Origin of the sequence: Pseudoalteromonas sp. 20-92 (assembly GCF_030847595.1) — a bacterium.
GTDB lineage: Bacteria > Pseudomonadota > Gammaproteobacteria > Enterobacterales > Alteromonadaceae > Pseudoalteromonas > Pseudoalteromonas fuliginea.
Window position 1 is genome coordinate 1 of record NZ_JANJGQ010000019.1, and the last position, 57,671, is coordinate 57,671.

53 protein-coding genes and 1 tRNA gene (1 of these 54 running past the window's edge) are annotated in these 57,671 nt (G+C 38.9%); 31 read left to right on the forward strand and 23 right to left on the reverse strand.

Annotated features, from left to right (window positions below; all coding sequences use genetic code 11):
* Window positions 1–26 precede the first annotated feature (26 nt).
* The 5 genes from NRL14_RS14875 to NRL14_RS14890 all read right to left on the reverse strand — a co-directional run bounded on the left by NRL14_RS14875 (window position 27) and on the right by NRL14_RS14890 (window position 3,991).
* Window positions 27–620, reverse strand: a complete 594-nt coding sequence (locus NRL14_RS14875) for a hypothetical protein (RefSeq protein ID WP_306725018.1) — start codon at window positions 618–620, stop codon at window positions 27–29.
* Window positions 621–677: 57 nt separating this feature from the next.
* Window positions 678–908, reverse strand: coding sequence for a tyrosine-type recombinase/integrase (locus NRL14_RS21090; protein WP_373462538.1), 231 nt, complete (start codon window positions 906–908; stop codon window positions 678–680).
* A 519-nt stretch (window positions 909–1,427) separates the two neighbouring features.
* On the reverse strand, window positions 1,428–3,068 hold the full coding sequence (groL, locus tag NRL14_RS14880) for a chaperonin GroEL (RefSeq protein WP_306725019.1): 1,641 nt from the start codon (window positions 3,066–3,068) through the stop codon (window positions 1,428–1,430).
* A gap of 48 nt (window positions 3,069–3,116) precedes the next feature.
* The gene (locus tag NRL14_RS14885) at window positions 3,117–3,404 is read right to left on the reverse strand and encodes a co-chaperone GroES (RefSeq protein WP_002958836.1); all 288 of its coding nucleotides are present in this window, start codon (window positions 3,402–3,404) and stop codon (window positions 3,117–3,119) included.
* A gap of 110 nt (window positions 3,405–3,514) precedes the next feature.
* Window positions 3,515–3,991, reverse strand: a complete 477-nt coding sequence (locus tag NRL14_RS14890; RefSeq protein WP_008138824.1) for an FxsA family protein — start codon at window positions 3,989–3,991, stop codon at window positions 3,515–3,517.
* Window positions 3,992–4,169: 178 nt separating this feature from the next.
* Between NRL14_RS14890 and cutA the strand changes: the two genes are divergently transcribed.
* The 15 genes from cutA (at window position 4,170) to NRL14_RS14965 (ending at window position 19,730) form a co-directional block, all read left to right on the forward strand.
* Window positions 4,170–4,490 carry a divalent-cation tolerance protein CutA gene (gene cutA, locus NRL14_RS14895; protein ID WP_007375930.1) on the forward strand — a complete coding sequence of 107 codons (321 nt, stop codon included), beginning with the start codon at window positions 4,170–4,172 and terminating at the stop codon, window positions 4,488–4,490.
* The gene (locus NRL14_RS14900) at window positions 4,490–6,319 is read left to right on the forward strand and encodes a protein-disulfide reductase DsbD (RefSeq protein ID WP_306725020.1); all 1,830 of its coding nucleotides are present in this window, start codon (window positions 4,490–4,492) and stop codon (window positions 6,317–6,319) included. The genes cutA and NRL14_RS14900 overlap by 1 nt, the downstream gene beginning before the upstream one ends.
* A 228-nt stretch (window positions 6,320–6,547) precedes the next feature.
* On the forward strand, window positions 6,548–7,000 hold the full coding sequence (gene aroQ / locus NRL14_RS14905; RefSeq protein ID WP_007375932.1) for a type II 3-dehydroquinate dehydratase: 453 nt from the start codon (window positions 6,548–6,550) through the stop codon (window positions 6,998–7,000).
* Window positions 7,001–7,038: 38 nt separating this feature from the next.
* On the forward strand, window positions 7,039–7,497 hold the full coding sequence (gene accB, locus NRL14_RS14910; protein ID WP_007375933.1) for an acetyl-CoA carboxylase biotin carboxyl carrier protein: 459 nt from the start codon (window positions 7,039–7,041) through the stop codon (window positions 7,495–7,497).
* Window positions 7,498–7,523: 26 nt separating this feature from the next.
* Window positions 7,524–8,864 carry an acetyl-CoA carboxylase biotin carboxylase subunit gene (gene accC, locus NRL14_RS14915; RefSeq protein ID WP_007375934.1) on the forward strand — a complete coding sequence of 447 codons (1,341 nt, stop codon included), beginning with the start codon at window positions 7,524–7,526 and terminating at the stop codon, window positions 8,862–8,864.
* Between the two features lie 126 nt (window positions 8,865–8,990).
* On the forward strand, window positions 8,991–9,461 hold the full coding sequence (tsaE, locus tag NRL14_RS14920; RefSeq protein ID WP_033030470.1) for a tRNA (adenosine(37)-N6)-threonylcarbamoyltransferase complex ATPase subunit type 1 TsaE: 471 nt from the start codon (window positions 8,991–8,993) through the stop codon (window positions 9,459–9,461).
* Window positions 9,462–9,485: 24 nt separating this feature from the next.
* Entirely contained in the window at window positions 9,486–10,829 is a 1,344-nt protein-coding gene (locus tag NRL14_RS14925; protein ID WP_008138833.1) for an N-acetylmuramoyl-L-alanine amidase, read from the forward strand.
* Between the two features lie 36 nt (window positions 10,830–10,865).
* Window positions 10,866–12,719: a DNA mismatch repair endonuclease MutL gene (gene mutL, locus NRL14_RS14930; RefSeq protein WP_306725021.1), complete on the forward strand. Its 1,854-nt coding sequence runs from the start codon at window positions 10,866–10,868 to the stop codon at window positions 12,717–12,719.
* A gap of 10 nt (window positions 12,720–12,729) precedes the next feature.
* Complete coding sequence (miaA, locus tag NRL14_RS14935; protein WP_306725022.1) at window positions 12,730–13,647, forward strand: tRNA (adenosine(37)-N6)-dimethylallyltransferase MiaA; 918 nt, start codon at window positions 12,730–12,732, stop codon at window positions 13,645–13,647.
* A gap of 81 nt (window positions 13,648–13,728) precedes the next feature.
* Window positions 13,729–13,992: an RNA chaperone Hfq gene (gene hfq / locus NRL14_RS14940; RefSeq protein WP_007375939.1), complete on the forward strand. Its 264-nt coding sequence runs from the start codon at window positions 13,729–13,731 to the stop codon at window positions 13,990–13,992.
* Between the two features lie 15 nt (window positions 13,993–14,007).
* Window positions 14,008–15,297, forward strand: a complete 1,290-nt coding sequence (gene hflX / locus NRL14_RS14945; RefSeq protein WP_008138837.1) for a ribosome rescue GTPase HflX — start codon at window positions 14,008–14,010, stop codon at window positions 15,295–15,297.
* A 100-nt stretch (window positions 15,298–15,397) separates the two neighbouring features.
* A complete protein-coding gene (gene hflK / locus NRL14_RS14950) occupies window positions 15,398–16,567 on the forward strand; it encodes an FtsH protease activity modulator HflK (protein WP_007375941.1) in 1,170 nt (389 codons plus the stop codon).
* 5 nt (window positions 16,568–16,572) lie between these two features.
* A complete protein-coding gene (gene hflC, locus NRL14_RS14955; protein ID WP_007375942.1) occupies window positions 16,573–17,451 on the forward strand; it encodes a protease modulator HflC in 879 nt (292 codons plus the stop codon).
* Window positions 17,452–17,665: 214 nt separating this feature from the next.
* Window positions 17,666–18,979 (forward strand): adenylosuccinate synthase, encoded by a 1,314-nt coding sequence (locus NRL14_RS14960; RefSeq protein WP_007375943.1) that lies wholly within the window; start codon window positions 17,666–17,668, stop codon window positions 18,977–18,979.
* A gap of 112 nt (window positions 18,980–19,091) precedes the next feature.
* Window positions 19,092–19,730 carry a tetratricopeptide repeat protein gene (locus NRL14_RS14965; protein ID WP_306725023.1) on the forward strand — a complete coding sequence of 213 codons (639 nt, stop codon included), beginning with the start codon at window positions 19,092–19,094 and terminating at the stop codon, window positions 19,728–19,730.
* 69 nt (window positions 19,731–19,799) lie between these two features.
* Here NRL14_RS14965 and NRL14_RS14970 read toward each other — a convergent pair whose 3' ends face one another.
* Entirely contained in the window at window positions 19,800–21,647 is a 1,848-nt protein-coding gene (locus tag NRL14_RS14970; protein WP_007375945.1) for a sodium:proton antiporter, read from the reverse strand.
* A gap of 862 nt (window positions 21,648–22,509) precedes the next feature.
* On the opposite strand from NRL14_RS14970, the gene proB reads away from it, so the two are divergent.
* On the forward strand, window positions 22,510–23,616 hold the full coding sequence (gene proB / locus NRL14_RS14975) for a glutamate 5-kinase (protein WP_007375946.1): 1,107 nt from the start codon (window positions 22,510–22,512) through the stop codon (window positions 23,614–23,616).
* Window positions 23,613–24,860 carry a glutamate-5-semialdehyde dehydrogenase gene (locus tag NRL14_RS14980; RefSeq protein ID WP_149606803.1) on the forward strand — a complete coding sequence of 416 codons (1,248 nt, stop codon included), beginning with the start codon at window positions 23,613–23,615 and terminating at the stop codon, window positions 24,858–24,860. The genes proB and NRL14_RS14980 overlap by 4 nt, the downstream gene beginning before the upstream one ends.
* A gap of 55 nt (window positions 24,861–24,915) precedes the next feature.
* Here the strand turns inward: NRL14_RS14980 and NRL14_RS14985 are convergent, their stop codons facing one another.
* The 4 genes from NRL14_RS14985 to NRL14_RS15000 form a co-directional block, all read right to left on the reverse strand.
* A complete protein-coding gene (locus NRL14_RS14985; protein WP_149614017.1) occupies window positions 24,916–27,114 on the reverse strand; it encodes an EAL domain-containing protein in 2,199 nt (732 codons plus the stop codon).
* Between the two features lie 63 nt (window positions 27,115–27,177).
* Entirely contained in the window at window positions 27,178–30,351 is a 3,174-nt protein-coding gene (locus NRL14_RS14990; RefSeq protein WP_232224779.1) for a response regulator, read from the reverse strand.
* Window positions 30,352–30,401: 50 nt separating this feature from the next.
* Window positions 30,402–31,664, reverse strand: coding sequence for a PotD/PotF family extracellular solute-binding protein (locus NRL14_RS14995; RefSeq protein WP_007375950.1), 1,263 nt, complete (start codon window positions 31,662–31,664; stop codon window positions 30,402–30,404).
* Between the two features lie 149 nt (window positions 31,665–31,813).
* Window positions 31,814–31,889 (reverse strand) — tRNA-Ala (locus NRL14_RS15000).
* Window positions 31,890–32,054: 165 nt separating this feature from the next.
* Between NRL14_RS15000 and NRL14_RS15005 the strand changes: the two genes are divergently transcribed.
* Window positions 32,055–32,450, forward strand: coding sequence for a hypothetical protein (locus NRL14_RS15005; RefSeq protein WP_033023229.1), 396 nt, complete (start codon window positions 32,055–32,057; stop codon window positions 32,448–32,450).
* A gap of 1 nt (window position 32,451) precedes the next feature.
* Window positions 32,452–32,952 (forward strand): prolyl-tRNA synthetase associated domain-containing protein, encoded by a 501-nt coding sequence (locus NRL14_RS15010; RefSeq protein WP_008138855.1) that lies wholly within the window; start codon window positions 32,452–32,454, stop codon window positions 32,950–32,952.
* On the opposite strand, the gene NRL14_RS15015 is transcribed toward NRL14_RS15010, so the two are convergent.
* Window positions 32,919–34,067 carry an MFS transporter gene (locus tag NRL14_RS15015; RefSeq protein ID WP_306725024.1) on the reverse strand — a complete coding sequence of 383 codons (1,149 nt, stop codon included), beginning with the start codon at window positions 34,065–34,067 and terminating at the stop codon, window positions 32,919–32,921. The two genes, NRL14_RS15010 and NRL14_RS15015, sit on opposite strands and share 34 nt — an antisense overlap.
* Window positions 34,068–34,265: 198 nt before the next feature.
* Here NRL14_RS15015 and NRL14_RS15020 point away from each other — a divergent pair, with 198 nt between their 5' ends.
* From NRL14_RS15020 to NRL14_RS15035, 4 genes are all read left to right on the forward strand, one after another.
* Window positions 34,266–34,805, forward strand: a complete 540-nt coding sequence (locus NRL14_RS15020; RefSeq protein ID WP_002957867.1) for a DUF2058 domain-containing protein — start codon at window positions 34,266–34,268, stop codon at window positions 34,803–34,805.
* 181 nt (window positions 34,806–34,986) lie between these two features.
* Window positions 34,987–35,310: a c-type cytochrome gene (locus tag NRL14_RS15025; RefSeq protein WP_033016362.1), complete on the forward strand. Its 324-nt coding sequence runs from the start codon at window positions 34,987–34,989 to the stop codon at window positions 35,308–35,310.
* Window positions 35,311–35,474: 164 nt separating this feature from the next.
* Complete coding sequence (locus NRL14_RS15030) at window positions 35,475–36,242, forward strand: class II aldolase/adducin family protein (RefSeq protein ID WP_007375955.1); 768 nt, start codon at window positions 35,475–35,477, stop codon at window positions 36,240–36,242.
* A 26-nt stretch (window positions 36,243–36,268) separates the two neighbouring features.
* Entirely contained in the window at window positions 36,269–37,444 is a 1,176-nt protein-coding gene (locus tag NRL14_RS15035; protein ID WP_007375956.1) for a mandelate racemase/muconate lactonizing enzyme family protein, read from the forward strand.
* A 131-nt stretch (window positions 37,445–37,575) separates the two neighbouring features.
* On the opposite strand, the gene NRL14_RS15040 is transcribed toward NRL14_RS15035, so the two are convergent.
* Window positions 37,576–38,547: an FHA domain-containing protein gene (locus NRL14_RS15040; RefSeq protein WP_306725025.1), complete on the reverse strand. Its 972-nt coding sequence runs from the start codon at window positions 38,545–38,547 to the stop codon at window positions 37,576–37,578.
* A 121-nt stretch (window positions 38,548–38,668) separates the two neighbouring features.
* Between NRL14_RS15040 and NRL14_RS15045 the strand changes: the two genes are divergently transcribed.
* Window positions 38,669–41,209 (forward strand): serine/threonine-protein kinase, encoded by a 2,541-nt coding sequence (locus NRL14_RS15045; protein ID WP_008138857.1) that lies wholly within the window; start codon window positions 38,669–38,671, stop codon window positions 41,207–41,209.
* Between the two features lie 5 nt (window positions 41,210–41,214).
* On the opposite strand, the gene NRL14_RS15050 is transcribed toward NRL14_RS15045, so the two are convergent.
* The 10 genes from NRL14_RS15050 to zapB all read right to left on the reverse strand — a co-directional run bounded on the left by NRL14_RS15050 (window position 41,215) and on the right by zapB (window position 49,131).
* Window positions 41,215–41,694, reverse strand: a complete 480-nt coding sequence (locus tag NRL14_RS15050; RefSeq protein ID WP_306725026.1) for a hypothetical protein — start codon at window positions 41,692–41,694, stop codon at window positions 41,215–41,217.
* A gap of 130 nt (window positions 41,695–41,824) precedes the next feature.
* Window positions 41,825–42,205, reverse strand: coding sequence for a hypothetical protein (locus NRL14_RS15055; RefSeq protein WP_306725027.1), 381 nt, complete (start codon window positions 42,203–42,205; stop codon window positions 41,825–41,827).
* A gap of 3 nt (window positions 42,206–42,208) precedes the next feature.
* Window positions 42,209–43,786, reverse strand: a complete 1,578-nt coding sequence (locus NRL14_RS15060; protein WP_306725028.1) for a S41 family peptidase — start codon at window positions 43,784–43,786, stop codon at window positions 42,209–42,211.
* A 47-nt stretch (window positions 43,787–43,833) separates the two neighbouring features.
* Window positions 43,834–44,673, reverse strand: coding sequence for an amidohydrolase (locus NRL14_RS15065; protein WP_306725029.1), 840 nt, complete (start codon window positions 44,671–44,673; stop codon window positions 43,834–43,836).
* Window positions 44,670–45,398, reverse strand: coding sequence for an SDR family NAD(P)-dependent oxidoreductase (locus NRL14_RS15070; protein ID WP_306725030.1), 729 nt, complete (start codon window positions 45,396–45,398; stop codon window positions 44,670–44,672). The genes NRL14_RS15065 and NRL14_RS15070 overlap by 4 nt, the downstream gene beginning before the upstream one ends.
* A gap of 27 nt (window positions 45,399–45,425) precedes the next feature.
* Window positions 45,426–45,914, reverse strand: coding sequence for a peptidylprolyl isomerase (locus tag NRL14_RS15075; protein ID WP_007375964.1), 489 nt, complete (start codon window positions 45,912–45,914; stop codon window positions 45,426–45,428).
* Window positions 45,915–45,978: 64 nt separating this feature from the next.
* Entirely contained in the window at window positions 45,979–47,454 is a 1,476-nt protein-coding gene (locus NRL14_RS15080) for a LysM peptidoglycan-binding domain-containing protein (protein WP_149613995.1), read from the reverse strand.
* A 55-nt stretch (window positions 47,455–47,509) separates the two neighbouring features.
* On the reverse strand, window positions 47,510–48,532 hold the full coding sequence (locus NRL14_RS15085) for an MBL fold metallo-hydrolase (RefSeq protein ID WP_306725031.1): 1,023 nt from the start codon (window positions 48,530–48,532) through the stop codon (window positions 47,510–47,512).
* Between the two features lie 63 nt (window positions 48,533–48,595).
* Window positions 48,596–48,901 carry a cell division protein ZapA gene (locus NRL14_RS15090; protein WP_007375967.1) on the reverse strand — a complete coding sequence of 102 codons (306 nt, stop codon included), beginning with the start codon at window positions 48,899–48,901 and terminating at the stop codon, window positions 48,596–48,598.
* Window positions 48,901–49,131 carry a cell division protein ZapB gene (gene zapB / locus NRL14_RS15095; protein WP_007375968.1) on the reverse strand — a complete coding sequence of 77 codons (231 nt, stop codon included), beginning with the start codon at window positions 49,129–49,131 and terminating at the stop codon, window positions 48,901–48,903. The genes NRL14_RS15090 and zapB overlap by 1 nt, the downstream gene beginning before the upstream one ends.
* 218 nt (window positions 49,132–49,349) lie before the next feature.
* Here zapB and NRL14_RS15100 point away from each other — a divergent pair, with 218 nt between their 5' ends.
* Complete coding sequence (locus NRL14_RS15100) at window positions 49,350–50,189, forward strand: 23S rRNA (adenine(2030)-N(6))-methyltransferase RlmJ (protein ID WP_306725032.1); 840 nt, start codon at window positions 49,350–49,352, stop codon at window positions 50,187–50,189.
* A gap of 51 nt (window positions 50,190–50,240) precedes the next feature.
* Here NRL14_RS15100 and NRL14_RS15105 read toward each other — a convergent pair whose 3' ends face one another.
* A complete protein-coding gene (locus tag NRL14_RS15105; RefSeq protein WP_306725033.1) occupies window positions 50,241–50,807 on the reverse strand; it encodes an alkylphosphonate utilization protein in 567 nt (188 codons plus the stop codon).
* A gap of 505 nt (window positions 50,808–51,312) precedes the next feature.
* Between NRL14_RS15105 and NRL14_RS15110 the strand changes: the two genes are divergently transcribed.
* From NRL14_RS15110 to NRL14_RS15135, 6 genes are all read left to right on the forward strand, one after another.
* Entirely contained in the window at window positions 51,313–52,578 is a 1,266-nt protein-coding gene (locus tag NRL14_RS15110; protein WP_007375971.1) for an EAL and HDOD domain-containing protein, read from the forward strand.
* 2 nt (window positions 52,579–52,580) lie between these two features.
* Window positions 52,581–53,195 carry a paraquat-inducible protein A gene (locus tag NRL14_RS15115; RefSeq protein WP_033023237.1) on the forward strand — a complete coding sequence of 205 codons (615 nt, stop codon included), beginning with the start codon at window positions 52,581–52,583 and terminating at the stop codon, window positions 53,193–53,195.
* Window positions 53,196–53,352: 157 nt separating this feature from the next.
* Entirely contained in the window at window positions 53,353–53,661 is a 309-nt protein-coding gene (locus NRL14_RS15120) for a hypothetical protein (protein ID WP_306725034.1), read from the forward strand.
* 258 nt (window positions 53,662–53,919) lie between these two features.
* Window positions 53,920–55,296: a TolC family protein gene (locus NRL14_RS15125; RefSeq protein WP_306725035.1), complete on the forward strand. Its 1,377-nt coding sequence runs from the start codon at window positions 53,920–53,922 to the stop codon at window positions 55,294–55,296.
* Window positions 55,286–56,866, forward strand: a complete 1,581-nt coding sequence (locus NRL14_RS15130; protein ID WP_306725036.1) for an efflux RND transporter periplasmic adaptor subunit — start codon at window positions 55,286–55,288, stop codon at window positions 56,864–56,866. Before NRL14_RS15125 ends, NRL14_RS15130 begins: the two co-directional genes overlap by 11 nt.
* Before the next feature lie 8 nt (window positions 56,867–56,874).
* Window positions 56,875–57,671, forward strand: the 5' end (the start) of a protein-coding gene (locus NRL14_RS15135; RefSeq protein ID WP_306725037.1) for an efflux RND transporter permease subunit. It continues 2,323 nt past the right edge of the window; 797 of the gene's 3,120 nt are visible here — the first part of the coding sequence; the start codon lies at window positions 56,875–56,877; the stop codon falls past the right edge of the window.

Below are 57,671 nucleotides of genomic sequence, written 5' to 3' on the forward strand. Positions count from 1 at the left end.
CAGAAAAAAGCTATGCGCAGTACAGCCTACCTTGAAAAGGTACTGAACGCATAGACTTTTTTCATGCTCTTGCCCTGCGTAATACCCCAGCTAGGCCAAAAGGCAATTGTTATGAATTTAGAAAAAAAGTCAACGGATAGCGAGATCAAAAATATTAGCGTAGTTAATAACCAAGTAATGAAAAAATAACTTTTACAGTCTTCAAGTTTATCTTTTGTTATTGTTTTAAAACGAGATAACGGGATTTCTTGGCTTGATATTCCATATATAATTTGTTGTAAAATACTTCTTTCAATAAGAATGTCTGAAGTACCTTCTTTTTTCTCGGAAAATGACGCCAATGAAATGTTCATGAAATTATATGCGCTTTTTGTATCCTCCTTGTTATCGAAAGTACTTAATCTAAAAAATGCTTTTAATTTCTCTTTGAAGCTTGGTAGAGGAAATGAGAACTTTTTTTCAAAAGAATTAATAATACTGCTTTTTCCCGAACCGTACGATCCTGTCAATGCAATATTTGTCACATTATTATTATCTAATGCTATTTTTATTGCTTCAGCATAATGCCCCTCACTATCAGCGGTATCTACAGGAGTTAAATCAACGTATTTTTTGCTCATTGCCTTTCCCTAAGCGCTTATCAAAAATGTGTATCTGTGTCTTATATTCTTTAAATGTCAGAATATTATAGAATCCATCATACTCAACTCTATGAAAAAAACATCTTTTTGATTAGGAAATACCAGCTTGGAGCATCCTGTAACGATTTTCACTTCTTTCAAGTGTTTTACGACCTGCTTTGAAACAGCCACAATGTGTTCTCGCCCGCGTTTCATTTTTTCGGCTGGTATTCTTATTAGTGCATCTTCAAAGTCAATGTATTCCCATATTAGGTTTCTAACCTCAATTGTCCTTAAAGTACTCTAGGTATTAATTTGAGCGCTTAAATAGAGCAGTAATTGCCTGATTCTGTTGTATCTACATATTTTATCAATTGGGCTAGTTCATTAGGCTTAACTATTGCAGCCCTATGTCTTATTTTTGGTAAGGATTTTAGTATATCGGTGAGAGATAGACCTTGTGCAGGATTGTTTCGTGTCAATCTGTGCGCTAGTGCATAACCAAAAACACGGTTGATTACCGCCAGTATATTCGGTGCTTTTCTGGGGTATTTTATGAGGGGTATAAATATTAAATATGAATGAAATCAAACTGAAGTTTGCAGTGATACCCTTCATTAAAAAGATAAAAGTGACACCCATCCTAAATTTTGCACTTTATAAAAAGAGCTATTAAGCTTTGAATGGAATTCTAAGGGCCAAATTTTGACTTCATACACCATATTGCAGATCTTTATGTGCTAAAAAGCAAAAAACCAGCCGAAGCTGGTTTTTTATATAAGCGAGGTGCTTAAACGGTGATGTTTATCACATCATTCCGCCCATACCACCCATTCCGCCCATATCAGGTGCACCAGCAGATTCGTCTTTAGGGATTTCAGCTACCATTGCTTCAGTAGTGATCATTAGACCCGCAATAGACCCTGCAAACTGTAGCGCAGAGCGTGTTACTTTAGTTGGATCTAGGATACCCATTTCAATCATGTCGTTGTATTCGCCCGTTGCTGCGTTGTAACCGTAGTTACCATCGCCGCCTTTAACTGCGTTAATTACAACTGATGCTTCGTCGCCTGCATTTGTTACGATTTGACGAAGTGGCGCTTCCATCGCACGAAGTGCAACTTTAATACCGTGGTTTTGATCTTCGTTGTCGCCAAGTAAATCAGCTAGCTTGCTAGCAGCACGTACAAGTGCAACACCGCCGCCAGGTACTACGCCTTCTTCAACCGCTGCACGAGTTGCATTTAATGCATCTTCAACGCGGTCTTTTTTCTCTTTCATTTCGATTTCAGTAGCAGCACCTACTTTGATTACTGCAACACCGCCAGCTAGTTTAGCCATGCGCTCTTGAAGTTTTTCTTTATCGTAGTCTGATGTTGCTTCTTCAATTTGTGCTTTAATTTGAGAAACACGACCGCTAATACCTGCTTCTTCACCAGCACCATCAATGATAGTTGTATCATCTTTAGTGATAATTACGCGTTTAGCTGTACCTAGGTCTTCAACTGTTGCTTTTTCAAGCTCTAAGCCGATTTCTTCAGAAATAACAGTACCGCCAGTTAATACAGCAATATCTTGTAGCATTGCTTTACGACGATCGCCAAAGCCAGGTGCTTTAACAGCTGATACTTTAACAATACCGCGCATGTTATTAACTACTAATGTAGCTAGTGCTTCGCCTTCAAGGTCTTCTGCAATGATTAGTAGTGGTTTACTTGCTTTAGCAACCGCTTCTAATGTTGGTAATAATTCACGGATGTTAGATATTTTTTTATCTACAAGTAGAATAAATGGGTTATCTAGTTCAACAGTGCCTTTTTCTGGGCTGTTGATAAAGTAAGGAGATAAGTAACCACGGTCAAACTGCATGCCTTCAACAACATCTAGTTCGTTTTCAAGTGATTGACCTTCTTCTACAGTAATAACACCACTGTTGCGGCCTACTTTTTCCATTGCTTGTGCAATGATATTACCAATCTCTTGATCAGAGTTAGCTGAAATAGTACCTACTTGTGCAATTGCTTTAGTATCAGAACAAGGAACAGATAACGCTTTAAGCTCTGCAACAGCAGCAATAACTGCTTTGTCGATGCCGCGCTTAAGATCCATTGGATTCATGCCTGCTGCAACAGCTTTAAGGCCTTCATTAACAATAGACTGTGCAAGTACTGTAGCGGTAGTTGTACCATCGCCGGCTGCATCATTTGCTTTAGATGCAACTTCTTTAACCATTTGTGCGCCCATGTTCTCAAACTTGTCTTCAAGTTCGATTTCTTTTGCTACAGATACACCATCTTTAGTGATAACTGGAGAGCCAAATGATTTGTCTAGTACAACGTTACGGCCTTTAGGACCTAATGTAACTTTTACTGCGTTTGCCAGGATGTTTACGCCAGTTAGCATTTTAGCGCGTGCGTCACCTGCAAAAAGTACTTCTTTTGCTGCCATGTTTTAAATTCCTCTAAATTCTTGAATGTTTATAAACGAAAAGTAGGTTTAGCCTACAATGCCTAAAATATTATCTTCACGCATGATCAGGTACTCTTGACCTTCGATCTTTTCAACTTTTTCAACATATGAGCCAAATAACACAGTGTCACCGGCTTTAACTTCTAACGCTCTCACGTCACCGTTATCTAAAACGCGACCATTACCTACGGCTACAACTTCTCCGCGAGTTGATTTTTCAGCTGCAGAGCCAGTTAATACAATACCGCCAGCAGATTTTGTTTCTTCTTCTAGACGTTTAACGATTACGCGATCTTGTAAAGGACGAATGTTCATGTTTTTTAGTTCTCCTAACAGTTTCTGAACAGTACAGAAAAAAGCTTTTCTAATTTGCATTCATTAATGGGGGTAGAGTGAAAAATTCCAAGAGAAAAAACGATAAATTTTTAATCTTTTCGCTCATATTCACCATCAATAGTGGTCGGCTGGTCCATTTGCTGCTGTTCACGCGGTGAATGTGGTTGTTGAGCAAACGGTGATGGCCCTTGTTGCATGCCTGCGCTCATTCTAACAGTTGCTTGGCTAGCAAGGCCTGCTGCCAATTTGTTACGAATGGCAGGGGTTAATAATAGTAGCCCAAATACGTCAGTCATAATGCCAGGAGTAAGTAGTAATACACCTGCAATGACCACACATATTCCGGTAAATAATTCTTTAGCTGGCATTTGCCCTTGTGCCATTTGCGTTTGCACATTTTGTAGTGCACTCATACCTTGTTGTTTAACCATTTTGGCACCTAAAATAGCAGTAATAACAACAAGTGCGATTGTTGCAAACCCACCAATTACGTCGCTTACTTGAATTAGTAAGGCGATTTCGATAATAGGCACGATGATAAACAACACAAATAAAAATCTAAACATAACGCTCTCTAAATAATGACACTCAAAAGAGTTGATGAAATATAAATGAGGGTGACGAGGTCTCTTTTCAAGGTTAGGGCATAGGTATAGTCATTTTACTGATATTTAAGCGTCTACACATTGTATCGGCTATCAGATACTATGAAGCTAGACACTGTTAAATAAGTAAAGGTTCACAATGACTACGCAATTTAAACTGATTTTCACGATCTGCAAAGACGAAGACGAAGCACGTATACTTGCAAGGGCATTAGTTGAGCAAAAGCTTGCTGCTTGTGTAAATATTTTACCCAATGTGGGATCTATTTATATGTGGGAAGGCGAAGTGGCTGAAGCGACTGAAACTAAACTACTTATAAAAACGAAATCAGACAAAATGAACGATGTGTTTGTAACAATAAAAGCAATGCATAGTTATGAAGTTCCAGAGATACAAGTTATTGATGTTGCAACTGGAAACTTAGCATATTTTAATTGGATGGATGAGGTACTGAATTAATGCGTTTTTTCTTTTTATTATTGGTAACGCTATTAACTGCGCCTGTAAAGGCTACAACTAATAATGTGCTTGGTGATCTCCTTGGGCCTCCGCAACAGACTTTTTTACCTGTAGACCAAGCGTTTATGTTTGACTTTGATCAGCAAGGCAGCACCTTGTTTGTAGGTTGGGATATAGCGCCAGACTATTATTTATATAAAAAGAAAATAGAAATTATTGCCAAAGGCGCAAACATTCAAGTGGGTGACTTGGGTACAGGCGAAATTATTGAAGATGAGTTTTTTGGTAAAACAGAAGTCTTTTTTAACGCTGTAAGTGTAATAAGCAAATTAAGTAATGTTACCGACGGTGCCGTAGTTAAAGTGCGTTACCAAGGCTGTGCTAAAGCAGGGCTTTGTTATCCGCCAGAAGTTATTAGCATTCCACTTAGTGTAATTAATGGCGCACAGATTAAGAATGTAGAGCAAAATAACACTACAGATGAAGCAGCAACTGCGCAAAGTACGTTTGCAGCACTCAATGAGCCTGCCACTGAACCTACAACAAATTCGGATGATGCCGAAAAAGAACTTACTTTTACCGAGCAGTTAGCAAGTCAGGGCTTAATAACTAATTTACTCATATTTTTTGTCGTTGGTGTTGGCCTTGCTTTTACGCCATGCGTATTCCCTATGTTTCCTATTTTGTCGAGCTTAATTGCGGGTCAGCAAAACCTTTCAACTAAAAAAGCCTTTGCACTATCGTTTGTATATATACAAGGTATGGCTGTTACTTACGCAGCACTAGGTTTGGTTGTTGCAGCGCTTGGTGGGCAAGTGCAGGGGTATTTACAGCATCCATTTGTGTTAATCAGCTTTAGTTTATTATTTGTATTATTGGCTATGTCTATGTTTGGCTGGTACGAAATTAAACTGCCAAGCAGTATGATGAGCAAGCTAACCCAAGTAAGTAACAACCAAAAAGGCGGCAACTACGTTGGCGTATTTTTAATGGGTGTACTTTCGGGATTAATAGCATCACCTTGTACTACTGCGCCACTGTCGGCGGCACTGTTATTTGTAGCGCAAAGTGGTGATTACTTAGTAGGTGGTTTAACACTGTACGTGCTTAGTTTAGGTATGGGGTTACCACTTTTATTACTTGGTACATCTGGCGGTAAACTACTGCCTAAAGCGGGTGGTTGGATGGAGCAAGTTAAAACCTTGTTTGGTTTTGTGATGCTCGTTGTGCCGCTTATATTACTTGAGCGACTAGTAAGCGCCGACATAATATTATTAATGGCAGGTGTGCTTGCATTAGCAACAGCACTGTACTTACATCATTGGCAAAGTAGCCAAACACAAAGCAAGTTAAAAACTGCATTGTGGTTTGCTGCAACGCTATTAGTTATTACAGGCTTTACGTTAACAAAAAACTACTTTTGGCCGGTACAAGCGGTGCAAGTAAGCTCGCAAAGTAATGAGTTTAAAAAGGTGGCGGATTTAGCTGAGCTAAAAGAAGCCGTAGCGCAAGCGAGTAATGAAGGTCGAATGGTTATGGTCGACTTATATGCTGACTGGTGTGTGGCGTGTAAAGAGTTTGAGCATTACACGTTTCCAGATGCCAAAGTGCAAAGTGAATTTAGCCATTATCAGCTAATTCAAGTTGATTTAACTAACAGTGACAATAAAACAATTGAGCTAATGGAAGAGTACACCGTGTTTGGTTTACCTAGTATTTTGTTTTTTAATACTCAAGGGCAAGAGCTTAGTATGCAACGAGTGACTGGCTTTTTAAACGCTGATGATTTTGCTAAACACCTAGCTATAGTGCGCGCCAGTGCACAATAATAGTGCAATAGTGCCACCTATACTGATTAAGTGGCACCTTCTTTATTCTTTTGATACCTGTACCCATCACACTGATAAGACCAGTATTTTGCTGCTATTTACGTCGAAATCACTATAATAGTTGGTTAACGTGAGAAATTGTTGCTACATTGCTTTTTTTACTTACTTAAAAGTGAAAAATTAGTTAGTAACCGCTTAACTCATTACTTATAGGATATATCGCGTATTATGGCTGCAAAATTTAACCTTTTGGTTATAAATGGTCCAAATTTAAACATGCTTGGCAAACGTGAACCGGACAAATACGGTTTTCAGACGCTCAGTGAGATTATGAACGAACTAACCAGTGCTGCTGATAGTCTAGATGTTAAGTTAACGCATTTTCAAAGTAATAGTGAGCAAGTACTCATCGAACGAATTCACGATGCTTGGCAAGCGGTTGATTACATAATTATCAACCCAGCTGCATTTACGCATACTAGCGTCGCATTACGTGATGCACTGTTAAGTGTTGATATTCCGTTTTTTGAGGTGCACTTAAGTAACGTGCACGCACGTGAAGCCTTTCGTCATCATTCGTATTTTTCTGATGTGGCACAAGGCGTGATATGTGGATTAGGTGCAATGGGTTATCACGCAGCATTAAATGCAGCAGTTAACCGGTTGCAAAACGCAATTTAATTTTAAATTAACACACAAACTAACAGGCGGGTCGTGTAATGGATATTCGCAAGATAAAGAAGCTTATCGAATTAGTAGAAGAATCAGGTATTGCTGAGCTAGAAATCACTGAAGGTGAAGAATCAGTACGTATTAACCGTAACAATATGAGCGCAGGCCCAGGTTACCCGCAATTTGCTCCACAGCAATATGCACCAGCGCCAGCAGCACCAGTTGCAGCGGCTCCTGTAGCTGTTGAAGCAGCAGCACCAGCTGAGCCTATGGGTCATCAAGTTAAATCACCAATGGTTGGTTCTTTTTACTCAGCTGCGTCCCCTGAAGCGCCAGCATATGTAGAAGTAGGTCAGCAAGTTAAAGTTGGCGATACACTTTGTATTATCGAAGCTATGAAAATGATGAACCAAATTGAATCAGATAAAGCCGGTACAGTAAGAGCTATCTTAGCTGAAAATGGCGAGCCAATAGAATTTGATCAACCTCTATTCATCATTGAATAATAGCGTAACCTAAAAGGCCAACTCTAATGTTAGATAAAGTAGTCATTGCAAACCGAGGTGAAATTGCACTTCGTATATTGCGCGCCTGCAAAGAGCTTGGGATCAAAACGGTTGCTGTGCATTCAACGGCAGATCGCGATCTTAAGCATGTATTGCTTGCAGATGAAACCATCTGTATTGGTAGACCTTCAGCAACTGAAAGTTATTTAGATATTCCGCGCATTATTGCTGCGGCTGAAATAACTGACGCTGTAGCGATTCATCCTGGTTACGGTTTCCTTGCAGAAAATGCTGATTTTGCCGACCAAGTTGAGCAAAGTGGTTTTGTATTTATTGGCCCTCGTGGCGACACTATTCGTCTTATGGGTGATAAAGTGTCTGCTATCGCAGCAATGCGTAAAGCAGGCGTTCCATGTGTTCCCGGCTCTGACGGCCCAGTATCAGATGATAAAGAACGCAACATGCAAATCGCTAAGCGTATCGGTTACCCGGTAATCATCAAAGCTGCTGGTGGCGGTGGTGGTCGTGGTATGCGTGTTGTTCGCAGCGAAGCTGAACTTATTGATTCAATTGCATTAACACAGCAAGAAGCTAAGCAATTCTTTGGTAATAGCATGGTTTACATGGAAAAATTCCTTGAAAACCCACGCCATATCGAAGTTCAAGTATTAGCTGACGGCCAAGGTAATGCAGTACATTTAGGTGAACGTGATTGTTCTATGCAACGTCGTCACCAAAAAGTAGTTGAAGAAGCGCCAGCACCAGGAATTACTGCTGAAACGCGTAAATTCATTGGCGAGCGCTGTACACGTGCATGTATTGAAATTGGATACCGCGGTGCAGGTACGTTTGAGTTTTTATACGAAAACGGCGAGTTTTACTTCATCGAAATGAATACACGTATTCAGGTTGAACACCCTGTAACTGAAATGGTTACTGGTATCGATTTAGTGAAAGAGCAGTTAAAAATTGCAGCGGGTCAGCCATTATCATTCACTCAAGACGACGTTGTTATTCGTGGTCATGCTATTGAGTGTCGTATTAATGCTGAAGATCCTGAAACGTTTATCCCGTCACCGGGTAAAATTACCCGTTTCCATCCAGCGGGTGGTTTAGGTATTCGTTGGGACAGCCATATTTACGCTGACTACACGGTTCCACCGCATTACGATTCAATGATTGGTAAGTTAATTACTTACGGTGAAAACCGTGACGTAGCTATTGCCCGCGCGCGCAATGCACTTAACGAGCTAGTAATTGACGGAATTAAAACTAATACTCCTTTGCATAAGAGAATTCTTGCAGATGAAAACTTCCAAAATGGTGGCACTAACATTCACTATCTTGAGAAGAAATTAGGGTTATAATTCTAGCGTTTTAAAAAACCGGCTTAGGCCGGTTTTTTTATGCCTGAAACTGCAATTTATCGCCTTAAATAAATATTCTGGTATGATTGGCAAACATGCGCTTTTAAGTAAATTTTTGAGGTAGTAATGACGCGTAGTTTTGAATCACACCTAAATGATGAAGTGGCAACCGTTACTATGGGGAACCAAGTTGCAGCTATTATAGAGCAAGGTGCGGTGATTTATTTACATGGCGATTTAGGTGCTGGTAAAACCACGTTTACCCGTGGCGTAGTGCAAGGCTTTGGCCATGCTGGTAAGGTTAAAAGCCCCACATATACGTTAGTAGAACCTTATGAGCTTGAACGAGCAAATGTTTATCATTTTGATTTATACCGTTTAGGCGACCCTGAAGAACTCGAATACATGGGAATACGCGATTATTTTTCAGCAAATGCAATTTGTGTTGTTGAATGGCCTGAAAAAGGTGGCGAATTTATTCCTGTGCCTGATTTAGATATTACCCTAAGCTATGTGGGTAACGAACGTAAAATTGTTATTAATAGTGCGAGTGATCGCGGTGTAGCAATTGTCGAAAAACTAAATAAAAAACAATAAAATAGTGAAGGCAGTAATTATCAAATGAGTCGAGGTGCAGTTAAACTCTTTATTTACCTTATGGTTATTACCATAAGCCTGCCGCTGTGGGCGAAAAATACGATTAATAGCGTACGTGTATGGCCATCACCAGACAGTACGCGTGTGGTGTTTGATTTAAATGACAAGCCCGACTTTAGTTATTTTATGCTAAAAAGCCCTAGCCGCTTAGTGGTCGATTTAGAAAATACTAGCGAGTTAAAAATACTGCCAGGTGTACCACCAAAACATCAAATAGTGAGCAAGCTACGCTACTCAAAACCTAAAAATAAGCACAGTGTACGGTTAGTGTTTGAATTAAACGCACCAGTAAAGCCTGTTGTGTTTGCTTTAGCACCTACTGGTCCTTATAAAAATAGACTCGTTGTTGATTTATATAATAAGAGCCAAGCAAAAACTGTTGTATCACCTGCACAAACAGCGGCTAAAAATCGCCAATTAAGTCAAGAACGCGACATTGTTATTGCAATTGATGCAGGCCATGGCGGCGAAGATCCTGGCTCCATAGGTCCATCAGGCACGTACGAAAAAACAGTCACATTGCAAATAGCAAAGCGATTAGAGCGTATGATCGACGGTGAGCGCGGTATGATTTCACGTATGGTACGAAGCGGTGATTATTTTGTAAAACTCAATACGCGTACTAATCGAGCTCGTGAAAAAAAGGCCGATTTTTTTGTTTCTATTCATGCAGATGCATTTACAAGCCCAGGACCAAATGGTGCCTCTGTTTGGGTGTTATCATTAAGGCGTGCTAATTCAGAAATAGGTAAATGGATAGAAGATAAAGAAAAGCACTCTGAGCTTTTAGGTGGTGCTGCTGATGTGATGAAAGATGCCGCTAATGAAAAATATCTAGCACAAGCATTGCTTGATATGTCGATGGACCACTCGATGAAAACTGGCTTAAGTGTGGCCGACGAGGTGGTTAAAGAGTTGCGTAAAGTTGCCAAACTGCATAAAAAAGATCCGCAACACGCGAGCCTTGCTGTACTTAAGTCACCAGACATTCCATCTATTTTGGTAGAAACGGGGTTTATATCTAACCCGCGAGAAGAAAAATTACTTAAAAGCGCTAATCATCAAGAGCGTTTAGCTAAAGCGATATTTACTTCAATTAAAAATTATTATTTAAAAAATCCACCTGATGATTCTTTATTTGCCAAATTAAAGTCGCAATACCCAACAAAACATAAAGTACGCCCTGGAGAGTCTTTGAGTATGTTGGCAAGTCGTTATGGCATTACGGTCAGTAAATTAAAGCAAGTTAATAAACTAAGCTCTAATACTTTATTTATTGGGCAAGAGCTTGATATACCGCAAAGTTAGTCATTATTATCAGCGCAATGTTTGCTAGGAAGTTCCATGAATATTGAAATATTACCCGCGCGTTTAGCCAACCAAATAGCTGCAGGCGAAGTGGTCGAGCGTCCAGCGTCGGTAGTAAAAGAGCTAGTCGAAAATAGTTTAGATGCTGGTGCTAACCGTATTCAAATAGATATAGAGCGCGGCGGCCACAAACTTATTCGTATTCGTGATAATGGCACTGGGATAAGTAAAGATGAGCTAACGCTCGCGCTTTCTCGCCACGCAACAAGTAAATTAAAATCACTTGATGACCTTGAAAACATTTGCTCACTTGGTTTTAGAGGGGAAGCACTTGCGTCAATTAGTTCTGTGTCGCGTTTAACGCTGAGCTCAAAACCAAAAGAGCAAGAAGCAGCTTGGCAAGCTTTTGCAGAAGGCCGCGACATGGCCGTGCAAGTAAAACCAGTAGCGCACCCCGATGGCACAACCATTGAAGTAAAAGATTTATTTTTTAATACTCCAGCACGTCGTAAATTTTTACGCACCGAAAAAACTGAATTCAGCCATATTGATGAGTTGATAAAGCGTATTGCGCTTAGTCGCTTTGATGTCTCTATTACACTAACTCACAACGAAAAAGTAGTAAGGCAGTATCGTGCCAAAACTGATCCCTCTCAGGCTATAACACGCGTAGCACAAGTTGCAGGCAAGGCCTTTGCCGAGCAAGGTTTGCATATTCAATCAGGAGAAGGCGGTTTACAGTTGCATGGTTGGGTGCTGCCTGTAGGCTCAGCGAATACTACTCAGTACACTTATGTGAATAATCGCATGATGCGCGATAAGCTTATTTTACATGCGATACGCCAAGCGTTTGAAGAGGTGAGTGGGACGCAAGAGCTACCTGGGTTTGTTATTTATATTGATATTGACCCACGACAGGTCGATGTAAATGTTCACCCTGCTAAGCATGAAGTGCGTTTTCATCAAGGGCGATTAATTCATGATTTTATATTGCAAGCTATTAAGCAAGTAGTCGTGCCATTACAAGGGGAGTTTACTAGCGAGTCAGTAAGCACTGAAACTGAATTTTCTTCTGTGTTCACAAGCCCAACAGATAGTAGCGGTAATAATATAGAGAGCGATGGAGTATTTGATTACCCTAAATCGCAACTACAGCCTTCTTATTCTGGAACGACAGGTAGTTCGTCATCAGGCACACGAAGTGGCGTGGGGAGTGGGACATATCGCGCTACATCAAGTGCGAATCATCATGATGTAAATGCATTTTATCAAGGTGTGAGTGAGCAACACGCTGCGCATTTTGACAATGCAGTAAACATACCTGCTGTACAACAGCCGTTAGAGCCAGCACAAACACATAATACTTTACAGATGGTTTCTATCATTAGTGTTAATGAAGGTGCGTGTGTATTTAGTGCAGAGCAGCAATTGTATTGCTCACATTTCAAATATGTATTAGTGGATGATTGGCATAATCAAATCAAGGAGCTTGGGAGCTTAGAAGGGAAAGCCCTTTTGTTACCTGTGCGGGTAAGCCTAGACAAAGAAGATTGCTTGCTTATAAAGGCTCAGCAATCTTGGTTTACTTTACTTGGTTTTGAACTCGTAATAGAAAAACAGTTTGTAATGGTTAAAAAATTACCAGCGTGTTTATATTTACTTGATGTAAGTACAGCAATAGGTGAGCTGCTTGATGCATGTAAAGCAGGACTCGAAAATATAGAGAACTGGTTAGCGTGGCAGATGCAATGTGTACCAACTCGATTTTATTTGAGCAATGTATTTTTAGCGCAACAAATGCGCTTACAAAATAATCCGCAAACTATTGAACGCTTACGCGAAAAAGCAGTTAAAATAGAGTTAAATCACTATTTAACGCAATTAGATTAAGGTATCAGTGTTGAGTAATTTACCAGTTATATTTTTAATGGGTCCAACTGCTGCTGGTAAAACAGCATTGGCTATCTCACTGTGCGAGCATTTAAATACAGAAATAATCAGCGTTGATTCAGCGTTAGTGTATAAAGATATGAACATTGGAACTGCAAAACCCGATGCAGAAGAACTTGTTAAAGCTCCACATCATTTAATTGATCTACTTGACCCGAGTGAAACGTATTCAGTTGCAGATTTTAGGCGCGATGCAGTGCAAAAAATTGACGAATTCCATAGACAAGGTAAAGTGCCTGTATTGGTTGGGGGTACAATGTTGTACTTCAAATCTTTAATTGATGGTTTATCGCCTTTGCCTGAAGCAGATGCAGTAATAAGAGCAGAATTAGAAGCACAAGCTAAAGAATTTGGCTGGCCTCATTTATATAAAGAATTAGCTAAAGTTGACCCTAAAGCAGCTGAAAAAATGAGTGAAAATGATTCACAAAGAATTAATCGCGCTTTAGAAGTTTACGGATTAACTGGTAAAACCATGACTGAGTTGCAAAAGCAAAAACAGCCACCTTTACCTTATACTTTTCATCAATTTGCGATTGCACCGCAAGAACGCAGTGAATTACATGCGCGAATTGAAGAAAGGTTTAAAATAATGATTGATCAGGGGTTTGAAAATGAAGTTTCGACCCTATATCTACGTAAGGATTTACACCCCAATATGCCTTCTATTCGTTGTGTAGGTTATAGACAAATGTGGGATTACCTTGCGGGTGAGATAGACCATGATGAAATGGTTTTTCGCGGCATCGCTGCTACACGTCAATTGGCCAAACGCCAATTAACTTGGTTGAGAAGCTGGCCTGATGTTACTTGGTTAACAACAGGTGATGAAGAAAACTTGCATCGTGTAGTAAGTTCGCTAAGCTAGTAGTAGTTGAACAAAATTTAGCTTTGTTAAATAAGTTCAGCCACTTAATTATAATAACACCTAGAACGAAGGAATAATAACATGGCAAAAGGCCAATCGTTACAAGACCCATTTTTGAATGCACTACGTCGTGAGCGCATTCCAGTATCAATCTTTTTGGTAAATGGCATAAAATTACAAGGTAAAATTCAGTCATTTGACCAATTTGTTATTTTACTTGAAAACACTGTAAACCAAATGGTGTATAAACACGCAATTTCAACAGTTGTACCTGCTCGCGCAGTCAACTTCCAAGGTGTTCAAGGGGATGAGAGCACTGAAGAGCCAGAAGCTGGAAACTTTTAATTAGGAGCGTAATGCTTGTTTGACCGCTATGAATCCGGCGAACAGGCAATTTTAGTTCATATCGACTTACCTAAAGAAGGAGATCGTGAAGATCTTCATGAATTAGAAATGTTGGTATCCTCTGCTGGTGTTAGTAGTTTGGCGGTTGTGCAAGGCAGCCGTCAAGCACCACATCCGAAACTATTCGTCGGTACCGGTAAAGCAGAAGAAATAGCTGAAATTGTCAAAATCCACAATGCAGATGTCGTTATTTTTAATCATCAACTCAGACCGTCACAAGAGCGTAACTTAGAACGCGTTTGTGAGTGTCGTGTACTTGATAGAACGACGCTAATTCTTGATATTTTTGCCCAACGTGCACGTACCCATGAAGGTAAGCTGCAGGTTGAATTGGCACAACTTCGCCATATGTCAACTCGATTAATTCGAGGCTGGACCCATCTTGAACGTCAAAAAGGCGGGATTGGCTTGCGTGGGCCAGGTGAAACCCAACTTGAAACCGACAGACGATTACTTCGTGCTCGTATTCAAAATATTCGTGCGCGTTTGGCTAAAGTAGCTGTACAGCGCGAACAAGGTAGGCGAGCTCGTACACGTAATGAAATACCTACTGTATCGTTAGTGGGTTACACGAATGCGGGTAAATCTACGTTATTTAATCGTATTACACACTCAGACGTATATGCGGCCGATCAGTTGTTTGCAACGCTTGATCCAACTTTACGCAAGCTTGAATTAGGTGATGTTGGCCCCGTTATTTTAGCGGATACGGTTGGTTTTATTCGTCATTTACCGCATGACTTAGTCGCGGCTTTTAAAGCAACGCTTACTGAAACACGTGAAGCTGATTTACAGCTACATGTAATTGACGCAGCAGACTCTCGTCTTCAAGAAAATATTGAACAAGTACAATCTGTGCTTAAAGAAATTGAAGCCGATGAAGTACCACAGCTATTAATTTATAATAAAATTGATGCGCTAGATAACGTAGCTCCCCGTATTGATCGCGATGACGAAGGACAACCTATAAGGGTGTGGCTTAGCGCCCAGACTGGTGAAGGCTGTGAATTACTTAGTGAGGCCATTAGTGAGTTACTTGCTAAGAAAATGTTTAACGAAACCTTATTTCTTACGCCATTGTATGGTCGCCTAAGGGCTGCATTATTTAGTTTAAATGCAGTGCATGAAGAGCGATTTGATGATCAAGGTAATTGGCTGTTAGATGTTAGAATGCCTATGGTTGAGTGGAATCGTTTAATTAAAGAATTTGGTCCTGAAATTGCTGGTTTTATCAGCCGTAATTAAAAATTGACGTTTAAATGTCGGTTTTTGTATGAGAAACGCGGTAGATTTGTTAGATTTAACACAATTTCCTAATTTATTTAGATAACAATGGAGTATAGCTATGGCCTGGAATGAACCGGGTAATAATGGCAATGACAAAGATCCGTGGAATAATAAAGGCGGACGTGATCAAGGCCCACCTGATTTAGACGAGGTGTTCCGTAAATTTAGTAACAAGTTCGGCGGCTTATTTGGCGGGAAAAAATCCGGCAATGGTAGCGGTGGTGGACTTGGCGGAGCCGGTATTTCATTTATACTTATTATCGCCGTTATTGTATGGGCGTTAAGTGGTATTTACACGGTAAAAGAAGCCGAGCGTGGTGTGGTTCTTCAATTTGGCAAATATGACCGAATTGCAGATCCAGGTCTGCGTTGGAAAATGACGTTTATTGAAACAGTGATCCCAGTCGATATTGAAGCAGTTCGTTCACTATCAGCTACTGGCTTTATGTTAACTGAAGACGAAAATGTAGTAAGCGTTGAGTTTCAGGTGCAATACCGAGTTATTGACCCATACCTTTACAAATTTAGTGTAACTAATGCTGATAGCAGCTTAGAAGAAGCATTAGATAGCGCACTGCGCTATGTTGTGGGCCATGCCAAAATGGACCAAGTTTTGACTAATGGTCGTGAGGTTGTTCGTCAAAATACATGGGATGAGCTTAATAAGATTATCGAACCATATAACTTGGGTTTAATTGTAACTGACGTTAACTTTAAAGATTCTCGTCCGCCAACTGAAGTTAAAGATGCATTTGATGATGCAATTGCTGCACAAGAAGATGAAGAACGTTTCATTCGTGAAGCAGAGGCCTACGCCCGTGAAATTGAGCCTCGTGCACGTGGTCAAGTAACACGTATGACGCAGGAAGCTGAAGGTTACCAAGAGCGTATAACTTTAGAAGCACAGGGTGAAGTGGCTCGGTTTGAAAAGTTATTACCTGAATATCAAGCAGCTAAAGAAGTTACTCGTGAGCGCTTATACATTGATGCAATGGAAGAAGTGTTAGGGAGTAGTTCTAAAGTATTGGTTGATGTGAAAGGTGGTAATAACATGATTTATTTACCGCTTGATAAGATCATGGATAAGCAAGGCACAGCAACACGTGTTGCTCTACCAAGCTCAAGTGATATTCAAGATTTACGTAATAAAGTGAATACATCACGCAATAGCACTGTTAATGGTGGTAATGACCGCTTTAACAATGATCGCTTTAATGAAGGGAGATAAGCATAATGAAAAACTTTAGTTTAGTAATACTATTAGCTGCCATTGTGATGTCTTTCTCGTCAGTCTTTGTTGTACCTGAAGGGCAAAAAGCAATTGTTTTGCTATTTAGCAAAGTACAAAAAGACAGTGAAGACAGTGCTGTTGTTTACAGCCCTGGTTTACACTTTAAAGTTCCGTTTTTTAGCCAAGTACGACGTATTGATGCGCGTATTCAAACATTAGATGGTACGCCAGACCGCTTTGTTACAAGTGAAAAGAAAGACTTAATTGTTGATTCATTTGTAAAATGGCGTGTAAACGATTTTAGCACTTTTTACTTACGTGCTCGTGGCGATAAGCAATATGCTGAAACGTTACTTGAACAAAAAGTAAATAATGGCTTGCGTACTAACTTTGGTACGCGAACTATTCGCGAAATTGTATCAGGTGAGCGTAGCGAGTTAATGGAAGAGGCGTTAGTACAAGCTTCTGAAAGTGCACGCGAGTTAGGTATTGAAGTGCTCGACGTACGCGTTAAGCAAATTAACCTACCTCAAGAAGTCAGTAGCTCTATTTATCAACGTATGCGCGCTGAGCGTACTGCCGTTGCAAAAGAGCATCGTTCTGAAGGTCAAGAAAAAGCTGAAACTATTCGTGCCGGTGTCGATCGCCGTGTAACGGTTATGCTTGCTGATGCAGAGCGTAATTCTCGTTCTGTACGTGGTCAAGGTGATGCAGACGCTGCTGGGATTTATGCAAATGCATATAATAAAGACCCTGAATTCTTTAGTTTTGTGCGCTCGCTAGAAGCATATAAAAAGACTTTTAAAAATAAGCAAGACGTTATGGTGCTTTCACCAGATAGCGACTTCTTCCAATATATGAAAGGTGCTAAAGCTCAATAAGCTTTGCATTAAGTATTTAAAAGTTAAAAGCCTCGCATTTGCGGGGCTTTTTGTTAATGGGTACTTAATAGTTTAAATTACTGTTATTTATGTGGTTATTAGCTATCGTTTAGGTTTAAAAAAAACTACGCGGAAAAAATAAGCTGAACAGGGGTGATCTTTACTTTAGTTTTCTGGTAAAATCTCGTCCTAATTTTCTCTAAGTGAATTTACAATGGGTAAAAACGTTGTTGTATTAGGCACCCAATGGGGTGACGAAGGTAAGGGTAAGGTAGTTGACCTCCTTACGGACAAAGCATCTTTAGTAGTTCGTTATCAAGGTGGCCACAATGCGGGTCATACTTTAGTTATCGAAGGTGAAAAGACGGTTCTACACCTTATTCCATCGGGTGTATTACGTGACAATGTTAAATGTGTGATTGGTAATGGTGTAGTTTTATCACCAGAAGCGCTAATGAGAGAAATTGGCATGCTTGAAGAGCGTGGCGTACCAGTACGCGAGCGTCTTTTAATAAGCGAAGCATGTCCACTAATCTTGCCTTTCCATGTTGCATTAGATGTAGCCCGCGAAACTGCTCGTGGCGATAAGCCAATTGGAACTACCGGTCGTGGTATCGGTCCAGCGTACGAAGATAAAGTGGCGCGCCGTGGTTTACGTGTAGGTGACTTGTTTAATCCGGAATTATTTGCAACTAAATTAAAAGAAGTTCTTGAATACCATAACTTCACTTTAGTTAACTACTACAAAGTAGATGCTGTAGATTTCCAAAAAACGTTTGATGATGCAATGGCTGTTGCTGATATCTTAAAAGCAATGGTTGTAGATGTAACTGAGCTTTTAGATCAAACGCGTTTAGCAGGCGAAAACATTTTATTTGAAGGTGCACAAGGTACGTTACTTGATATCGATCACGGTACTTACCCTTATGTAACGTCTTCAAATACTACCGCTGGTGGCGTTGCGACGGGTGCAGGTTTTGGTCCATTAAACCTTGATTACGTTCTAGGTATTATTAAAGCGTACACGACACGTGTTGGTTCAGGTCCTTTCCCTACAGAGCTTTACGATGGTCTTGATAAACAAGATCCAGTTGGTAAGCATTTAGGCGATAAAGGCCATGAGTTTGGCGCAACAACAGGTCGACTTCGTCGTACTGGTTGGTTAGATGCAGTGGCTATGCGCCGTGCAGTTCAAATCAACAGTATTTCAGGTTTTTGTTTAACTAAGCTTGACGTTTTAGATGGTTTAGAAACACTTAAAATCTGTATTGGTTACAAGCTCGAAGATGGTACAGTTACTAACGTAACGCCATTAGCAGCTGAAGGTTACGATAAAGTAACACCAGTATACGAAGAGATGCCAGGTTGGTCAGAGAACACAGTTGGTGTAACAAGTCTTGACGGTTTACCAAAAGCTGCAATTGACTACATCAAGCGTATTGAAGAAATTACGGGTGTTCCAATTGATATTATTTCTACAGGCCCAGATCGTGTAGAGACTATGGTACTTCGCAACCCGTTTGCGTAATTACTATTAGATTAAAAAAAGCTGCCTAGTGCAGCTTTTTTTGTGCCTAAAATTCACTTTGGAACGATCTTTGTATAGTATTTTGTAGATATCATTTTTATATGTGGCGAATATGCGTTTATTATTTTGTAATTCAATGTTGGCAATATCGCTAACATCACTCTCTTTACTCATAAGTGGCAATAGCTTAGCTGAGGAAACATCTGCTGCTGTGCCGTTGTACACTGAGCCTGAGTTGATTGCATTGATAAATAAAAATGTCCATTTACAGCGCGTAAAGGCTGATGATTGCCAGTTAGTGCAAGATATAGAAGCACGAGCCAATAAAATGGCGTTACCGTCTTATCAGTTTTTATATGGCGATATGCTGGCTTATAACGTATGCGTTGATCGCAATGTAGAGTTAGGTGTGTATTATATGCGTAAAGCTGCCCAGCAGGGCTTAGCGGCAGCATTAGAGCAACTAGGACGTTACTACGACACTGGCCGATTAGTGCAACAAGATAAAGCGATGGCAATTACGTATTTACGTGAAGCTTCATCGCAAGGCAATTTAAAAGCTCAGTTGCGCTTGGTTAAATTATTTAATGATGGCTTTGGTAGTCCACGAGACTTTGAAGATGCGTATCGATGGTTGTTTAACTCTATGGTGGCAGATAAGGCAACCCATCAAAAAATTGAACATTCACTTACTCAATTAGCTGAAAAAATGCCAGCAAGTGTGGTTGCTCGAGCTCGTCTTCCTATTTAATGGCTTTAAAAAACAAAACCCTAACTTTTTAAGTTAGGGTTTTTTAGTTTTTACAGGCTGTAAAAGTATTTAACTGTCTTCTTTAGCCTTTGTTTGCGGGTCTTTTAAAACTGACATTTTAGGCGGCTGTAATGCAACAACGCGTTCGCCTTCTTGCGGCGGTTTTTCCATGTTGATTGTAAACGGTCTGAGCTTAATTGGTGTATCCTCATCACTGTCTTTATCACCAATGAGAATAAACAGTGGTATAGCCTCAGGGTTCATTTCTAGATATTGCTCCCAGCTAAATTCATCAGAAATACGTGTTGAACTAACTTTACCACCTTTAGCTATAATGCTGCTTAAGCGTGCATATGACCCTTCGTCACCAAAAAGTATTTGTCGTGATAAAAACGTTGCGCTGTCTTTATTTGCTTTAGCGTGCGACGTTGAAGAGCGCAATGAGAATACATTTTTCTCATTAAGTAAGTGAGAAAAATATTGGACGCCCAACGCGTTGTGATGACGATTAGGTGAGAGTGCTAGTACACTGCGAATAGTAGTTAGTGGTAAATAGCGTTCGGCGTGCTCCGATTGCGGGTTACCGTAATAACACGCTAAGCCATCCATACGTGCCATTCTACAGTTTTCCCATGCTGGGTCTGATAAATGAACAGGAATATTTTGATCTTTTAAGCCTCGGCCAATGGCACGTGCAACATGGTTTGCACCAATAATCAAAATCGTATTTGGCGATGGTTGGCGTACACCTAAAAGTTTAGCAACAGGAATCGCAGTTAAGCTCTGTAGTACAACGGTAATTATAATTACTGTAAATATGAGAGGTACCATTTTTTCAGCATCAGCAACACCAGACTCCATCATACTAAGTGCAAATACCGATCCAACGGCAGCGGCGACTATACCGCGTGGAGCTATCCAAGCAAGTACCAAGCGAGACTTCATTGGTAGGTCAGTACCAAAGGTCGAAATAGCAATACATAGTGGGCGTGCAACAAAAAGTACGATGGCTAAAAATATAAATACATCGCTGTCGAGCATCATTAAATCAGAGAGCTGTAAGCGTGCTGCAAGTAAAATAAACAGCGTTGATATTAATATCATCGACAAGTCTTCTTTGAACTCAAGTACAGAATCTATTTCTAAATCGTCTTGGTTAGCAAGCCAAATGCCAAATACTGTCACAGCTAAAAGACCCGATTCATGGCTTAAATAGTTTGATACAGAAAAACTAATGAGTACTAACGCTAAAATTCCAAACTTATGTAATTCAAATGGTAGCCATTCGCGGCGCATTAATAGTGTTGTTAGCCAGCCTGCAGCAACACCAATACTTAAACCAACGCCGAGGGTTTTAACTAAAGCAATAATAGTGTGGCTAAATACTTCGCCTTGGCCTACAAGCATTACGGCTTCAAATACTAATACAGCAAACAATGCGCCGATTGGGTCTATTACAATACCTTCCCAGCGTAGTATGCGGTCAATGTCTTGTGTTGGGCGCATTGAGTTTAATAGCGGTGCTATCACAGTAGGGCCTGTTACAACTAACACTGCACCTAATACTGCAGCTACACGCCAATTAAGCTCAAGTAACCAATAGGCGCTTAGGCTAATAATAATACAGGTAGTAAGCATGCCGATTGAGCAAAGGTTTCTTACAACTTTTCCAATCCCTTTTAATTCTCTGAAATGCAGAGTAAGAGAACCTTCAAATAAAATGATTGCAACGCTTAGTGATACAACTGGAAACAGTAAATCACCTAACAATGCATCAGGGTCTAAAACACCACTAAATGGCCCAAGTAAAAGGCCAGTAAGCAATAAAAAAAGAATAGCGGGTACTCTAAATGCCCACGCGACCCACTGGGCAAGTACAGAGCAAAGTGCGATACCGGCTATATAAATTGCTGACATAGATTAAGAATTCCTTATTTATGACGATATATTTTAAAAGTATAACTTTTGTTAATTGTTAATACAGGGGTATACACGGGAAATTCAAATATTACTAATCAATTTTAGCTGCTAATAAAAGATTAGTGAGCTTTAATTTTGGATCTCGGATGCAAAGACTTTATAAAAGCAGATTAACTACTATTATCTTGTTGATTTATAATGAAAATATATATTTTATTATTAATGTGTAATAGCTCTGTTTGAATTTTAGCCTTGATCTTACTGTGTAATTTAGCGTATTATACTTCGAGTTCGAATTATTAGTTATCTAATTAAGATTGTTGGTTGAAATAGTAGAACGTTAATACTACGGTCATTTTTACTGCTTATAATCATGTTTTGGATACTAAATTAGTATCTGAACGTTAAAATTTTATTTTCCGAATTCTTAAGTATGGTTTTACTGGACAAGTTTGTTTATTTTTTTTAACAAATAAAGGTTTGAGTTGAACTATTACTTTTCAATATTTAATCCCCATCGTGGCGATTAAATCTCGGTCCTTGAGTCTTCACCCTATCTGTTGGTGTATCAGACTCTAGAGGCTCTATGTATGTTGTTAATAGAAAAGCCACACACAGCTTTTTACAGCGATGCATAAACAACACTTTTAAACTTTCTTATTGGTACTGCTCATAACACTGGGTGGGTGCTACTTTATATCTGAGCTTAAATTTAAAACAACGTTTTAGATTTGGCCTTTTTGTGTGCGTTTAAAAGTGCTGTCAAACGATAAATAAATTCGAAGCAAGGTTTTATACCTAGCTACTTAGTTTTAGCTCACGAGTAGTGAGCGCAAATAAAATGGAAAGTTGAGCATTTATGCAAAAGTTAAATTGGCGACGCATTGTACTTAAAGTAGGCAGCGCTTTAATTGCACCAGATCACGATGGCTGCCGTTCACGTTATATATTAACCATCGCACAGTTTATTGTTCGTTGCCGTGCGCGTGGTATTGAGGTGATCCTGGTTTCGTCTGGTTCGGTAGCGGCTGGCGCGCACTTGTTTCCATCAGATAAACCACGTTCAGTTGTAATGAAAAAGGCAATGGCGGCAGCAGGCCAAACAGAAATGATTGCCATGTGGGACCGTTTTTTCGACTTTCCATCTGCGCAATTACTACTAACTCATGGTGACTTACGTGATCATGAGCGTTATCAAAGTATTCGGGAAACCGTATTTACGTTACTTGAGCACGGTGTGCTACCAATCATCAATGAAAATGATGCTGTGACAACAGACGATTTACGAGTAGGTGATAACGATAATTTATCTGCTATGGTTGCCGCTGCAGCAGATGCAGATGCTTTACTGATTTTTTCGGATGTTGATGGGTTATATGATAAAAATCCTAATTTGCACGACGATGCTGTTTTATTACCTGAAATAAAATCAATTGATGAATCTATTTATGCTATGGCAGGATGTGCTACGAGTGCTGTGGGCACCGGTGGTATGAAAACTAAAATAGAGGCTGCGGAAAAGGCAACATCACACGGTATAGCCACTTATATTATTAATGGCTTTAAAGAAGAAACATTTACTCGATTATTAGCTGGAGAAAATCCAGGTACTATTTTTTCGCCATACGAAAAGCCAATGCAAGATTCTGTACATTGGATGACACATACAGCAAACGAGCAAGGTGAAGTTGTTGTTGATGGGTCGTTTGATGAGTCATTAGAAGGTGAAACTGGGTGTATTCGCGGCGATGAGATCGTTGAAGTACACGGTGAATTTGCTATCGGTGATACCATTTTAGTACGAAGTGAAGACGGTACGCGTCTAGCTAAAGCGACCGCAAATTATAGTAGCTGTTTGTTAAACTTTATTGCAGACAACGAACAGAGTGAATTCAGCGAAAAAATGCAGGATTCAATTGGACCAGTTATATCTGAAAAACATATCGCATTATTGGAGAAGTCATGAGTTTAATTACGGACATTTCACGTCAGGCAGCTAAAGCTGCACATACACTTGCTTTACTCGATACCGAGACTAAAAACCAAGTATTAGTTGAAATGGCAGCGGCATTAAGAGAGCAAAAAGCATTTATAATAAAAGAAAATGAAAGTGATTTAAGCGCAGCACGCGACAATAACTTAGCTGCCTCAATGATCGACCGCTTAACGTTAAACGATGAGCGTATTGAATCAATGGCACAAGGCATTGAAGTTATAGTAAGCCTTGATGATCCTGTTGGTCAGCTACGAGATATTACCGAGCGTCCAAACGGTATCAAAATTCGTAAAATGCGCGTACCTCTTGGCGTTGTATGTATGATTTACGAAGCACGCCCGAATGTGACAGCAGACGCTGGTGCATTATGTTTTAAATCAGGTAATGGCGTAATTTTACGTGGCGGTAAAGAAGCACTTAGAAGTTCACAAGCTATCGCAAGTGTGATGCATAGCGTACTTGAAAAGCATAACTTACCAGTATCACTTATTTCAGTGATTCCAGATCCAGATCGTGCGCTATTAATGGAGTTAATGCAGCAACGCGAAAGTATTGATTTAATTATTCCACGTGGCGGCGAAGGCTTAATCAACTTTGTTACTGAAAACAGTACGATTCCTGTAATTCAGCATTACAAAGGTGTTTGTCATCTATATGTGGATAAAGATGCAGATCTAGAAGTTGCCCTTAACTTACTACTTAATGGTAAAACGCAGCGTACCGGTGTTTGTAATGCACTAGAGGGCTTAGTTGTTCATCAAGGTGTGGCAGATGAGTTTTTAAATCTGTGTGCAGTCGTACTACGCCAAGAAGGTGTGAAAATAAATGCAGACAGTTTTGCAGCTAAATATTTTGATAACGCAACCGTTTTAGCTGATGATGAATTTGGTGAAGAGTATCTAGATTTAGAAATTGCTATTCGCGTTGTTCCAAGCTTTACGGCAGCAGTTGAGCATATTGCACAGTTCGGTTCAAACCACACCGAAGTAATTTGTACTAAAAATCAAACTGCCGCAGAGTTATTTCAACGCAGTGTTGATGCTTCTGTAGTAATGGTTAACGCGTCATCTCGCTTTTCTGATGGTTCACAGTTGGGTCTAGGTGCGGAGATTGGTATAGCGACCTCCAAGCTTCATGCATACGGTCCAATGGGGCTTGAATCACTCACTACTGAGAAGTACTTAGTAAATGGCGAAGGCCAAGTTCGTGAATAAATTAACGATGTAAGTAATAAAGCCGAGCATTGCTCGGCTTTTTTGTATTTGTGGTTTATTTTAATTTTTTTATCCAATCACTTGCTGGTTCTGGCTTATGCAAATGATAGCCTTGCATAATTACTTCAGGGTACTCTTGGAATAAATCAAAGTGGGACTGATTCTCTACTCCTTCGGCAACAACTTTCAACTGAAATAGCTTTCCTAAGCTAACAATCATATCAATAATTAATTTATCGTTGTTATCAGTCGGCGCATCAAACACAAATGAGCGGTCTATCTTCAATTCTTGAATAGGCAATTGTTTGAGGTAGGTAAGACTTGAATAACCCGTACCAAAGTCATCAATGGATACACGAACACCTAAGTTTTTTAGGTATTGTACCGCCTCAATGGCGGACTCTATGTGATTGAGTAAGGTGCCTTCAATAATTTCGATAGTTAACTGGTTTGGTTTTATTTCGTAAAACTCTATTTTAGTTTTTAATAATGATAGGAAACGTGCTTCATGAAAGTGTCTACCACTAATATTTACCGATAAGCTCAGTGTTGAATGACGATCATCTAACTGTTGAATAAGCGACAAAGAATTTGTAAGTACCCATGAGTCCAGTTCATAAATAATGTCTGACTCTTCAGCAATAGGAATAAACTCAGCGGGGCTAATAAAGCCTTTCTCAGGATGCATCCACCGTAAGAGCACTTCGCCACCTTTTAACTTTTGCTGACTATCAAATTGAGACTGAACATAAAGTGTTAATTCATTTTGCGATATTGCTTTTCGTAAGTCTTGTTCAATTTCAAAGCGGCGCTTTGCCTGTTCACCAAAAGAGTTATCAAAGAAAGTAACTCTATTACCACCTTTTTCTTTTGCTTTATAACAAGCAGCTTCGCAGTTTCGGATCGTTTCAATTGCATTTTCCCACTGATCTTCTCTAGGGAAAATATAGGTGCCGATGCTAATCGTAATACTTATTTGTTGATCATCAATTATGAAAGGCTCGTTAATAACTCTTAATAGCTCTTGTGCCTTATGTTCTGCAATTTCTTGTGATCTTAGTCGACCAACGCCTTTGTCAACACTACTCAAAGCGGCAAATTCATCGCTGCCTAAGCGTGCAATAACATCTTTTTTATCAAGTTTATTATGGATACGATTGGCAAGTTCTTTAAGAACTTTGTCGCCTGCTAACAAACCAAGGCCATCATTAATTGAGTGAAAGCTGTCTATGTCTATTATATAAATATAAGCATAGTTATTGTCTAAAGAACATCGCTGTAATTGTTGTTCTAGCTGCTTTAGAAAACCGTTTCGGTTAGGTAAAGCGGTTAGTTCGTCATGCCAAGTAAGGTAGTCAATGCGTTCTTGAGTTACTTTCAAACTCGAAATATCACTAAATACACCAATGAAATGAACATTTGTGTCTTGTTCACCTTTTACCATACTTAGTGTCAGTAATTCAGGGTATAGCTCACCATTTTTACGACGCGTAACGAGCTCTCCGCTCCAATAGCCGGCTTTGTTTGCGTGGAGCCAAACATTATTGAAGCTTATACCTGCTTGGTTATTTTGTTTTAGTTTATGTAACTTAATATCTAGCGCTTCGGCTTCAGTAAAGCCTGTGATACGGCAAAAGGAAGGGTTAACAGCAATTATTTTACCACCGGAATCAGTAATAACAACACCATCGGCAGTACTCACCAACGCCTGATAGAAAAGCTTTTGTTTAGATGATAATTGCTTAAGCTCCTCTTCTCTTTCACTTAATTCTTGTGCTAGAGATTCTATTTCAAGGAGCTTATCGTGCAGGTCAAAGTTCTTCTCTATAAGTCGGTCTAACATACCCTGAGATGTTATGTGAGTACGAATTCTGGCTCTTACTAAAGCAAGTTTATAAGGCTTGTGGATATAATCAATAGCACCTAATTCAAACCCATGTTCTTCTGAGTCTTCAGTGGTCAGTGCTGTCACAAAAATAATGGGGATTCCTTTGGTATTTTGGCGTGATTTTAATATTTCACATACTTCATAGCCATCCATACCCGGCATCATTATATCAAGCAAAATTAAATCAGGGCGTGTTGATTCTATAAAAGTTAGGGCTTGTTCGCCGCTAATAGATACTCTTACGTCATAGTCAGCAAGTAACCCTTCAACTAATACATGAAGATTATTTGGCTCATCATCAACAATTAACACTAAGGGTTTGTGTTTTTTATCTTGAGCTTCACTAATATTTTTAGCCGGATACATCGAATGCACATTCAATCCTTTTGAGTCTTTAATATCTAATCTAGCTTAGTTTTTTACGCTTGGCTAATTTAAATTGTCATCACGAAATTGGCTTATCAACTCTAATACTAATTGATAGTCAAATTGATTTATTGCCGACTTAAGTCCGAGTAAAGGATGGGGAGATTTCAAAGTGAAGCCATTTAAGCTTCTTACTAAGCCGCTAGGAATTGGCTTTGAGTTAATTGTTAATTCATAAATTTTATCAATAAGGGTTGTAAGTTCGCTTGCATTTTCATTGCCCTCTAAACTGACATCTTCGCTAAGGCGTTGAGTTGTTAGATACTGTTTAATTGCATGCAAAGTAATTACAAATTGCTCACTAAACAGTGAAAATGAAACAACTTCTTTATTGCGTATTTGAGATTCAATTTTTTTAGCTAGCTGCTCTAAAACTTCTAATCCTAAAGTGCCCGCTAAACCCTTTATTGCATGAACATGGCGGGCAAGTTCAATATTATTATTAGTTTCTTGTAGCTTTTGAAACTTTACAATAAAGTTTTCATAGTCTATCGCGAACTGTGTAATCAATTTATTTAGCAAACGTTCATTATTATCTAAGTTATCAAGTGCTAGAGGGATATTAATGAGTAAACCACTTTGGGGCGTTGATAAATTCTTTTCAAGGCTTTGAAATAGCATATCAAAAATGAGGGGCTTGGTTAAAAAGTCATTCATACCTGCATCAATAGCTGCCTTTTTATCCTCAGGAAGTACTGCCGCGGTTAATGCAACTATTGGTAGTGTTTCACCATTTTCTCTAATTTTACTGGTGGCTAAAATACCATCCATTACTGGCATTTGAATATCCATAAAAATAATGTCGAATATATTGTTTTTAACACACTCAACGGCTTCCAGCCCGTTCATTGCCGTTACAATGTCTAGATCTAATTTTTTTAACATTGCAGAGGTGATTTCTATATTCAGAGGGTTATCGTCAACAATGAGTGCTTTTATACCAGTAAATTTAATCAAGTTATCAGGCTTTGGGGTGATGCTTGCTTTGCTTTCAGATGCAAGTAATTTTAAGATATCCGACTGTTTGTAACTGTTATTTATAATATGTACATTTTTTTGTGTTGGCTGGGTGTGAGGCTGATCGGTATCCGTAATTATTATGATGATTTTTAAATTGTTTTTAGATAGCTGACTGCTTTCAGTGAGTTTTTGAAGAATAATACTGTTTTTGGCTTCTTCTTGCGTCAATGACAAAATGACAATATCAAAAGGAGAGCTTGGTTGAGATATTTTAGCGAGAGCGCGTAGCGGCTCTTCTGTTGTTTCGGGTGTTATTCCAACACTGCTGAGTAAAGACACAAGTTGGGCAGCTTGTTCTTTTTGTGGCGTAATGAGTAAGGCTCGTTTTTTTTGTCTGTGTTGTGGTGAAAGTTTAAATGGTAAGGTGAAATAAAACTCACTGCCTTTATCTTTTTCGCTTCGAATTTGAATTTTTCCACCGAGTACTTTTGTAAATTGTTGGCTAATAGTTAACCCAAGCCCCGTGCCACCGTATTTGCGAGTAATAGAAGCATCACCTTGATAAAAAGAGTTAAATACTTTCTCGACCTGTTCAGGTTCAATTCCTACGCCTGTATCTTTAATACAAAACCTTAAATCAATTATGTTTTTTTGTTGGGATATTGTTTCTACAATTAAATGAATTTTCCCATGTTCAGTGAATTTTATTGCGTTTCCGACGCAATTATTGATGATTTGGTTCAGATGAAATGGATCCCCTATCAGCTCTAAATGTGGGTCAGCATGTAGATTAAATTCAAGTGCTAAGCCTTTTTGATTCGCGGTATCTTTAAATAAATTGCCCGTGTTTTTTACAATAGAGTCGAGAGTAAATGGTATTTCTTCTATTTTTATTTTTTTTGATTCAAGTTTAGAAAAATCTAAAATATTATTCAGGATATGCAGTAAATTATGTGCACTTGAATATGCTTTGTCTGCGTAATGTTGCTGTTTAGTAGGTAAAGTACTGTCTCTTAAAAGCTGTAGCATACCTAATACGCCATTCATTGGTGTTCGCAGCTCGTGACTCATATTTGCCACAAAGTCACTTTTTGTTTTGTTAGCACTTTCGGCTTGTGCTATCGCAACTGTAAGCTCTTTGTTCATAGTCTCCATTTGGATATTTAACGCCTGCGTTTCAATCAGTAACTCTTTGGTTTGCTGATTTTTTTGATACAACATATTTGCTGCTTTTATTACTGCGGATATCTCGCTTTGATTATGATGGTTTTTATTGAGCGTAACTTGTTTTTCATTACTCATATCGTTTAGTAAAGTGGTTAACTGAGTAATTGGTTTAATGACCGATCTAAAAATAAAGTAGCCGACTGATATAACAATAATCGTAATTAATAAAGCGAATAAATTCGCTTGTTCTGTGTAGCTTATTAGGTGGGAGCTGAGCTGTTTTTCAGTTTCATTAAATTTCAGTTTTTCAGTTTTTTTGACTTGATTAGCTAAATAGAGTAATTCGTTTTCAATACCAGTAAGCACAACATTAATCGAAAAAGTGTAGCTACGTGTCAGCAGCATTAATTGGCTGTAGGCTTTCTTTAAGTTTGTAATCGTGTTCATGGAGACACTGCTTATGCTAGGTGCTTTCGCTAATTTTGAGTGTAAATGCTCAAGGTTTTTATTAACATTTTGTGCTTCGTCAAAATTAGGTTTATACAGGTAACTTACTACCGCGTGCTCTAGGTTGCTTATAGTAAGCAATATATCGCTAAAAATAGCTTTGCTTTTAGGGGAAGCTTGCGTTTCTAATTTCGTTATCTGTATTTTTAGATCTGTAATAGGTTGTTTAAATTGCGTTATGTAAAGTTGCTCTCGTTTAGTTCGATTCATCACAATTTGATTGAACGTGTCTTGATAGTTACTTAGGTAGTCACCAAGTCTGTTTAGTGCACTTTGATACTCTAAAGAATGCTCTACAGAATTGCTTTTTAAGAGATTGAGGTTTTTATTTGCTTCATTTAAATAAAGGTCGAATTTTTCGATTGTATTTTGATTTGCTTTATCAACATAAGCAATCGCCTGACTTTGCAGTGAAATAACATCGTTTTCTAAACGCGTTACACTTTCATTTTGCATCAGTGCATTGTGTTGTGCTTTTTGTAAGTTTAATAATGATTTTTGTGAATAATTAAATAAATAGCTTTGCAGTACTAATAAGCTCATAAGTAAGCACAAAGCTAAAATTATTTTTGATTTTATCGAACGAATTTTCATTAGCGACTAATTAACTCATGCCATTTTTGCAAACTGTAATCGTAGGTTGGCATAACACTGTTCCATACTGCAACATTACTGAAACGTTTGAGATAACTACCTCCATTTCGTTCCTCTCCTGCTTTTATCGTTATATCACCGTTGGTATTTCGTAAGTCTATTTCAGTTGCTTTACCATCGTACCAGTAGTCCCATTCAGAAGAACTCAGTAGTGGCTTTGAGCGTTCAGGGTTGCTAATGTAATAACCTTGACGAGCTATAAAAGCCCCCGGCCAACCTGATAACCACCAATTCATATAATCGTAAGCAGCATCTTTAACGCTATTTTGTGTTTGTGACGATAAGCACATCACACCGTGCCAGCCTCTGTAACCCTCTTTTGGAGCGGCAAAGCGCACATTAACACCTTGGCTATTAAGCGCGGCTACTGCTGGTGAGAACATGCTCTCTATATGCGCACGTTTGCTCTTCATAAACTCGATTGATTCTGGCACAGAGTTCCAGTACCCACTAAAGTGACCTTGGCGTTTAAAATCAAGTAATATACTAAAGAGTCGATCCATTTCTGAACGCGTTATTGAACCGATATTATTAAATTTTATGAGGCCTTTGCTTTGTGCAGCTAAGGCCAAATCGAATAATCCGATAGTAGGGGCATTTACAATGGCTACTTTTCCTCGGTTCGTATCATCTAATAGCCAACTCCAGCTTTCTGTTTCGTAAGCTATACCTGGTTTGATGAAATCAGTGTTGTAACCAAAAGAGTCAACATTGTGCACATAAGGCAAAAAGCTTATGTGATCGCTTTCGTGCTCGCTTAATGTACCATCGGGTTGGACATTTAATAATTTATACGGAGCATCGCCTGCACCAATATTTGCATTTTCGGTGAGCTTTCCAGTTTTAGTGAGGTTGTTAATTTCATTAAAGTAAGTGAGTCGTTTTTTTTCTATTGGCTGTATAGAGCCTGCATTCCACAGCACATTTATGCTATTTGACCATTGTTCGTATAGATCAAAGGAGCTTGGGGCCATTGACGCTCTTTGTAAAACGGCTGCACTGCCTGCGGGTGTAAATTCGATATTAATACCCAAGTCGCTCATCGCTTGTTTTCGAATAGCATCTTGTAATGTGACATGTGTACCAAGGACTCTTAAAGTGACTTTTTTTCGGGCAAAAACATAAGGAGCATGCGTAATCGCGCCAGCAGTCAAACCAATAACAGCAAGTTTTTTTAACGTTGAGCGCTTAGGGGTGTCCATGATAAGCCTAAAGCATTAATACATATGACATTATATATAGCTAATAAGTTGTAAAGACTCAAGTTGAAAGTTATAAAAATTAGTTAGAAAAGAAAGTAATTAACACTACGAAAAAATAATTTTTGGTTTTTGATGAGGAGGTAGGAAAGTGGTGGAGCTAAGCAGGATCGAACTGCTGACCTCCTGCGTGCAAGGCAGGCGCTCTCCCAGCTGAGCTATAGCCCCACATTCCTAAATTACGATTTACGTAATTACTTGGCTGCTGAGTTCCAAGCGGGACGAACTTTAAATTTTTTTATAAATTTGGTCAAGTATTTTTTCGCTAATTTTTACTGTTTATGACAAATTTTGATAGACTCGGCTTAATTACAAACTAAAACGACAAAAAACATGAAAAAAAGTGTTCTAGTGATGATGGTTTTACTCGCAGGTTGTGCGTCAAGTGACGGGCCTCCTTTTGAAATAAACAACAAACAGTTTCATGAAAAAAAAGATGCGCAAGGTAATAAAATTTTTGCTTATGTTGTTTCAGTAAAAGCTAAGCATCGTGAAAACTTTAATCTTGACCGTGGTCCTAATAACAGACCAAGTCGTGGTGAGGTTAAGCAATATATTGAGCAAGAGCATTTTGAAGAGTCGAGTGTTTTAAAGTTACAGCTAGAAGACCAAGCTGTTGAGTTATTAAATCAAGAGCTAAAAGAGCGTCAGTATTGCGATAACGAACACGAAGTCAATGACGTTATATGGCGAGATTTGAGTGTGCAATTAAGAGGACGTTGTTTGTAATATGTTGGCTGATAAAACTAAGTTAGCAGAGCTTTTAGCGCACCTAGATATTAATTACGATGTAATAGAGCATCCGCCGCTGCATACTAGCTTAGCGGCTGATGAGTTTATGATTGAGCGCCCAGGTACACGTCTTAAAAATTTATTTTTACGTGACAATGAGGGTAAGCGACATTTTTTAGTTATTACAGCGCACGATAAACAACTCGACTTAAAGGTATTGTCAAAGCAGCAAGGTCTTTCACGCTTAGGGTTTGCATCAAGTGAGCGGCTAGCTAAATATTTAAAAGTGGCTCCTGGGTGTGTATCTATGTTGGCTCTTTTAAATGATAAGCAAAACGAAGTGAGCTTATGGGTTGACCAAGATATTTGGGGTGGCGATTTGTTCCATTGTCATCCATTTGAAAATACCCAAACATGGTTGCTTAGCAAGGCTGACTTAGAAACTTTTTTTAATTACACAAAGCATCAACCGCGAGTTGTATTTTTACCCTCAAAATAAGCCCACACAATTAACGATAAACCGCATAAGCAAACCGCAAGCAGCGTAAACATAAACGCTGTTTGCCCATAATGTTGGTATACCACACCGGGTAATAACGACCCTAATGCACCACCACTGTAATAAAATGATACATACCCGCCATTGGTTACGCTTGGTGGGGCTTTACTTATTTTGTTAACGAGCGGCGCTGCAGTTGAATGGATTACAAACATTGCCCCACAAAACAAAGTAAATGCGATTAAAAATAAGCTAAGTTGGTGGCTCATTAATAAAATAATACTCACACTATAAAAACCAAATACAGCGACTAAAAGATGCCAAGCTGAAGGTGTTTTTTTAAGCAACCAAGGTGCAGTAATAGAGGCGAGAGCACCAATTAAATAACCACTGTAAACTAAGCCTATGTCACGAGTATTGGTAATTAAAAACGTGTTTTGTAATATAAACGGTAAGTAATTAAGTAGCGCAGCGAAACAAAAAAACATACAAAAAACGGCGCCATACACTTTAAGTACAGCACCTTCTTTAAGTTGTTTAAGGTAATCTAGAGGGGAGAGCTGCGACGGTGTAGCTGGGTTTGAAAAGCGAGAATGCTTAATTGTTAAAGCCAAAAAAATAAGCATAAAAGCAATAACATAATAAAAACTTTGCCAATGCCACAAATCGCTAAACAAAGCAGCGAGTACGCGGCCAAAGTAACCTCCAACTATACTGCTACCAATATACAGAGTCATATTTTTTTGAAGGGCATCTGCGCTGTAGCTCATGCCTATATAGCTGGTCATTGCTGTTAAAGCTGCTGGAAGCGTTAAACCTTGTAGAAATCTAACCAAGAGCAAAAGTTCAAAGCTCGGTACATAAATGAAAAGCAGGCTACTAAGTCCTAAAAATACCATTGCAATACGCAATACTAGTAATGGGTTGCGTTTTGCTAAAAGTACACCATAAACAAGTGGTGCAATGGCCAAGGGCAGCATAGTTGCGGTCATTAAGCTGCCAGCTACCGCAGGGGCTACATTAAACTCATTCGCAAAAAGACTGAGTAAGGGCTGTGGCGCATAAAGTACAAAAAATATAAATACCGAGCAAACGAGTAGGTGAGGTAAACGCATTATATGCCTTGTACATTTGCTGATTGGTTAGGCGGCATTGTATTAAAAATTGCTTTTAATTCATAATTAAAAGCACGCTCTTTGCGCTATATCATGGTTTGTTTTAACTAGTTTGTTAGATTAATGTCGATAGCGCTGTTATTTAGACTCGTTGGTGATTAAAATAACCTTAATATTAGTTTTTAGTGGAACAAAGCCATGGGTTCATTACAAGACCAATTGCTTCAAGCAGGATTAACAACATCGCATAATGCTAAAGTTGCTAAATCAGAAAAACGTAAGCAACAAAAAAAGCAAAAGAAAGGGGCTACTAGTAACCCAAGTGATCTGCAAAAGCACATCCAACAAACCAAGCTAGAGCAGCAAAAAAAGGCTGAAGAGCTTAACCAAACACGCCAAGTTAGCTTAAAGCAGCGCGAACAAGAAGCGCGTGTTAAACAAATTTTAGAGCATCACAACCAAGACGCTATTCGTGGTGAGCGCACATTTAATTTTACTTATCAAAACAAAGTAAAAAATATCGATGTCAACGAGAAAACGCAAAAAGCGTTATCGGGTGGTCGTTTAGCTATCTGTGTACTAGAAGGGCAATTTTACGTTTTAGACGATGAACCTGCGCGTAAAGTGGCTGAAGTTGACGAAAAGTATATTGTTTTTCATGTAGAGCCTGAAAACAAGCCAAAAGATGAAGACGACCCATATGCAGACTTTGAAGTACCAGATGATATAGTTTGGTAATAAGTTATTAAGGGGAAGCTCATTTTTGTTTGTTAAGATAGATAAACGAGTAGAAACGGGTTAGCAGTTTTTGGTTAAGTTGATCGTCTAGCGTCGTTTCGTACGTATGCTTTTTATTTGATTGTTTACTACAATCAATAGAACAGTTTTTTCTAACCGTCAAAAAAGAAGAGTAAATACAATGAGCAAGATGAAAACACTACTATTAGGTGCGGGTATTACTTTAGCTGCAAGCTTTTCGTTTAATGCAGCTGCTGCTGATGGCGCTGCACTTTATACCGCTAAAAATTGTCAAACCTGTCATGGCGCTGAAGGTAAAGCACCAATTATGGGTATGTACCCTAAGCTAAATGGTCAAAATAAAGACTACTTAGTAGCGCAAATGAAAGACATTAAATCAGGTGCACGTAACAACGGTATGACCATGGCCATGAAAGCAATGGTTGCAACGGTAACAGATGAAGAGTTTGACGCAATTGCAGATTACCTCGCTAACGTAAAATAATTTACGCAGTTATACCATTTGAATGCAATTGGTATTTTAGCTTTATAAACAGCCACACAATAGTGTGGCTGTTTTGTTTGGTGTTTGCTATAAAATAGAGACTGCTTTAGACTTCTAAACATCTGTTCGTACAGATTGATAATGTACGTTTTAAAAGGCTTATTATGTTTGATTTACCCCAACTCGATTTAAAAAATAAAGTATCAGCACAAGAGTGGCAACTTCGTGTTGATTTAGCCGCATGTTATAGACTGGTAGAGCACTTTCGTTGGGGGGATTTAATCTATACGCATTTATCAGCACGTTTGCCTGGCACCGACCACTACTTAGTGAATGCCTTTGGTTTAACCTTTGATGAAGTAACTGCCTCTAATTTAGTGAAGGTCGACTTAGACGGCAACATTATTGACGATACGCCATTTAGTATTAATCCAGCTGGTTTTACTATTCACAGTGCGATTCACGAGGTACGCGAAGACGCTCATTGTGTTATTCACCTTCATACTAAAGAAACAATCGCAGTCGCTACACAAAAAAATGGTTTGTTACCACTTAGCCAATATTCAATGTTTTCACTGCCATCGCTTTCTTATCATGGCTACGAAGGGCTAGCAGTAAACGACGATGAACGAAAAGTACTGCAAGATGATTTGGGCAGCACTAACCATATGTTATTGGTAAACCACGGTGGCTTAACGGTAGGCCCAACGGTAGGCGATGCGTTTATGCGCTTTTATGATTTACAGCGCGCATGCGAAATTCAATTAGCGCTACAATCAAGCTCGCAAGAGGTTATTGAAGTGCCGCAGCCCATAATCGACAATATTTATAATCAAGCAAACGTAGTACACAGCGGCAGCACTGGAGGGCAACTTGCGTGGCCTGCGATGTTGCGTAAAGCGTACCGACTTGACTCTAGTTTTGCAAAATAACCCATAGCGGTTAATAAGGAATTTTAATGAAAGTAAATCGCGTTGAAGTATTTGATATTCACTGTCCTGATAGGCCTTCTTGGACACCTGTATTTGTACGTATTCATACTGACGAAGGTATTAGTGGTGTTGGCGAGGCAGGCCTTGCTTACGATTTAGGTCACAGTGCAGCAGCTGCTATGATTAAAGAAATGGCCGACGCCTTTTTAATCGGCCACGACCCATTTCAAACAGAAAAACTATGGTCACGTATGTTACGTGAAAGCTTTTGGGGTTTAGGCGGCGGACCTGTTGTATATGCCGCAATGAGCGCAATTGATACCGCGCTTTGGGATATTAAAGGTAAAGCGCTTGGTTTACCTGTATATCAATTATTAGGCGGTAAAGTTAACGACAAACTACGTACATACGCATCGCAATTACAGTTTGACTGGGATAGCGAATTTAAAGCGCTAGTACAGCCGCAAGAATATGCAGAAGCGGCTTTAAAAGCGATGGCCGAAGGCTATGATGCAGTTAAAGTAGATCCAATTCAGTACGATAAAGACGGCAATACTTATTACGATCGTACAAAAATAATCTCACGTACTGAAATGAAGTTATACCGTGCGCGCATGCAAGCTATTCGCGAAGCAGTAGGCGATGAAGTGGATATTATTTTTGAATGCCACAGTTTACCAGGCGTGACAACAGCCATTCAGTTGGGTGAAATTGCAGAAGAATTTGACTGTATGTACTTTGAAGAGCCAGTTAACTACCTAAACCACTCATTACACGCAAAAGTAGCAGATAAAGTTAATGTGCCTATTGCTGGTGGCGAACGTCTGTATAACCGCTGGGGAGTGCGCCCATATTTAGAAGATCAAAGTATTGATGTTCTACAGCCAGATATTGGTTTGTGCGGTGGTTTTACCGAAACTAAGAAAGTATGTGACTACGCTGATATTTTTGATGTGCGAATTCAAGCTCACGTATGTGGCGGCCCTGTTGCAACCGCAGCATCACTGCATTTAGAAACGGCTATCCCTAACTTTTTAATTCATGAGCACCATACTTATGCGATTAAAAAATGGAACCGCGAGTTATGTTTGCAAGATCCACAGCCTAAAAACGGCTTCTTTGAAGTATCAGAAGAGCCAGGGTTGGGTATTGAGCTAAATGACGAGATTGTTATGCGCTCTCAGCGAGTTGAAATTAAGTAGCCAATGCGTTGAGATTGATAATATTACACTTTAAAAAATAAACTATTAAAAATAAGTTAGACCGACTATTTCAGCCGGTCTAATTTATTACTAAAAATGTCACTAGTGCTTTTTATTGTATGATCTGCTGCTCACTCTACATTGTCTTCTAAATTTGAAGACTCTATTTTTTTTCCTTTATAAATAGTAAACGTTTTTCCGCCAAAGCGGACTTTTCCGCGTTTACGTTCTATCAATGCACTGGGTATTATTTCATTATTAAGTATTTCAACAAATTGCTTTCGTGCGCGATGGATTTGAATATTAACGTGACTTTCACTAATACCTAAATCTTTTGCTAGTTTTTTTACTTGCACCCAACCCTGTACATCAGCCTCAAAATTATTTTGCATGTCATTTAATTTATATCGTGCTAATAGCAAGGTTAAATAATGATGAGAACGTACATCAAAGTCTAATGTAACTTTATTTTTTTTGATTTTTAGTTCGGCTAATTCTTCATCGAGGCTTAGGCTAAAAATGAACTCTAAATTATTATTAGGCTGTCTTTTGAGTTCAACTGTTTTTTCTTGCATGGTGGATTCAGCCTGAAATAAGCACCAACTTTTTCCGCCGATATATAAATTTTGACCATCACTCATTAGGGTCAGAAGGTGATCTTGCATAGTTTCATAATACCAACAGTGCTGCTGTGAGTCGAAAAAGACAATCACTTCAGGTTGCTTATTGTCAGGTAAAAAATGGTATTGCTCTAGAAAAATGACGTCTTCATGTGAGGAATTTTCTGGTAACAATAAGTCTCTTGGTGGGTCGACGCAAATAACTTGATACACAGCATTATTTACTTCAGAAAAACGGATATTATCGCCTTTTTTTAAAGGTATATTTTGATTTTTACTGATTTTTTTATCGTTTAACCAAACGCCATTTTTGCTTAAATCATTTATACACCATTGCTCATTTAGCCATTCAATTACGGCATGAATACGTGTAATTTCAGGAAAATCAAGCAAAGTATCTACAGAGTGTACTAATCTACCAAAGCGGTGGAAAGCACGTAAATAGAATTTACTCTGGGATTCTATATGTTTTAAAACAGCCATGGTTCATCCGTTTTTTCTTATTGATATAATTTATTATACTTAAATAATATCAATAGATTGTAATTATTTAATCTTTGAAGTTACACTAACCATTAAAATGTAAATATTATTGAGTTGCAGTGTGTTTAAATTAGAAGAGCATTACCATAAGCTAAACGTTTTAGCACAAGGAGGTATGAGCAAAGTCTACCTTGCTACTGATTTAAAGTTAGATCGCCAAGTTGCGCTCAAAGTAATCGATTTATCATCTTCAGTTACAGATCAAATACTATTAGAGGCTAAATTATTAGCTTGTTTTAATCATCCAAACATAGTCCAGATTTATAAGACCATCCAGTATGGTGAGCAATTGGTTCTTGAAATGGAATATGTTAAAGGTACAACACTTGAACGTTTGTTAAAAAAACAAGTATTAACTGCACAAGAAAAGCTAGCATTATTAATTGATATAAGTGAAGGGTTGTTAACCATTCACCAGCAAAATATTTTGCACCTTGATTTGAAGCCAAGCAACGTTTTGGTCAATGAAAGTGGTTCAGCTAAAATCGCTGATTTTGGTATTTCACAGATAAAAGATACCTTGCAATCGGAAGAAAACATGAGCTTTGGCAGTTTAACAGCAATGTCTCCAGAACAGCTAAATGATCAACCGTTAGACTTTAGAAGTGATTTGTTTTCATTTGGATTAATTGCTTATCAATTATTCGCTAATCAACATCCATATAGTGCGCAGTCTTCTGACCTTACTAATAAGTCTATAGCAGAGCAAATAAAAAATAATAAATGCAGCGCTAATGCATGCGCTATTACGGGTATCCCAGAACCATTGGGGCTACTTATAAACCGTCTTCTTTCTTATAATGTAAAACACCGACCGTCATCTTGCGTAGAAGTTACTGATGAATTAAAACGTATTTTATTGTCGTTAAATGGTAATAGTGAAACTATTTCTATGGCAGACATTCATTTAGCTAGCAAACACAAACAAAGGAATAAGTGGGGCATTTTTGCATTATTGTCATGTATTACCATCAGTTTACTCAGTGTGAGCATTTGGTATTGGCAAGCAAATAAACCCAAAACTTACGTTGCAGTGTTACCTGTCGAATTTAGTAAAACAACCAAACTCTTAGATGCTCAAAAGCAAGTGCTTAACTTGGCAATTAATGATGCTATAGCGCATTACTTATTAAATCACTCTGATTATGCATTAATCTCAAAAACTGAAATACGACAAACTCAAAAATTATTAGGCAAAGACACAAATTTAGCCACTTTAGGCCAAGCACTTAATTCGGATCAATTACTTGTTACGCACTTAGATTGCACTCCACTTTCTTGTGATATCAATTTAAGCCTACTGAATGGGGGAAATGCGACGCTAATTCGTGAAGAAAGAAGTGCAAGTGATACTGAAAATTACATGGGAATTTATAATTTAGCGAGTAGTTTTGTTGAAAAATTATACACAGGTAATGCTGCGAGTAGGCAAACACTAAAAAAAGAGAGTGAGTTTTTAGATCAATATGTGAATTTAGTACGTGTAGTGTCAAATAATTCGCGTGATGCGGAATCTTTAATGGCAGATGCTGAGAATTTGATTTTACACAGTCCCGAGTTTACACCTTTATATCCACTGTATCGTAAAATCGTACTTCGTCAGTATGATAAAACACATGATCCCGAAATTATAAAAAAATTAAAACAAACCTTAAATACTTTACCTCGTACTTATCGTAATAGTGCTGCTTACTTAATTGATATGTTAGAAGTTCATCAGCATGTTAAAGATAAGTATAATGCGGAAATTGTGATACAAAAAATTCAGGAGTCAGATCTTGAAGAGTTTCAAAAACAAACATTACTAGCAATTTACTATAAAAGAAATGGTGATTTAGCGCGTTCCTTAACGCATGCAAAGCTCGCTTATAAAATAAGGCCAACACTTGTTGCAACACGGAATCTAGCTATTGCCCACCTTATGCAAGGCAATAATCAAAAAGCAGCAGAGTATTTATCAAAAATACTTACCTACACACCTAATGATTTTATTACGCTACAAACGCTCGCAGATATTTCATTGTTATCAGGTGACCTAGCGGAAGCTGAAATTAACTACCAGCGATTAATTTCAGCAGGGACTGCTATTTCATCAACATATTCAAATTACTCTATTGTGTTGTCTTTAAAAGGGGAGTTAAAAGATGCATTACACCATGCCCAAAAGGCAGCAGAACTCTCCTCTATAAATAGTACGCAACAGCTCAATCTAGCTGATATTTTATATATGTTAGATAAAAAGGAACTGGCTTTTGATATTTATAAAAAGATAGATCGACAGATAGCAGACGATACACAAGTTGTTGAGTTATTATTAGAAAAAGCGCAAGCACAGGTTCATTTGAATAAAGGGCAAGAAGCGATGATCAGTATCGATCGTGCTTTAGCTCAAAGTTCTGAATTAAGCGAAGTATACTTTGTGAAAGCTATGATTCAGGCCATTTTAGGAGAGAAGTACTCAGCGGTTGCATCTGTAGAGCAAAGTATTAAAAAGGGATGGAGCCCCACTTTTTATCGACTTGGTTGGTTTAAACCGTTATGTACAGAGAGTAAGTTTCAAAAACTCTTAGGCAAAGAGAATTATGATTCTCTCTGTACATAAAATTCCTAGTGTGGTTCCATGTCTTGAAGAATCACTCGCGGATCTTGAGAAAAATAACGCATTGTTGGTTCTTTATTAGCTGTGTTTTTAGCGACAAGACGGAAGTTTACTTCATAGTCTGCACTCTCACTTAGCATACCTGAAACAGCTTCGTCTGGATTGTCAGCAAGTTCTGTTGCTAGCTGAGCAGGCAATGCGTGGGCAGGAATGATACTTGAGATAGACACTATAAGTGATTGACCGCTATTGGCCACTATACTTGTTAATTGATAATTAAAATTATCTTTAGCATCAGAGAAATAGGTGCCATTTTCAGCGAATTCCCATCCTAGACAATCAACCAATTCATAATATAAATTGACGGCTTGGCCTGCCTTTAATGCTTTATAATCAATACAAATATTTTCACTCTCTCCGCCCGTAGGGCTAAAAATGTTCCATTGTCCATTTTCTGTAGGAATAACTCGAAAGCTAAGATTATTCATTTTAATATCCTGTTTTAGGGTTAATAAATGTCATTATAGTTGTTTTACAGGTTAAATAACCTGCGCTTAGGTAAAACATATACTCCAGTGAGCATAGCGTTTTTTTATACATAAATTGCCATTGAGCAAACTAGTTATTTACTCGGCAATTAACATCATTTATGACTTTGGTTGCCTTACTATCAAGGTGACGTACAAAACATTGCTCGTTTTTAATCATTAACTCAAATTGATCGGGCATGTTGAGTTGCTTGCCCATAATCGGGTTACCCAAAGTGTCTTTTTGATTAAGTCTATCGAGCGTTACCGTACTACTTGTTAAAAATACGTCATCAGCTAATTGTATCTGCTGACTATAAAGTAGTTGAGCTATAACCTCGGCTACAGCCTCACTATTTGGCTCTACCAATAATGCATGTTGCAGCTTAGGTGTCGACTCAGAGCTTTGTGCTGAGCACCCAGTAAGCGTACACATTATGATAGCTGTGATTATTAGTAAACGCATTTGCATAGCCTACCTTATGTTATCGCTGAGAATAATATTTTGATTAAGCATTGTTTGCACTCGGGTATCTTCTACCTTTGGTGAATCATCTACAATTGATGGAGCAAAACCCTGCTTGCTACTGGTAGAGCTTGGCGCAGGACAGCTTTCTGTTGTGCGATAGCTAAGTGCCGTTTTGAGTAGTGCTTCATTAGCATCACCTAAGGAAGTAGTAAAATCATCTGCAACGGCACAGCCTGCTATTAATACAGGCTGGAGTGCGTTATCTAATGTATTTTGTGGTGCAAAACCATCTGAAAATTCACCAAAGCCTTTATTGTTCTCGCCGGTAAATTGAATGGTGAAATAAGTTGTATCGCAATTATCTGTTGGGTAAAAGCCATATGGTTTTCCACAAGTACCTGAACCCACTTGAATCACCTCTACATCTGCGCCGCGTAGACCATTAATAATGGCTTCACTGGCAGAACAAGTGCTGCTGGTTGTAAGCACAAATACACGATTTAAGTTAAGTGTTGGCAAAGGTGTACCCGGTGTAATACTTGGGTTGCTCTCAAATCCCACAAATTGATTGGTAAAAGACATTGGGGTAAGTGCTTGCCCTGTTATTGGGTTGGTATTTGGGTTTTTATCGTTAAAAATAGTACGTTCAAAAACCTTACCTTGTGTATTACTATTACCTGCAATCATATAAGCAATTTGGCTTGCCATTTGTAAAAGCCCACCACCGTTATAGCGTATATCGATGACTAAGTCTTTAATGTCGCTTGCAGCAAGTTGGTTAAATGCGTTGTATAGTTGCTCTTCAGCAATTGCATTATGGCTATTAAATTGAAAATATCCAACCTCTCCATTCGCTAAGTCAGTCCGTACATTACTTACCGGTTGCGAGGTTATATTTTGCGACGTGAGGGTAACAGTACGGTTTTCGTTGGTGTTGATATCTTTAAATACAAACTCAGTTACTTTACCTGTTTGCGTAGGGAATAAACCTGCATTAATAACACTAACATCATTTGATGAGTTGGTATTTACAAAATCAATACCATCTACTTCAACTAACTCAAATCCACGTGTTAGGTTTTGGTTACTTGCCGGAGTATTGGGCTGCGTATAACTTATTATGGCTTGGCGAGGTGCGCTAGACGCTAGAATTTTTATATTGAAACCGTAGCCATAACTTACGCCTGCTTGATTTTGGCGTTCCCACTCATCGGTAGGTAAATTAAAATGAAAGTTATCCTTTTTTGCACCCGATTCGGTGAGTTCATTGGTTTTTAGTTGTTCAAAGTAATCAAGGACTCCACTCGTAAGAGCTGGGTCAGTGTCGATAATTTCATCATACCAAAGGTATGTTTCGTTACTCCATGAACGTAGCCAGTTCTTCTCATCACTTGCTTGGCACTGGCCTTTAAATTGACTAGCGCGAGCAAATTCATTGGCGCTCCAAGTTGTTGTATTTGAGCCAATAGGAGTGACACTATTACTGTCATTTAAACTTCCGCCACCGCCACATGCGCTTAAGATGCTAATAAGTGTTAAAGGCAGAATGGTTTTTGCAATATTTAACTTCGTAGGAATGAACATGTGAAGGCTCGCTTTTTATACTATTACGTAAATATAGCGGTTTTTATTTATACTAGATAGAGATGTTTGGCATTTTTGTAGCTTAAATGGTGCCAGATGTGATCACTGTTACACAACCCCAAATGAGCATGCCATAAATTGTTATAGCTGGAGTTAATTTGGCAAACGGGGAAATTACTGGCAAACATAATCCGTTGCTCACCAAAATGCTGAAAAATAATATCAAAACACGTAATTTGCTGTTGGTTATTTAGCGACAGAAGCTCAAACCCTGAAAACTTAATTGCAACGTTACAATTTTTGGCTAATAGTTCAATACCTTGTTGCCAAAGTACTATATTGCTTGGTAATCCAGCATGATTAATTACAATCTGTAGATGTGGGAGTTGCTTCGCGTAATACGCTATTTTTTTTACTATTGGTATATTTTCAAGCTCAAGCTGCGCTTCAAAATGCAGATTCAAGTGGCTTAATATTTTAAGATTATCTAAGCAAAAACTGTTTAATAAGCGTGCTGCATCATTGCCTTCGGTAATATCTCGAATCCCGGCTAACGTTGGGTGTATAAGGTTTTTTAGCGTACGTTCAAATGACTCACTGTCTTGATCAATTTGTATAAAGCTAATCGCTTTATAGGCAATATTATTTAAGTGTTTATCAAGCCATTTTAACTCATTGATAGGTGCGCTGTTATCAAATCCAGCTTCTATATGCACTAAACCAGCAAGCTCGAAATCAGTGCTTTCAATAAGTTGTTCTGCGCTAATTTGTTGTTTTATTTTATCTAAATTTGGCCATGTTGGCTGATTGGCGCCCTGCAACCATAAATACTGACCCTCAATTAAATTAAAGAAATGGACATGTGGGTCAATTATTTTTGTACTCATTGGGCAGTATAGCCACCGTCAATACTTTGTAGGCTGCCAGTAATAAAGCTGGCATCGTCGCTTGCTAAAAAGCTCACAAGAGCGGCAACTTCGTCGGCTTGCCCCAATCGGTTAAGCGGTTGAAGGCTTGCTTCTTCGGCAACTATCTCGGCCTTGTTTGCACCACTTTTTTTACAGTACGCATCTATTGCGTTATGAAATAGCGGGGTCTCTATCGTGCCAGGGCATACGGCATTTGCTCTAATATTGAAACTCGCGTAATCAAGCGCTGTTGTTTTTGCCATAGAGGCAAGGGCGTGTTTGGTCAGGTTATACGCAAAAGAGTTTTGCTTACCTATAAGCGCCTGATCGGAAGCGACTAATATAATAACGCCGTTATTTTGCGCTTTCATGCTAGGCAATACACTTTGTACTGCCGCATAAGCGCCTTTAACATTAAGCGCAAACAGTGCATCGAGAGTTTGCTCGTCGGTGCTTTGTATATTTGCGCTTAAATGCTTTCCTGCATTAGAAACAAGTACGTCTATTCGTTGCGATTGCTCGTATATAATATTAATACAGCTACGTACGGCTGTTACATCACTGACATCGCACTGATGGAATATACCGTGTTCACAAGGCTCTATATCGAGGTTATGAACTTGGTAACCACTGTTTAGCAAGCGTTTAATTACTGCTAAACCAATGCCTTTTGTTCCGCCAGTAACAATAGCAACTTTAGCCATATTTGATCCTAAAATTAGTAAAGGTGATTAGTGAGAGTGGCCACAGCCGCCTTCAGCGTGCACATGTCCGTGAGAAACTTCTTCACTTGTTGCTTCACGTACAGAGATGATTTCCACATCAAATGTTAGCGTTTTACCCGCAAATGGGTGGTTTAAATCACAATCTGCGTTAAAGCGACCTACTTTAACAATAGTCACTTGATGACGACCTTGGTTAGAACTTACCATTGCTGTCATACCTGGTTTCCATACTTTAACGTCGCCTTGTAAGTGCTTAAGCGGGATGCGTTGAATTAAGTCATCAACACGCTCGCCGTACGATTCACTTGGCTCTAGCGTTACACTAAACTTCTCACCAGCTTGTTTGCCTTCAAGTGCTTTTTCTAAACCAGGAAGCATGCCTTCGCTACCATGAATGTAAGTGAGTGGTGCTTCGTTTGTGCTGCTTTCTACTTGTTCAGTGCCCTCACTGAGTGTGTAGTGAAATTCAACAGCTGAATTTTTACTGATTTGCATGCTTATCTCTTTAAATTTGACTATGTTGAGGCTGATTTTACGCGAAATATACTTGTTTATAAACTTAACGTGGCTGATTTAGTGTTTTTTGTAAATCTAGCAGTAAATCTTTTTTTATTGGTGCTGCTTTTTGCTTTTCAGCCTGGGGTATAAACAGCACTAATTGAGTGCCTGGCTTTAAAATGCTTGATGCAGAGAGCTTATTCCATTTTGCCAAGTCGCTATGAGGGACATCATAAAGCTGACTTATACTCCAAAGGCTATCGCCTGACTTAACTTCGTAATCTATTTCAATGGTGGGAATCGCAATCTCTTGGTGCTCTAAATAAGGGCTAATTTTGTAATCAACAGTTAATGTGCTTGGCAGAGTTTTAGGTTGTCCAACTAATAACTTTTCTCCAACGCCGATTAAATTATTATTTTTATTATTAAGTTGTTTTAGAGCTTTTACCGACATACTAAAACGCTTAGCGATACCATAAAGCGTGTCGTTTTGTTTAACGATGTACTCTCCAGCAAAGTTTGATTTAAAAAACTGACTTTTTAATAATGCCTCTTGCCCTATAGGAAGCAGTAAAGTGTGCGGCCCGTTAGGTGAGCTTTGATTTTTTAAGTACCCCTGATTGATTGCATGTAACTGCTTGGAGCCTATACCAGAGAGCTTAGCAATAACTGAAAAGTCAAACTGCTGGCCTATATTCATCTGTGTTGTAAATGGCTTATATGCAAGCTTTGGGCGCTTAATGCCTTTTTGTGGGTGTTTAACTAAATAGCTTAAAGCGAGTAACTTGGGGACGTAGTCAGCGGTTTCTTTTGGTAGGCTTAGCGACCAGTAGTCGGTGCTTTTACCGCGCTTTTTGTTTTTTTCGATTGCGCGTTTAACACGGCCCTCACCACTGTTATAAGCGGCCAAAGCGTGTAGCCAATTACCATCAAAGCGTTTATGCAAGTAGCTTAAGTAATCAAGTGCAGCATCGGTTGAAGCAAGTACGTCTTGGCGGCCGTCGTACCATTGGTCTGACTTAACTCCAAAGTGATGCGCCGTTGCGCCAACCAACTGCCAAACGCCAACAGCTTGCTGTGATGAGGCTATCGTTGGTCTAAAATCGCTTTCTACAAATGGTAGTAATGCGAGCTCCATAGGTAATTGCTTTTGCTCAATTTTTTTTACGATGTGATACAGGTACGGCGCTGCACGTCTGTTTACAGCACGTAAGTAATTGGGTTGCTTTAAATACCAATTTATACGTTGCTTTAAAGCTCGGTTTTGATCAATTTTAAAATGCAGGTTCTCGGCAATGTGAACCCATAAGTCAGTTGCTTTGGGAGATGGCTTTTTAATGTTTACTTTTTTATGTAGTAATACTGTGTTCTGAGGCTTTACTTGAGCATCTTCAATTATGCGTTGATCCGATTTGTCTAAAAAAGTGTGTTTTGGCTCAAAGTGAGTAAATATTTTTGGTGTTTCTTGAATTTCTGATTCAGTTGTTTCACAACCGAATAGAAATAAAACTAAAAAACAGAGAGACAAGCTGCGCATAATATTCACTTTTGTAAATTCCTTTTACTATTTTAACACAGTCCATTGTGTTGAGTTATTTTGCGTTTTTCGCGCGAGCTAATCCTGATTGCAAAAACAAATTGCTCGATTTTGCATTTAAAGATTCTTCTGTGTAAGGTTTCATTACTTTTTCAGGAAACGATAACACAAGTTGTTCTATCGTTTGATCGTTGTTTTTGTTCACATGCTCAGTAATAGCGGTTAGAAATGCTAACGGCTGTTTGAGTTGAGCTCTGTCAAGTATACCACCATGCCCAGGTATAATCAGCGCAAGATTTTCATCGTCAATGTATTGTTTAAGCAGCGTTTGCCAGCTTTTAAATTCGCCGTGCCCAGGATAAGGGAGCCAGTCAACAATGTCGCCACCAATTAAAACACGACCGCTATTAGTTGTGAGTGTTAAGTCACCACTTGTGTGGGCTTGATGGGCGTTTAAGGTTACTTTAAAACCCCCTAAATCAAGAGTTTTATTTTCATCAATAATAATTTCTGGCGACTTTAGTTGATATTCTTGCCAGCGAAAAAGGCGTTTTTTTGCAAGCTCCAACTTTTCACGCCATTGTGCTTGTTCTGCTTTTGAAATACCGGCTAAGCGTTGGTAACTCAGCTCTATACTTTTTTCGTAACTATCGAGTTGGTCATTAAATGCTTTTTGGTAGCGATTAAAATCGCTATTTACTTGCTGATGCACAATTAGTTTTGCATCAGGGTAGAAGTGTTGCATAACCGCCATACCGAGTAAATGATCATCGTGGTAATGCGAAGCAACTAAGTAGCATAATGGTGTTTTTAGGTGTTTTTTTAGGTCATTAGCTAGCTGTTCCACAGCAGCAAAATTACCGCTTGCATCAACAAGTAGTGCACACTTGTCACCTTCGATAAGTACTTGGTTAGAGTCGTAAAAACGCAGCTTTTTTTCTTGTTCTAAAAATTGGATATTAGCATTAATAGTTACCCAATTGACTGCGCCATAAGTTGTTGGCGCTACGAGTAATAAAGAACATGCTAGTAGTAAGTATTTACATGAAGCGATTATATAAGATAGGTTTAACTTCATCCTGTGTCTCTACGCTATTATTTAATTATGCTAATAATAAACAAAAAGCGCAGTTTGCGCTTTTTATTTTTGATGTGTGGGGTCACTTGCCAAATGCTGACTTAGTTTGTCAACGAGTTGGTCTTGTTGCTGCTGCTCAACTGTAGCCTGTGTTTTTGCTTCTAGCAATTCGTGGCTTAAGTTTAACGCTGCCATAAGTAAGGCTTTTTGATCATTTCGAACTGAAGAGCGTTGTTTCATTTGCTCCACCAAATCATTAAGGTTTTTAGCTGCTGCTATTAGTGCCTCTTCTTGTCCTTCAGGACAAGCAAATTGCTGCTCTTGACCTAGCAACTCAACAGTGACCCGCTGGTTTTGCAGCTCAGACATTAGCTAGCCTGTTGTGCACTTTGTAATTTATCAAGAAGACCAGATAAAGTTGTGCTGGCATCTTTTTGTTTTTCTTCGTTTTCAATAGCTTCTAGCTGTAATAACTCGTTTTCATCTGCTAGTTTGCTATTTTGTTCTTTTAAGTTTGAAACATCAGTTAGCAATTGATTATTACGATCAATTAGTGAATCGATCAGTTGTTCGAGTTGTTGAAGAGTGTTGTTATTCATAAAGGCGCTCATATAACTGTAATTAATGTCATGCAAATGTAAAGCAAAGTGTATTGATTTGCCAGCATTTACGGTGGTTTTAGCTGATTTTTCTTCTGCGTTAAGGGATAATTCAGCGTGAAGGCTTTTTCATTCATAAATGGTTCACTCTCAGTTGCCAAAGTATAGTGCTTATGGTTCACTGTTTTTTATTAAATAGCGTATGGCGAAAATAAATAATGCTTAGTTATAGACACTCATTTCATGCTGGTAACCCTGCCGATGTACTCAAACATTTAGTGTTAGCGCAAGTACTAGGTTATCAAACAATTAAAGATAAACCACTTGATTACATAGACACACACTCAGGCGCAGGTTTTTTTGAATTAGCCGCAGCTGATTCGCAAAAAACACAAGAATATCAAGATGGTATAGAAAAGTTGTGGCAGCATAAAAGTGAACACGCTGCACTTAATGAATATATAGCGTTAATTAAATCGTTTAATGAAACAGATGAACTTGCATTTTATCCTGGCTCTCCAAAGATTGCTGAGCACTTTTTACGTCGTCACGATAAAGGATGGTTTTTTGAGCTGCATCCGCGCGATTTGTTATTACTTGAAGAGAATATGCAAGGTAAACGATCTATTCGTGTACGTGGTGAGAATGGATTTACTGGATTGGTAGGCCTTTTGCCACCTGCTTCACGCAGATCATGTGTATTGATCGACCCTCCATATGAAATTAAGGATGATTATGAAACGGTTGTTACTATTTTAATCAAAGCGTACCAGCGTTTTTCGACAGGTACTTATATGATTTGGTATCCTGTAGTGGATAGGGAACGTATTGATAATATGGAGCAAGGTTTAATAGATTCAGGTATGCGTAATATTCAATTATTTGAATTGGGCACTGAAGATGACACCGATGTACACGGCATGACCGCATCTGGCATGATAGTCATTAATCCGCCATGGAAACTAAAGCAAACTATGGATGCAGTGCTACCAGAGCTCATGACTTTATTAAGCAAGCCGAGTGGCTTTTATCGTAGTGAACAATTAGTAAGTGAATAGCTGAAATGTTAAATAAAAAGCGCTGTGCAATACAGCGCTTATTCTTATGCCTTATTTTTTAACGTATTTAGTTAAAATAACAATACGTTGACCATCAACTCGCCCTTCAATATGTTCAGGATTACTTGTTAAGCCAATATTGCGTACTGCGGTACCGCGTTTAGCGGTAAGACTACTGCCTTTAACGTCTAAATCTTTAATAAGTGTAACGGTATCGCCAGCTTGAAGTACCACACCGTTGCTATCAACATGTTTAATATCGTCATCTTCCGCAAGTGCTTTTTTAGCCCAAGCAAGTGTATCTTCTTCAAGGTAAATCATGTCGAGTGCGTCTTGTGCCCAGCCATTATCAGGCGCTAAGCGCGAAAGCATTCTGTAAGCTACAACTTGTACTGCGGGTGTTTGGCTCCACATGCTGTCATTTAAACAGTGCCAATGTGTTGGTGTTAATTCGCTACTGTTTTCGATTTGATCTTTACAGGTCTGACATGTGTAAATACATTTATCTGAATGAGTTTCTGTCACAGGAGGTACTTCGTATACAGAAAGGTTTTCGGTTGCTGCACATAATTCACATTGATTACTACTGCGTTCAATTAAGGCTTTTTCAATACTCATGAAGGTTCTTATTTAAGTGAAGTTTACATTTGGCGTTATTATACCCTAGCAGGGCTGCTGAACGCTATAAGCCCCTTGATTTTGTAAGGGTATATTGTTCATGCGGGGGTTTTTAATTTCTGAACCCTAGGCCTGCTTATCTTTCGAGGTTAAATTTACAGCAGTCAGTTTGGTATTTAGGCGAGGCAGAGCCTATGGTGTGTGGTTATTCTCATAAATAGCGCCTCGATTGAACAAATTTTAATCCACAAAAGTCAACAAGCCCAGTTGTTTATTCTTTTTGTAAGGCGTTTATGCAATATGTGTAATGTGTCTGCGGGAGGTTTGATAATAAAAACTATGGCAATAGATCGCTATTTTATATTTAGTTGAGCATCCTTTTATATGATTTACTTTTAGTTGTTTGCAATGATTAAGATATTTTTACTATACTTTTAATTTGTCACATGTATTAAAGTAACTATATAAGTGCTAATTGCACACATGAACTTACAGGCTAAACCTATTGAAAGTGTCTAATACACCAACTTTAACTCCTACTCTTACGCAGTATGTAGCAAGACAACCCATATTTAATGCTGAAAAAGAGGTTTTTGCGTATGAGTTGCTGTATAGGAATTCATCAAATAACGCCTTTCCAGTGGGTACAAGTGATGAACATGCAACGAGCCGTTTATTTTTTAATACGCTTATGTTGGTAGGTGCTGAAAAGCTTACTGCGCATCAACTGGCATTTATTAATTTATCAACGGATGCATTACTCGATGACTTCCCTAAATTATTAAATCCTGAAATGACGGTTATTGAAATTGTAGAACGCACAGTGAATATAGATGAAGTAGCTAAACGTGTTACGTCATTAAAAAAAGAGGGATACACTTTTGCACTTGATGATTATGATGGCGATGCAAAGTGGGAGCCATTATTAGCACTTGTTAGTTATATAAAAATAGAGGCCGATGAGCCCATAATAAAAACTAATATGCACGTAAAAAAGCTTAAGCGTAAATACCCTCACTGTAAAATTATTGTTGAGCGTATAGAGACACACGAGCAGTTTAAAGTACTAAAAACTGCTGGATGTGACTTATTTCAGGGATTCTTTTTTGCTCGTCCAGAAATGCTAACTTACAGTGGTATCGATCCTTCAAAAGTTACTGTGTTTGATTTACTTAAATCAACGTCAAAAGAGTCTTTATGTTTTGAGGAGATACATCAGCGTGTAGCGAGAGATGTTGGTATTACCACGCGTATTTTGAAATTAGCTAATGCACGCTCAGGAAATAGTAATTTAGTAATTACGTCTATTTCGCAAGCTGTAGTGTATCTAGGCGAAGACGTTATTCGCCAGTTTGTCCGCGTACTAGCTCTCAGTGACTTAGGTATAGATAAACCGACGGAGCTCACTAAATTTGCACTTGTGCGAGCAAGGTTAATAGAGTTAATTTTAACTGAAGAAAGTCGTGATTTGGCTCAGCAAGGCTATTTAGTTGGGTTGTTCTCAATGCTTGATGCCATTTTGGATATTGAATTAAATAGTATTGTTAAAGAATTTACACTAAACAAAGATATCACAGATGCCTTATTACATGGCTCTGGGGTGCTAGGCGATTGCTTAATCCTTGCCAAAGCTATCGAAAATAAAAACTGGTCATTAGTTGATACAACCTTAAAAGAAATCAATCCACAGCTCCCAATTGAGAAACTTTATAACTTTGTTTTAGAGTCGATGCTTTATAGTGATGATGTAATAGAGGTTGTGGTTGATTGAATATGCGTAATTGGTTGTCGGTTATAAGTGTAGTGGTTGCTCTTTGTTTATTGTTTCCTGGTATTACAAAACCAGTATTAACAATAGAGGGTAACATAGATAAATCAAAATTAGCGCAAGCGGGTATTGAAATGCTGGCTGAAGAGGGTGATGGCCGGACTCGCAGTATGCTAATGATGTTCTCGAATATGCTAGGGCTTGATAAGTTAGAGGGCGAGATTAGCGCCTATAACAAAACACAAAGTATTTTAGGTACAGTTAAAGAACTTGCTAATAATAACAATTTACTTGTAGCCGCCTTAGTGGGGTTGTTTTCTATTGTTATTCCAAGCCTGAAGCTGCTATTACAATTGTTTTATTGTTGCCTACCTTTGAATGGGTTTAAGCAAAAGCTCGGTCTGGTTATTTGTGCATTAAGTAAGTGGAGCATGGTTGATGTATTTGTTATTGCATTAATAGTGACTTACCTAGCAGGTAACGCTCATGGTAAAAGTGGTGAGCTACTTGTTATGAATGCCCAATTTGGTGAGGGCTTTTGGTATTTTAGCGCATATTGTATATTTGCAATTATAGCGAGTAACTTAATTAAAACACCTGATAAACCGCAGTCTACATAATTAAAGTATTTGTGGTTGCCGTTAGGTTATCTTACAATCATTTTAAAATTTATTAAAAGGCATAATGTTGCAACGTTTTTACTCTAGTTTACTCATGATAACTTTACTGCTCACTTTTGTGGGTCAGGCAGTTGCGTCTGTAGCTATGGTATGCAATATGCCACATATGCCACATATGCCAACAAAAACAGCAATGCATGCCCAAATGCCAATGACACACAGTAGTGATGCAACAGCTGTCGCTAGCATGTCTGAAAATATGATGCAGATGGATTGTTGCGACGACGAAAGTACGCCACAAAATGATTGCAAATGCCCTGTCAGTGGCTGCGCTGCTAATTCAATGCTTAATGTTGATACTTTATTTAGCGTTATTTTACTTGAATCTGAAAAAGTAAATATAAGTGTATTTACTACACAAATTAACATACCTCGTTCACTCTACCGCCCTCCTATGTCTGCTTAATAGCAGGATAGGTGTAATATCAATTTTATTGAAAACATGCTCATTCTCGCGAGTTAAATACCTCTCTAACTGTGTTAAAAATTACTTATATAAAGCAACTATACTGCGTAATTTTTTCCTTGTTATAGAGCTATTTTCCTACCGCAATAATAGATCATTAATTCAATGCAATTGATATAAAAGGTTTTTGTAAAACTCCTAAACACCTTTTTTGCTTCCTAATTTAAGAATTTCTTTTATTTTTAGATGGAGCAGGTGATGAACCACGCTGTAAGTATTAAAGCCGTATTATGTAGTGTTTTGTTATTTAGCACAGCTGTTAATGCGCAAAACAATTCAAATAACCTAAATATCGATACGCTAAAGCAAGCCCGCAATGAACAAACGGTTAGCTTAACGCAAGCGCTTAATTATGCACTAACGCATGAGCCATGGCTAAAAGCGAGTGGCTACCAAGAAGATGCCGCAATAGCGCAAAGTATTGCCGCAGGCACCTTACCCGATCCTGTTTTAACGGTTGGCTTACTTAACTTACCTACTAACGGTTATGCGTTTGATCAAGAAGGGATGACGCAGCTTAAAGTCGATTTGAGCCAAAAGTTTAGCCGAGGGAATAGTTTAGCACTTAAACAAAAGGCATTAGCTCAGTCTGCTCAACAATATCCTTGGCAGCGCGCCGATCGCTTAGCACAAGTAAAAGCAATTGTGATTGAGTCGTGGTTAAACGCGTATCGTGCTCAGCGAAGTATTGCTTTAATTGAGCAAGATAAAGGGCTATTTACTCAGCTTATTGAAATTACCGAAGCAAGCTACGCAAGTACCTTAGGTAAAACACGCCAGCAAGATATTATTCGTGCGCAATTAGAGCTCACTCGCCTTGAAGATAAGCTGGTTATGCTTGAGCAGCAATTTGAAAGTGCTAAAAACCGTTTAGCACAGTGGTTACCTATGAATATGCTTATGCAGCCTTTAAATGCCGAATTTACTAAAATCACAGGGCTGGTTGATTTTGCAAACATTGAATTTGATAAATTAATACAGTTGCTTATGGCGCATCCCGCAATTATTGCGATAGACAAAACCGTCACCGCAAAGCAAACCGAAGTTGCGCTCGCTAAGCAAAGCTACAAACCTCAAATGGGCGTTAATGTGGGTTATGGTTACCGAGATGATACGCCTATGGGGGAGTCGCGAGCTGATTTACTTTCGGTAGGGTTTAGTATTGATTTGCCATTGTTTACTGATAACAGGCAAGATCAACAGGTTAAATCGGCTATTGCTAGTGCTGAGGCTACTAAAACACAAAAGCTGGTGGCGCTTCAAAAACTCAAAGGCATGTACTTTAAGGAATTTAGCCAACTCGCTCGTTTGCAAAAACGCGATGCGCTTTATCAAAATACGTTATTACCGCAAATGTCAGAGCAATCTCAAGCAACACTAAATGCTTATACGCGCGACGATGGGGATTTTTCTGATGTGATGCGCGCGCGTATTAGTGAGCTTAACGCCAAAATAGACGCGCTTAATATTCAAGTAGATCAGCATATTATTACCGCTCGCCTTAATTATTATGCAAGTAGCTTAGACCCCCAAGTAATGAGCGAGCAAACTGGAGAATTACACAATGAATACTAATTTAAAGTTACTTGTTGCCGCCTTAGTCGGTGCGGGCGCATTTGCGTTAATTGGCGCCTTAGTAATGCAGTTTTTACCTAGTAACTCGGCAATGCATGAACAGCAAAGTGCTGAAAAACAGCCCTTATATTGGGTAGCCCCTATGGATAGTAATTACAGGCGTGACGCGCCAGGGCTGTCGCCAATGGGAATGGATTTAGTCCCTGTATATGAAAACGATAGCAACGCTCAGGATGGACCAGGTGCAGTAACTATTTCGCCTGCAGTAGTTAATAACTTGGGTGTAAGAACCGCCAAAGTGCAGCTTAAAACACTTCACAGCGATATAAATACTGTAGGTTATGTGCAATATAACCAAGACCAACTTATTCACATTCATCCGCGTGTAGAAGGCTGGATTGAAAGCTTGTACGTTAAAGCGCAAGGAGCACAAGTTAAAGCCGGTGAGCCTTTATATACTTTGTATTCACCACAATTGGTGAACGCACAGGAAGAGCTTTTACTGGCGGTGAATCGTAATAATACCGTGTTAATTCGCGCTGCAAAGGCACGTTTAGAGTCGTTAAATGTGTCTGATGGATTTATCGAGCGCTTACAAAAAAATAAAAAGATAATGCAAAATATTACTTTTTACGCAAAGCAAAGTGGTGTGGTAGATGAGCTAACAGTACGAGAAGGCTTTTACGTTAAACCAGGCACATCAATGATGAGTATTGCTCAGCTTGATGAAATTTGGGTAGAGGCAGAAGTGTTCGAGCGCCAATCAGAACAAGTGAGCGTTGGTTTACCTGTAACGATGACGCTTGATTACTTAAAAGGTCAAAAGTGGGAAGGTAAGGTTGATTACATTTATCCCGCGCTTGATGCTAAAAACCGGACTCTGCGTGTAAGGCTCAGGTTTGAAAATGCAGATCATCGGTTAAAACCAAATATGTTTGCGCAAGTGAGCATTCACGCTAAAGCGAGTAAGGCGCAATTTACAGTTCCTAAGGAAGCGGTAATTCGCACGCAGCATCAAAACCGTGTGGTTATTGCATTAGGTGAGGGTCGTTTTAAATCGGTAGAAGTCGAAGTTGGGCAAATTAATAGTAATGAAGCGGTCATTTTGTCAGGTGTAATGACAGGTGACACGGTAGTGACCTCAGCGCAATTTTTAATAGATTCTGAGTCGAGTAAAAGCTCCGACTTTAAACGAATGGAAATACCTAGTTCTGGTATTAGCTCAGGTATGGGGTTGGATTCTGGTTCAGGCTCTAATATGAACATGGATATGCAGCCACAAAACGCCACGGTTAACGGCACTATTAATGCCATAGATACACAAAATCGCATTATAAATATTAGTCGAGAAGCCATTGAAAAATGGAATCGAGAACCCGCCACAATGGACTTTGTATTAGCGCCAGATATTGATATTAGTCAGTTTGAAAATGCCCAGTATATTAATTTTACTTTTAGCATTATTAATGATGAATTTGTAATCACTAAAGCGCAAAACGCAGAGCCGATTGATCATTCTACTATGCAACCTATGCAACCTATGCAACCTATGCAACACAGTTCTCACTAGGAGCCATTATGATAACTGTCATTATTCGCTGGTCTGTTAGCAATCGCTTTTTTGTGTTGTTGCTTACATTAATTTTACTGGGTGGAGGGTTGTTTGCGATAAAAAATACGCCCGTGGATGCCTTGCCTGACTTATCTGATGTTCAGGTCATTATAAAAACTACTTACCCGGGGCAAGCGCCGCAAGTAGTGCAAGACCAAGTTACATTTCCGCTCACTACAGCAATGCTTTCTGTGCCGGGTGCGCAAACTGTAAGGGGTTTTTCGTTTTTTGGTGACTCGTACGTTTACGTTATTTTTGACGAAAAAACCGATTTGTATTGGGCGCGTAGCCGAGTACAAGAATACCTAAGTCAAGTAGCGAGTAGATTACCCGATAGCGCTACGCCAGAGCTTGGCCCTGATGCAACAGGCGTAGGTTGGATTTACTTATACGCACTAATTGATAAAACAAATAAACACGATATTAGTCAGCTACGAAGCTTACAAGATTGGTTTTTAAAGTTTGAGCTACAAACCGTACCAGGAGTCTCTGAAGTGGCTGCTGTTGGTGGCATGGTTAAGCAATACCAAGTCAATGTAGAGCCCGATAAATTACGTGCATATGGTATTCCGCTTAGCCTTATTCAAACCGCTATCCAGCAAGGCAACCAAGAGATGGGCGCCTCGGTAGTTGAAATGGCTGAAGCTGAATACATGGTAACAAGCACCGGCTACATTAAGAGTGTTGCCGACCTAGAAGCTATTCCGCTTGGCGTAAACGCCAACGGTACTGCGCTGCAATTGCGTGATGTAGCCGATATTAG

Coding starts and splice junctions, on each gene's coding strand:
- NRL14_RS14960 (WP_007375943.1), top strand. CDS start 17,666: ATGGGTAAAAACGTTGTTGTATTAGGCACCCAATGGGGTGACGAAGGT.
- accB (WP_007375933.1), top strand. CDS start 7,039: ATGGATATTCGCAAGATAAAGAAGCTTATCGAATTAGTAGAAGAATCA.
- NRL14_RS15100 (WP_306725032.1), top strand. CDS start 49,350: ATGCTTAGTTATAGACACTCATTTCATGCTGGTAACCCTGCCGATGTA.
- NRL14_RS15010 (WP_008138855.1), top strand. CDS start 32,452: ATGTTGGCTGATAAAACTAAGTTAGCAGAGCTTTTAGCGCACCTAGAT.
- NRL14_RS15075 (WP_007375964.1), bottom strand. CDS start 45,914: ATGCAAATCAGTAAAAATTCAGCTGTTGAATTTCACTACACACTCAGT.
- NRL14_RS15055 (WP_306725027.1), bottom strand. CDS start 42,205: ATGCAAATGCGTTTACTAATAATCACAGCTATCATAATGTGTACGCTT.
- zapB (WP_007375968.1), bottom strand. CDS start 49,131: ATGAATAACAACACTCTTCAACAACTCGAACAACTGATCGATTCACTA.
- NRL14_RS15115 (WP_033023237.1), top strand. CDS start 52,581: ATGCGTAATTGGTTGTCGGTTATAAGTGTAGTGGTTGCTCTTTGTTTA.
- NRL14_RS15030 (WP_007375955.1), top strand. CDS start 35,475: ATGTTTGATTTACCCCAACTCGATTTAAAAAATAAAGTATCAGCACAA.
- NRL14_RS15050 (WP_306725026.1), bottom strand. CDS start 41,694: ATGAATAATCTTAGCTTTCGAGTTATTCCTACAGAAAATGGACAATGG.
- NRL14_RS15040 (WP_306725025.1), bottom strand. CDS start 38,547: ATGGCTGTTTTAAAACATATAGAATCCCAGAGTAAATTCTATTTACGT.
- hfq (WP_007375939.1), top strand. CDS start 13,729: ATGGCAAAAGGCCAATCGTTACAAGACCCATTTTTGAATGCACTACGT.
- hflC (WP_007375942.1), top strand. CDS start 16,573: ATGAAAAACTTTAGTTTAGTAATACTATTAGCTGCCATTGTGATGTCT.
- NRL14_RS15105 (WP_306725033.1), bottom strand. CDS start 50,807: ATGAGTATTGAAAAAGCCTTAATTGAACGCAGTAGTAATCAATGTGAA.
- NRL14_RS15070 (WP_306725030.1), bottom strand. CDS start 45,398: ATGGCTAAAGTTGCTATTGTTACTGGCGGAACAAAAGGCATTGGTTTA.
- cutA (WP_007375930.1), top strand. CDS start 4,170: ATGACTACGCAATTTAAACTGATTTTCACGATCTGCAAAGACGAAGAC.
- tsaE (WP_033030470.1), top strand. CDS start 8,991: ATGACGCGTAGTTTTGAATCACACCTAAATGATGAAGTGGCAACCGTT.
- NRL14_RS14995 (WP_007375950.1), bottom strand. CDS start 31,664: ATGGACACCCCTAAGCGCTCAACGTTAAAAAAACTTGCTGTTATTGGT.
- NRL14_RS14875 (WP_306725018.1), bottom strand. CDS start 620: ATGAGCAAAAAATACGTTGATTTAACTCCTGTAGATACCGCTGATAGT.
- NRL14_RS15025 (WP_033016362.1), top strand. CDS start 34,987: ATGAGCAAGATGAAAACACTACTATTAGGTGCGGGTATTACTTTAGCT.
- NRL14_RS15120 (WP_306725034.1), top strand. CDS start 53,353: ATGCCACATATGCCACATATGCCAACAAAAACAGCAATGCATGCCCAA.
- NRL14_RS15065 (WP_306725029.1), bottom strand. CDS start 44,673: ATGAGTACAAAAATAATTGACCCACATGTCCATTTCTTTAATTTAATT.
- NRL14_RS15130 (WP_306725036.1), top strand. CDS start 55,286: ATGAATACTAATTTAAAGTTACTTGTTGCCGCCTTAGTCGGTGCGGGC.
- NRL14_RS15020 (WP_002957867.1), top strand. CDS start 34,266: ATGGGTTCATTACAAGACCAATTGCTTCAAGCAGGATTAACAACATCG.
- NRL14_RS14980 (WP_149606803.1), top strand. CDS start 23,613: ATGAGTTTAATTACGGACATTTCACGTCAGGCAGCTAAAGCTGCACAT.
- NRL14_RS15035 (WP_007375956.1), top strand. CDS start 36,269: ATGAAAGTAAATCGCGTTGAAGTATTTGATATTCACTGTCCTGATAGG.
- NRL14_RS15005 (WP_033023229.1), top strand. CDS start 32,055: ATGAAAAAAAGTGTTCTAGTGATGATGGTTTTACTCGCAGGTTGTGCG.
- NRL14_RS14890 (WP_008138824.1), bottom strand. CDS start 3,991: ATGTTTAGATTTTTATTTGTGTTGTTTATCATCGTGCCTATTATCGAA.
- NRL14_RS15085 (WP_306725031.1), bottom strand. CDS start 48,532: ATGAAGTTAAACCTATCTTATATAATCGCTTCATGTAAATACTTACTA.
- NRL14_RS14970 (WP_007375945.1), bottom strand. CDS start 21,647: ATGTCAGCAATTTATATAGCCGGTATCGCACTTTGCTCTGTACTTGCC.
- NRL14_RS14985 (WP_149614017.1), bottom strand. CDS start 27,114: ATGTATCCGGCTAAAAATATTAGTGAAGCTCAAGATAAAAAACACAAA.
- mutL (WP_306725021.1), top strand. CDS start 10,866: ATGAATATTGAAATATTACCCGCGCGTTTAGCCAACCAAATAGCTGCA.
- hflK (WP_007375941.1), top strand. CDS start 15,398: ATGGCCTGGAATGAACCGGGTAATAATGGCAATGACAAAGATCCGTGG.
- NRL14_RS14885 (WP_002958836.1), bottom strand. CDS start 3,404: ATGAACATTCGTCCTTTACAAGATCGCGTAATCGTTAAACGTCTAGAA.
- proB (WP_007375946.1), top strand. CDS start 22,510: ATGCAAAAGTTAAATTGGCGACGCATTGTACTTAAAGTAGGCAGCGCT.
- NRL14_RS15015 (WP_306725024.1), bottom strand. CDS start 34,067: ATGCGTTTACCTCACCTACTCGTTTGCTCGGTATTTATATTTTTTGTA.
- NRL14_RS15080 (WP_149613995.1), bottom strand. CDS start 47,454: ATGCGCAGCTTGTCTCTCTGTTTTTTAGTTTTATTTCTATTCGGTTGT.
- accC (WP_007375934.1), top strand. CDS start 7,524: ATGTTAGATAAAGTAGTCATTGCAAACCGAGGTGAAATTGCACTTCGT.
- NRL14_RS15090 (WP_007375967.1), bottom strand. CDS start 48,901: ATGTCTGAGCTGCAAAACCAGCGGGTCACTGTTGAGTTGCTAGGTCAA.
- NRL14_RS14925 (WP_008138833.1), top strand. CDS start 9,486: ATGAGTCGAGGTGCAGTTAAACTCTTTATTTACCTTATGGTTATTACC.
- NRL14_RS15125 (WP_306725035.1), top strand. CDS start 53,920: ATGAACCACGCTGTAAGTATTAAAGCCGTATTATGTAGTGTTTTGTTA.
- NRL14_RS14965 (WP_306725023.1), top strand. CDS start 19,092: ATGCGTTTATTATTTTGTAATTCAATGTTGGCAATATCGCTAACATCA.
- NRL14_RS14990 (WP_232224779.1), bottom strand. CDS start 30,351: ATGAGCTTATTAGTACTGCAAAGCTATTTATTTAATTATTCACAAAAA.
- groL (WP_306725019.1), bottom strand. CDS start 3,068: ATGGCAGCAAAAGAAGTACTTTTTGCAGGTGACGCACGCGCTAAAATG.
- aroQ (WP_007375932.1), top strand. CDS start 6,548: ATGGCTGCAAAATTTAACCTTTTGGTTATAAATGGTCCAAATTTAAAC.
- NRL14_RS15060 (WP_306725028.1), bottom strand. CDS start 43,786: ATGTTCATTCCTACGAAGTTAAATATTGCAAAAACCATTCTGCCTTTA.
- NRL14_RS14900 (WP_306725020.1), top strand. CDS start 4,490: ATGCGTTTTTTCTTTTTATTATTGGTAACGCTATTAACTGCGCCTGTA.